This window comes from Paucilactobacillus oligofermentans DSM 15707 = LMG 22743, from assembly GCF_001434315.1.
Lineage (GTDB): Bacteria > Bacillota > Bacilli > Lactobacillales > Lactobacillaceae > Paucilactobacillus > Paucilactobacillus oligofermentans.
On sequence record NZ_AZFE01000032.1, the window covers coordinates 561 to 58,231 of the forward strand.

Annotated in this window: 61 protein-coding genes, 15 tRNA genes and 1 other annotated feature (1 of these 77 only partly in view); of the genes, 66 read left to right on the plus strand and 10 right to left on the minus strand. The window is 35.0% G+C overall.

Features of this window, described 5'->3' with window-relative positions; genetic code table 11:
- The first annotated feature begins 14 nt into the window (after positions 1-14).
- From FC70_RS07015 to FC70_RS07085, 15 genes are all read left to right on the plus strand, one after another.
- Positions 15-100 (plus strand) — tRNA-Leu (locus tag FC70_RS07015).
- Positions 101-107: 7 nt separating this feature from the next.
- Positions 108-181: transfer RNA gene (locus tag FC70_RS07020), tRNA-Arg, on the plus strand.
- Between the two features lie 5 nt (positions 182-186).
- Positions 187-260: transfer RNA gene (locus FC70_RS07025), tRNA-Pro, on the plus strand.
- Between the two features lie 42 nt (positions 261-302).
- Positions 303-376 (plus strand) — tRNA-Met (locus FC70_RS07030).
- 26 nt (positions 377-402) lie between these two features.
- Positions 403-476, plus strand: a tRNA-Ile gene (locus FC70_RS07035).
- 33 nt (positions 477-509) lie between these two features.
- Positions 510-599 (plus strand) — tRNA-Ser (locus tag FC70_RS07040).
- A gap of 10 nt (positions 600-609) precedes the next feature.
- Positions 610-683: transfer RNA gene (locus FC70_RS07045), tRNA-Met, on the plus strand.
- A 2-nt stretch (positions 684-685) separates the two neighbouring features.
- A tRNA-Asp gene (locus FC70_RS07050) sits at positions 686-759 on the plus strand.
- Positions 760-765: 6 nt separating this feature from the next.
- Positions 766-838: transfer RNA gene (locus tag FC70_RS07055), tRNA-Phe, on the plus strand.
- 21 nt (positions 839-859) lie between these two features.
- Positions 860-930: transfer RNA gene (locus FC70_RS07060), tRNA-Gly, on the plus strand.
- A gap of 11 nt (positions 931-941) precedes the next feature.
- Positions 942-1,016: transfer RNA gene (locus FC70_RS07065), tRNA-Ile, on the plus strand.
- 2 nt (positions 1,017-1,018) lie between these two features.
- Positions 1,019-1,106, plus strand: a tRNA-Ser gene (locus FC70_RS07070).
- 14 nt (positions 1,107-1,120) lie between these two features.
- Positions 1,121-1,192, plus strand: a tRNA-Glu gene (locus FC70_RS07075).
- Between the two features lie 33 nt (positions 1,193-1,225).
- Positions 1,226-1,299: transfer RNA gene (locus FC70_RS07080), tRNA-Met, on the plus strand.
- Positions 1,300-1,301: 2 nt separating this feature from the next.
- Positions 1,302-1,375, plus strand: a tRNA-Asp gene (locus FC70_RS07085).
- A 43-nt stretch (positions 1,376-1,418) separates the two neighbouring features.
- Here the strand turns inward: FC70_RS07085 and FC70_RS07090 are convergent.
- Entirely contained in the window at positions 1,419-1,922 is a 504-nt protein-coding gene (locus tag FC70_RS07090) for an antibiotic biosynthesis monooxygenase (RefSeq protein WP_057890308.1), read from the minus strand.
- 70 nt (positions 1,923-1,992) lie between these two features.
- Between FC70_RS07090 and FC70_RS07095 the strand changes: the two genes are divergently transcribed.
- From FC70_RS07095 to FC70_RS07110, 4 genes are all read left to right on the plus strand, one after another.
- Positions 1,993-2,739 carry an MBL fold metallo-hydrolase gene (locus tag FC70_RS07095; protein WP_057890675.1) on the plus strand — a complete coding sequence of 249 codons (747 nt, stop codon included), beginning with the start codon at positions 1,993-1,995 and terminating at the stop codon, positions 2,737-2,739.
- A gap of 247 nt (positions 2,740-2,986) precedes the next feature.
- Entirely contained in the window at positions 2,987-3,388 is a 402-nt protein-coding gene (gene spxA, locus FC70_RS07100; RefSeq protein WP_057890309.1) for a transcriptional regulator SpxA, read from the plus strand.
- Between the two features lie 128 nt (positions 3,389-3,516).
- Entirely contained in the window at positions 3,517-4,227 is a 711-nt protein-coding gene (locus tag FC70_RS07105; protein ID WP_057890310.1) for an adaptor protein MecA, read from the plus strand.
- A gap of 68 nt (positions 4,228-4,295) precedes the next feature.
- Entirely contained in the window at positions 4,296-5,327 is a 1,032-nt protein-coding gene (locus FC70_RS07110; protein WP_057890311.1) for a competence protein CoiA, read from the plus strand.
- A 17-nt stretch (positions 5,328-5,344) separates the two neighbouring features.
- Here FC70_RS07110 and FC70_RS07115 read toward each other — a convergent pair whose 3' ends face one another.
- Positions 5,345-5,968 carry a DsbA family protein gene (locus tag FC70_RS07115; RefSeq protein WP_057890312.1) on the minus strand — a complete coding sequence of 208 codons (624 nt, stop codon included), beginning with the start codon at positions 5,966-5,968 and terminating at the stop codon, positions 5,345-5,347.
- A 240-nt stretch (positions 5,969-6,208) separates the two neighbouring features.
- Here FC70_RS07115 and yjbM point away from each other — a divergent pair, with 240 nt between their 5' ends.
- Genes yjbM through FC70_RS07130 form a run of 3 tightly spaced genes read left to right on the plus strand, consistent with a single transcriptional unit; the run spans position 6,209 to position 8,597 of the window.
- The gene (yjbM, locus tag FC70_RS07120) at positions 6,209-6,883 is read left to right on the plus strand and encodes a GTP diphosphokinase (RefSeq protein WP_057890313.1); all 675 of its coding nucleotides are present in this window, start codon (positions 6,209-6,211) and stop codon (positions 6,881-6,883) included.
- Between the two features lie 20 nt (positions 6,884-6,903).
- Positions 6,904-7,713, plus strand: a complete 810-nt coding sequence (locus FC70_RS07125) for an NAD kinase (RefSeq protein WP_057890314.1) — start codon at positions 6,904-6,906, stop codon at positions 7,711-7,713.
- On the plus strand, positions 7,710-8,597 hold the full coding sequence (locus tag FC70_RS07130; protein ID WP_057890315.1) for an RluA family pseudouridine synthase: 888 nt from the start codon (positions 7,710-7,712) through the stop codon (positions 8,595-8,597). Before FC70_RS07125 ends, FC70_RS07130 begins: the two co-directional genes overlap by 4 nt.
- Positions 8,598-8,666: 69 nt before the next feature.
- On the opposite strand, the gene FC70_RS07135 is transcribed toward FC70_RS07130, so the two are convergent.
- Entirely contained in the window at positions 8,667-9,695 is a 1,029-nt protein-coding gene (locus FC70_RS07135) for a lactonase family protein (protein WP_057890316.1), read from the minus strand.
- Positions 9,696-9,812: 117 nt separating this feature from the next.
- Between FC70_RS07135 and FC70_RS07140 the strand changes: the two genes are divergently transcribed.
- From FC70_RS07140 to FC70_RS07155, 4 genes are all read left to right on the plus strand, one after another.
- A complete protein-coding gene (locus FC70_RS07140) occupies positions 9,813-11,000 on the plus strand; it encodes an AI-2E family transporter (RefSeq protein ID WP_083478678.1) in 1,188 nt (395 codons plus the stop codon).
- Positions 10,997-11,851 (plus strand): methyltransferase domain-containing protein, encoded by an 855-nt coding sequence (locus FC70_RS07145; RefSeq protein ID WP_057890317.1) that lies wholly within the window; start codon positions 10,997-10,999, stop codon positions 11,849-11,851. Before FC70_RS07140 ends, FC70_RS07145 begins: the two co-directional genes overlap by 4 nt.
- Positions 11,852-12,034: 183 nt before the next feature.
- The gene (locus FC70_RS07150; protein WP_057890318.1) at positions 12,035-12,550 is read left to right on the plus strand and encodes a tRNA (cytidine(34)-2'-O)-methyltransferase; all 516 of its coding nucleotides are present in this window, start codon (positions 12,035-12,037) and stop codon (positions 12,548-12,550) included.
- Between the two features lie 38 nt (positions 12,551-12,588).
- Positions 12,589-14,907 (plus strand): FtsK/SpoIIIE family DNA translocase, encoded by a 2,319-nt coding sequence (locus FC70_RS07155; RefSeq protein ID WP_172457057.1) that lies wholly within the window; start codon positions 12,589-12,591, stop codon positions 14,905-14,907.
- Between the two features lie 75 nt (positions 14,908-14,982).
- On the opposite strand, the gene FC70_RS09165 is transcribed toward FC70_RS07155, so the two are convergent.
- Positions 14,983-15,108, minus strand: a complete 126-nt coding sequence (locus FC70_RS09165) for a DUF4044 domain-containing protein (protein WP_083478679.1) — start codon at positions 15,106-15,108, stop codon at positions 14,983-14,985.
- A 59-nt stretch (positions 15,109-15,167) separates the two neighbouring features.
- A complete protein-coding gene (locus tag FC70_RS07160; RefSeq protein ID WP_057890320.1) occupies positions 15,168-16,127 on the minus strand; it encodes a magnesium transporter CorA family protein in 960 nt (319 codons plus the stop codon).
- Positions 16,128-16,219: 92 nt separating this feature from the next.
- Between FC70_RS07160 and FC70_RS09565 the strand changes: the two genes are divergently transcribed.
- The 24 genes from FC70_RS09565 to FC70_RS07280 all read left to right on the plus strand — a co-directional run bounded on the left by FC70_RS09565 (position 16,220) and on the right by FC70_RS07280 (position 38,562).
- A complete protein-coding gene (locus FC70_RS09565) occupies positions 16,220-16,570 on the plus strand; it encodes a DUF3397 family protein (RefSeq protein WP_057890321.1) in 351 nt (116 codons plus the stop codon).
- A gap of 164 nt (positions 16,571-16,734) precedes the next feature.
- Entirely contained in the window at positions 16,735-17,163 is a 429-nt protein-coding gene (gene mraZ, locus FC70_RS07170; protein ID WP_057890322.1) for a division/cell wall cluster transcriptional repressor MraZ, read from the plus strand.
- A gap of 20 nt (positions 17,164-17,183) precedes the next feature.
- Positions 17,184-18,134 carry a 16S rRNA (cytosine(1402)-N(4))-methyltransferase RsmH gene (rsmH, locus tag FC70_RS07175; protein ID WP_057890323.1) on the plus strand — a complete coding sequence of 317 codons (951 nt, stop codon included), beginning with the start codon at positions 17,184-17,186 and terminating at the stop codon, positions 18,132-18,134.
- Positions 18,135-18,153: 19 nt separating this feature from the next.
- Positions 18,154-18,549, plus strand: coding sequence for a hypothetical protein (locus FC70_RS07180; RefSeq protein WP_057890324.1), 396 nt, complete (start codon positions 18,154-18,156; stop codon positions 18,547-18,549).
- Positions 18,549-20,696, plus strand: coding sequence for a penicillin-binding transpeptidase domain-containing protein (locus FC70_RS07185; RefSeq protein ID WP_057890325.1), 2,148 nt, complete (start codon positions 18,549-18,551; stop codon positions 20,694-20,696). The genes FC70_RS07180 and FC70_RS07185 overlap by 1 nt, the downstream gene beginning before the upstream one ends.
- An 11-nt stretch (positions 20,697-20,707) precedes the next feature.
- The gene (gene mraY, locus FC70_RS07190; protein WP_057890326.1) at positions 20,708-21,667 is read left to right on the plus strand and encodes a phospho-N-acetylmuramoyl-pentapeptide-transferase; all 960 of its coding nucleotides are present in this window, start codon (positions 20,708-20,710) and stop codon (positions 21,665-21,667) included.
- A 17-nt stretch (positions 21,668-21,684) separates the two neighbouring features.
- Positions 21,685-23,058 (plus strand): UDP-N-acetylmuramoyl-L-alanine--D-glutamate ligase, encoded by a 1,374-nt coding sequence (gene murD, locus FC70_RS07195; protein ID WP_057890327.1) that lies wholly within the window; start codon positions 21,685-21,687, stop codon positions 23,056-23,058.
- A 2-nt stretch (positions 23,059-23,060) separates the two neighbouring features.
- The gene (gene murG / locus FC70_RS07200) at positions 23,061-24,158 is read left to right on the plus strand and encodes an undecaprenyldiphospho-muramoylpentapeptide beta-N-acetylglucosaminyltransferase (RefSeq protein WP_057890328.1); all 1,098 of its coding nucleotides are present in this window, start codon (positions 23,061-23,063) and stop codon (positions 24,156-24,158) included.
- A gap of 31 nt (positions 24,159-24,189) precedes the next feature.
- Positions 24,190-25,071 carry a cell division protein FtsQ/DivIB gene (locus FC70_RS07205; protein WP_057890329.1) on the plus strand — a complete coding sequence of 294 codons (882 nt, stop codon included), beginning with the start codon at positions 24,190-24,192 and terminating at the stop codon, positions 25,069-25,071.
- A gap of 148 nt (positions 25,072-25,219) precedes the next feature.
- Positions 25,220-26,593 (plus strand): cell division protein FtsA, encoded by a 1,374-nt coding sequence (gene ftsA, locus FC70_RS07210; RefSeq protein ID WP_057890330.1) that lies wholly within the window; start codon positions 25,220-25,222, stop codon positions 26,591-26,593.
- 25 nt (positions 26,594-26,618) lie between these two features.
- Entirely contained in the window at positions 26,619-27,821 is a 1,203-nt protein-coding gene (gene ftsZ, locus FC70_RS07215) for a cell division protein FtsZ (protein ID WP_057890331.1), read from the plus strand.
- Between the two features lie 95 nt (positions 27,822-27,916).
- The gene (locus FC70_RS07220; RefSeq protein ID WP_057890332.1) at positions 27,917-28,339 is read left to right on the plus strand and encodes a cell division protein SepF; all 423 of its coding nucleotides are present in this window, start codon (positions 27,917-27,919) and stop codon (positions 28,337-28,339) included.
- A gap of 15 nt (positions 28,340-28,354) precedes the next feature.
- A complete protein-coding gene (locus FC70_RS07225) occupies positions 28,355-28,639 on the plus strand; it encodes a YggT family protein (RefSeq protein WP_268871766.1) in 285 nt (94 codons plus the stop codon).
- A 12-nt stretch (positions 28,640-28,651) separates the two neighbouring features.
- Positions 28,652-29,443, plus strand: coding sequence for a YlmH family RNA-binding protein (locus FC70_RS07230; RefSeq protein WP_057890333.1), 792 nt, complete (start codon positions 28,652-28,654; stop codon positions 29,441-29,443).
- Positions 29,444-29,456: 13 nt separating this feature from the next.
- Positions 29,457-30,179, plus strand: a complete 723-nt coding sequence (locus FC70_RS07235) for a DivIVA domain-containing protein (protein WP_057890334.1) — start codon at positions 29,457-29,459, stop codon at positions 30,177-30,179.
- A gap of 16 nt (positions 30,180-30,195) precedes the next feature.
- A complete protein-coding gene (locus FC70_RS07240; RefSeq protein ID WP_057890335.1) occupies positions 30,196-30,888 on the plus strand; it encodes a DivIVA domain-containing protein in 693 nt (230 codons plus the stop codon).
- An 18-nt stretch (positions 30,889-30,906) separates the two neighbouring features.
- Positions 30,907-31,120: a binding site (T-box leader), on the plus strand.
- 66 nt (positions 31,121-31,186) lie between these two features.
- Positions 31,187-33,988, plus strand: a complete 2,802-nt coding sequence (ileS, locus tag FC70_RS07245; RefSeq protein ID WP_057890336.1) for an isoleucine--tRNA ligase — start codon at positions 31,187-31,189, stop codon at positions 33,986-33,988.
- A 241-nt stretch (positions 33,989-34,229) separates the two neighbouring features.
- A complete protein-coding gene (gene dapF / locus FC70_RS07250) occupies positions 34,230-35,219 on the plus strand; it encodes a diaminopimelate epimerase (RefSeq protein ID WP_057890337.1) in 990 nt (329 codons plus the stop codon).
- A gap of 32 nt (positions 35,220-35,251) precedes the next feature.
- Entirely contained in the window at positions 35,252-35,488 is a 237-nt protein-coding gene (locus tag FC70_RS07255) for a cold-shock protein (protein WP_057890338.1), read from the plus strand.
- The gene (locus FC70_RS07260) at positions 35,478-36,020 is read left to right on the plus strand and encodes an NUDIX hydrolase (protein WP_057890339.1); all 543 of its coding nucleotides are present in this window, start codon (positions 35,478-35,480) and stop codon (positions 36,018-36,020) included. Before FC70_RS07255 ends, FC70_RS07260 begins: the two co-directional genes overlap by 11 nt.
- Positions 36,021-36,031: 11 nt before the next feature.
- The gene (locus tag FC70_RS07265; RefSeq protein ID WP_057890340.1) at positions 36,032-36,334 is read left to right on the plus strand and encodes a hypothetical protein; all 303 of its coding nucleotides are present in this window, start codon (positions 36,032-36,034) and stop codon (positions 36,332-36,334) included.
- 13 nt (positions 36,335-36,347) lie between these two features.
- Entirely contained in the window at positions 36,348-37,043 is a 696-nt protein-coding gene (locus tag FC70_RS07270) for a 5'-methylthioadenosine/adenosylhomocysteine nucleosidase (RefSeq protein ID WP_057890341.1), read from the plus strand.
- Between the two features lie 10 nt (positions 37,044-37,053).
- Positions 37,054-38,202 carry a cysteine desulfurase family protein gene (locus tag FC70_RS07275; protein WP_057890342.1) on the plus strand — a complete coding sequence of 383 codons (1,149 nt, stop codon included), beginning with the start codon at positions 37,054-37,056 and terminating at the stop codon, positions 38,200-38,202.
- Between the two features lie 18 nt (positions 38,203-38,220).
- The gene (locus FC70_RS07280; RefSeq protein WP_057890343.1) at positions 38,221-38,562 is read left to right on the plus strand and encodes a cysteine desulfurase; all 342 of its coding nucleotides are present in this window, start codon (positions 38,221-38,223) and stop codon (positions 38,560-38,562) included.
- Between the two features lie 48 nt (positions 38,563-38,610).
- On the opposite strand, the gene nrdI is transcribed toward FC70_RS07280, so the two are convergent.
- Complete coding sequence (gene nrdI / locus FC70_RS07285) at positions 38,611-39,066, minus strand: class Ib ribonucleoside-diphosphate reductase assembly flavoprotein NrdI (protein ID WP_057890344.1); 456 nt, start codon at positions 39,064-39,066, stop codon at positions 38,611-38,613.
- A gap of 330 nt (positions 39,067-39,396) precedes the next feature.
- Between nrdI and mnmA the strand changes: the two genes are divergently transcribed.
- The 6 genes from mnmA (at position 39,397) to FC70_RS07315 (ending at position 46,174) form a co-directional block, all read left to right on the plus strand.
- Complete coding sequence (gene mnmA, locus FC70_RS07290; protein ID WP_057890678.1) at positions 39,397-40,530, plus strand: tRNA 2-thiouridine(34) synthase MnmA; 1,134 nt, start codon at positions 39,397-39,399, stop codon at positions 40,528-40,530.
- A gap of 135 nt (positions 40,531-40,665) precedes the next feature.
- Positions 40,666-41,325, plus strand: a complete 660-nt coding sequence (locus tag FC70_RS07295) for a histidine phosphatase family protein (RefSeq protein ID WP_057890345.1) — start codon at positions 40,666-40,668, stop codon at positions 41,323-41,325.
- A 10-nt stretch (positions 41,326-41,335) separates the two neighbouring features.
- Positions 41,336-42,007, plus strand: coding sequence for a tetratricopeptide repeat protein (locus FC70_RS07300; protein WP_057890346.1), 672 nt, complete (start codon positions 41,336-41,338; stop codon positions 42,005-42,007).
- A gap of 23 nt (positions 42,008-42,030) precedes the next feature.
- Entirely contained in the window at positions 42,031-44,499 is a 2,469-nt protein-coding gene (gene recD2 / locus FC70_RS07305) for an SF1B family DNA helicase RecD2 (RefSeq protein ID WP_057890347.1), read from the plus strand.
- Positions 44,500-44,576: 77 nt separating this feature from the next.
- A complete protein-coding gene (locus tag FC70_RS07310; protein ID WP_057890348.1) occupies positions 44,577-45,575 on the plus strand; it encodes a ribose-phosphate diphosphokinase in 999 nt (332 codons plus the stop codon).
- Between the two features lie 32 nt (positions 45,576-45,607).
- The gene (locus FC70_RS07315; RefSeq protein WP_057890349.1) at positions 45,608-46,174 is read left to right on the plus strand and encodes a TIGR01440 family protein; all 567 of its coding nucleotides are present in this window, start codon (positions 45,608-45,610) and stop codon (positions 46,172-46,174) included.
- Between the two features lie 53 nt (positions 46,175-46,227).
- Here FC70_RS07315 and FC70_RS07320 read toward each other — a convergent pair whose 3' ends face one another.
- Positions 46,228-46,650 (minus strand): Spx/MgsR family RNA polymerase-binding regulatory protein, encoded by a 423-nt coding sequence (locus FC70_RS07320; protein ID WP_057890350.1) that lies wholly within the window; start codon positions 46,648-46,650, stop codon positions 46,228-46,230.
- A gap of 444 nt (positions 46,651-47,094) precedes the next feature.
- On the opposite strand from FC70_RS07320, the gene FC70_RS07325 reads away from it, so the two are divergent.
- The 3 genes from FC70_RS07325 (at position 47,095) to FC70_RS07335 (ending at position 49,426) form a co-directional block, all read left to right on the plus strand.
- Positions 47,095-47,622 carry a hypothetical protein gene (locus tag FC70_RS07325; RefSeq protein ID WP_057890351.1) on the plus strand — a complete coding sequence of 176 codons (528 nt, stop codon included), beginning with the start codon at positions 47,095-47,097 and terminating at the stop codon, positions 47,620-47,622.
- 258 nt (positions 47,623-47,880) lie between these two features.
- Positions 47,881-49,053: a C40 family peptidase gene (locus FC70_RS07330; protein ID WP_057890352.1), complete on the plus strand. Its 1,173-nt coding sequence runs from the start codon at positions 47,881-47,883 to the stop codon at positions 49,051-49,053.
- Positions 49,054-49,216: 163 nt separating this feature from the next.
- Positions 49,217-49,426, plus strand: coding sequence for a hypothetical protein (locus tag FC70_RS07335; RefSeq protein ID WP_057890353.1), 210 nt, complete (start codon positions 49,217-49,219; stop codon positions 49,424-49,426).
- Between the two features lie 65 nt (positions 49,427-49,491).
- Here FC70_RS07335 and FC70_RS07340 read toward each other — a convergent pair whose 3' ends face one another.
- Complete coding sequence (locus tag FC70_RS07340) at positions 49,492-50,439, minus strand: diacylglycerol/lipid kinase family protein (protein ID WP_057890354.1); 948 nt, start codon at positions 50,437-50,439, stop codon at positions 49,492-49,494.
- A 90-nt stretch (positions 50,440-50,529) separates the two neighbouring features.
- Positions 50,530-50,742 (minus strand): DNA-directed RNA polymerase subunit epsilon, encoded by a 213-nt coding sequence (locus FC70_RS07345; protein WP_057890355.1) that lies wholly within the window; start codon positions 50,740-50,742, stop codon positions 50,530-50,532.
- A 135-nt stretch (positions 50,743-50,877) separates the two neighbouring features.
- Here FC70_RS07345 and FC70_RS07350 point away from each other — a divergent pair, with 135 nt between their 5' ends.
- A complete protein-coding gene (locus FC70_RS07350; protein WP_145980470.1) occupies positions 50,878-51,369 on the plus strand; it encodes a hypothetical protein in 492 nt (163 codons plus the stop codon).
- A 45-nt stretch (positions 51,370-51,414) separates the two neighbouring features.
- Here the strand turns inward: FC70_RS07350 and def are convergent, their stop codons facing one another.
- Entirely contained in the window at positions 51,415-51,978 is a 564-nt protein-coding gene (def, locus tag FC70_RS07355) for a peptide deformylase (protein ID WP_057890357.1), read from the minus strand.
- A gap of 324 nt (positions 51,979-52,302) precedes the next feature.
- On the opposite strand from def, the gene pdhA reads away from it, so the two are divergent.
- The 6 genes from pdhA to FC70_RS07385 form a co-directional block, all read left to right on the plus strand.
- Positions 52,303-53,409: a pyruvate dehydrogenase (acetyl-transferring) E1 component subunit alpha gene (pdhA, locus tag FC70_RS07360; RefSeq protein ID WP_057890358.1), complete on the plus strand. Its 1,107-nt coding sequence runs from the start codon at positions 52,303-52,305 to the stop codon at positions 53,407-53,409.
- A 2-nt stretch (positions 53,410-53,411) separates the two neighbouring features.
- Complete coding sequence (locus FC70_RS07365) at positions 53,412-54,389, plus strand: alpha-ketoacid dehydrogenase subunit beta (protein ID WP_057890359.1); 978 nt, start codon at positions 53,412-53,414, stop codon at positions 54,387-54,389.
- 36 nt (positions 54,390-54,425) lie between these two features.
- A complete protein-coding gene (locus FC70_RS07370) occupies positions 54,426-55,706 on the plus strand; it encodes a 2-oxo acid dehydrogenase subunit E2 (protein ID WP_057890360.1) in 1,281 nt (426 codons plus the stop codon).
- Between the two features lie 7 nt (positions 55,707-55,713).
- Positions 55,714-57,135 carry a dihydrolipoyl dehydrogenase gene (gene lpdA, locus FC70_RS07375; protein ID WP_057890361.1) on the plus strand — a complete coding sequence of 474 codons (1,422 nt, stop codon included), beginning with the start codon at positions 55,714-55,716 and terminating at the stop codon, positions 57,133-57,135.
- Positions 57,136-57,273: 138 nt separating this feature from the next.
- The gene (locus FC70_RS07380; RefSeq protein ID WP_057890362.1) at positions 57,274-57,555 is read left to right on the plus strand and encodes a UPF0223 family protein; all 282 of its coding nucleotides are present in this window, start codon (positions 57,274-57,276) and stop codon (positions 57,553-57,555) included.
- 5 nt (positions 57,556-57,560) lie between these two features.
- Positions 57,561-57,671, plus strand: partial view of an inositol monophosphatase family protein gene (locus FC70_RS07385; protein ID WP_057890363.1) — the 5' end (the start) only. It continues 660 nt past the right edge of the window; only the first 111 of its 771 coding nucleotides appear in the window; its start codon is at positions 57,561-57,563; its stop codon lies beyond the right edge, outside the window.

The following is a 57,671-nucleotide window of genomic DNA, read 5'->3' on the forward strand; positions in this document are numbered from 1 at the left end:
CCAGTTCATCTCATGCCGGGGTGGCGGAATTGGCAGACGCACAGGACTTAAAATCCTGCGGTCAGTGATGACCGTACCGGTTCGATCCCGGTCCTCGGCATTTATATGCACCCATAGCGCAATTGGATAGAGTGTCTGACTACGAATCAGAAGGTTGCAGGTTCGACTCCTGCTGGGTGCATTGTTCGGGAAGTAGCTCAGCTTGGTAGAGCACCTGGTTTGGGACCAGGGGGTCGCAGGTTCGAATCCTGTCTTCCCGATAAACAAACTTTAGGTTTGTTTTAGTTTTATTAGCATTAATTCGCGGTGTAGCTCAGCTGGCTAGAGCGTCCGGTTCATACCCGGGAGGTCGAGGGTTCGATCCCCCCCGCCGCGATTTGGCCGGACCGCTGCAAGGGCTTTGGACCTTTAGCTCAGTTGGTTAGAGCAGACGGCTCATAACCGTCCGGTCGTAGGTTCGAGTCCTACAAGGTCCATCTATTGATGGAATCGTAATAGTGTTATTTTTTGGAGGATTACCCAAGTCTGGCTGAAGGGAACGGTCTTGAAAACCGTCAGGTGGGTCAAACCACGCGAGAGTTCGAATCTCTCATCCTCCTTTTATATTATCGCGGGATGGAGCAGTCTGGTAGCTCGTCGGGCTCATAACCCGAAGGCCGTAGGTTCAAATCCTACTCCCGCAATTGGTCCGTTGGTCTAGCTGGTTAGGACGCCTGCCTGTCACGCAGGAGATCACGAGTTCGAGTCTCGTACGGACCGTAATATGGCTCGGTAGCTCAGTTGGTAGAGCAATGGATTGAAGCTCCATGTGTCGGCAGTTCGATTCTGTCCCGCGCCATTATAATTGAATACTTGTTATGCGGGTGTAGTTCAGTGGTAAAACCATAGCCTTCCAAGCTATTGTCGCGAGTTCGATTCTCGTCACCCGCTTTGCATTAAATGGGCCTATAGCTCAGCTGGTTTAGAGCGCACGCCTGATAAGCGTGAGGTCGATGGTTCGAGTCCATTTAGGCCCATTGGAGAAGTACTCAAGTGGCTGAAGAGGCGCCCCTGCTAAGGGTGTAGGTCGCGCAAGCGGCGCGAGAGTTCGAATCTCTCCTTCTCCGTTATGTGTTATTATGACCCGTTGGTCAAGTGGTTAAGACACCGCCCTTTCACGGCGGTATCATGGGTCCGAATCCCATACGGGTCACTTTGATGAGTTACAACAGCATTTTTATATTATCGCGGGATGGAGCAGTCTGGTAGCTCGTCGGGCTCATAACCCGAAGGCCGTAGGTTCAAATCCTACTCCCGCAATTGGTCCGTTGGTCTAGCTGGTTAGGACGCCTGCCTGTCACGCAGGAGATCACGAGTTCGAGTCTCGTACGGACCGTAATAATAAAAAAGGAATTCTATTTTAAATAGAATTCCTTTTTTTATGTTGCTGGATAATAGACATTTGAATATGAGGGTGTTATTGGATTAACGAGACTAGAAAAGATGGCTTGGTAGCTTGTAGAATCTCGCCAGTGATCTAAGTCATAATTGGTAGCCCATAACGTTAATAAAATGTATTCATTAATATTATTATTGTCTTTTAGTAATAATGCTCTTAAGAATGGTTTTTCTGAATTATCAAAAATTTTTAGTTTGGTTAAAGCTACAAAACTTTTAATTTGGTCGTTATTTAATTTAAAAAATGTAAAATTAAATAATCCACGTAATTCGTCACTACCTGATGATTCTATAATGGAAAATGATTTACCATATTTGAAAATTGAAGGTTCATTTGACACATCGATTAATTGATATTGTAAATCATCTGGATCATTATTGGATTGAAGTAACTTAAATGATCTTTCAGGATAGTTGGATATATATTGGGTTAATAGGTCTTTGGAACCAAATGTTACGTTTAATTGATTAGCGATGGAAATCACTTCCTTTTAAGACTATTATGATACTAAACTAAAATTATATATGGCTTAATATGATAGGGAGATCAATATGGTGAAAATAACGGTACTTGGATATTATGGTGGCTATCCTTTCAATGGTGACGGCACATCTTCATATTTAGTACAAACAGAAACTTTTAATTTATTATTAGATTGTGGGAGCGGTGCTTTAATTGAACTTGAAAAGCATTTGGATCCACTACAACTTGATGCAGTCATTTTAACACATTATCACGCAGACCATATAGCCGATGTTGGAGTTTTACAACATTATTGGCAATTAGCTAAGGGAAATAAAAAAACGCCCATATTGCCAATTTATGGACATTCTCTGGATCAACAAAATTTTGAGAAACTAAACTGGCCCAATGCAACAAAAGCATATTCATATCAAGTCGGTCAAAAATTAAACCTTGGACCACTTAGTGTTACTTTTTTTGAAGTCAAACATCCCGTAAAGACTTTTGCGATGAGAATTATGAATAGTATGACTAATGAAAATTTTGTATTCACTGGTGATACAACAACTATAGATGGTTTAGCAGAATTTGCGAAAAATACTGACTTGCTGATTACTGATACTAATTTTCTAGATATACCTGATGGACCTAAATGGCATTTAACCGCTTCAGAATCAGGTGAATTAGCAAAAAATGCAAACACCAAATTACTCATGATGTCTCATCTTCCACAGCACGTGTCAACTGCTGATTTAATTGTAGCTGCACAAAAAAGTGCAGGATTGATTAAGGTAGTTACAGCATATAAAGGGATGGTAACGGTGATAGATCGGCAATGATTAACGCCATGTTTTTATAACTTTTATTAAAAGATTAACATTAGAAAATAATATAATTGTGTACAAGTAAGTAAAATACTGAAAGGGTTTTACATGGCTATTGAAATTAGACTATCGTACTTTATATCTTAAATATGTCTTTTAACTTGATAAATATTTTTTTGAAAAAGTGTTTATTTTTTTTAGGTGGTGTTGTATACTATAAATATAGAAAAGATATATTACTTGATGAAGGGGGCAGATATTTATGGTTACACTTTACACATCTCCAAGTTGCACATCTTGTCGAAAAGCACGTGCATGGTTAGAAGAACATGGTATTCCATATCAAGAAAGGAATATTTTTTCAGAACCACTAACGATGGATGAAATTAAAAACATTTTACGAATGACTGAAGATGGAACTGAGGAAATCATTTCTAAACGTTCTAAATCATTCCAAAAGTTACATGTGAGTGTAGATGATCTGCCTATGAAGACATTATATTCGATGATTCAAAATGATCCTGGTTTATTAAGACGACCAATTATTATCGATGATAAGCGATTACAAGTTGGATATAATGAAGATGAAATTCGTCGTTTCCTACCACGTGATGTACGTGCAATGGAATTAGCACAAGCAAGAGAACAAGCCAATTTAATTTAATTATTAAAGACTCAATACGGGATTAAATGTGTTGAGTCTTTTTATGATTCGTTTTCTTTACTTTTTTTGTAAATAAGTTACAATAAACATTGAATTATCAATATTAGTTTGAAAGGGGCGTTGGCATAATGGAAATGGAACGAATAAACGAAAATACAATTAGAGTTTTAATTGGAAATGAAGATTTAACTGAACGTGGCATTACAGTGCTTGATTTATTGGGTAGTCATCAACAAATTGAGAGTTTCTTTTATAGTATTCTGGAAGAAATTGATACTGAACATCAATTCCAAGATAATGATTCTGTAACGTTCCAAGTTTTGCCAAATAAAAATGGCCTTGAATTATTTATTAGTAAAAATGGCTTTGGAACTGACGAAGATAATGAGGATGGGGTTGAGATTTTATCTGATAGTGATGATGAAATTTCAGATTTTTTAAAACGCCAATTACAACAAAAAGATAGCCGAAATACTAGTATTCAAGATGACGATGATGATTCTGATGAAGACCATGTTGATGCGGCAATTAAAAATACTGATATTGAAAAAACAAGTATGATAATTAAACTAAATTCATTTGAAGATATGGTACAGATTGCTCGAATTTTACGAGTTGAAAATGCAGTTTCTAATTTGTTCTTATTTAATAACAGTTATTACTTAGATGTAACATTCTTTGCGGATCAACATACACCAGAAACGATTAAAGATGATTTGGCAATTGCCTATGAATATGGAGTTAAGACTTCAGTAACTACAGATGTACTAAATGAGCATGGTAAAAAAATCATGGATCAAAGTGCACTTGAATTGACCCGATTCTACTTTAATAAGTAAAAATGGAAACTATTAATTAGTTTCTATTTTTTTTGCACTTTTTTCGTATTTAATTTTTGGGTGATGAAATGTTATTAGCTAAATTAAATGGAAAAATTGTAACTGCAAATCAATCTCTAAATCGAAAATATAAATACTATTGTTTAGTGTGCGGAGAACTAGTTGTTTTTAAATGTGGGCATGTAATGATGCCATACTTTGCTCATCGAAAAGGTAGTGATTGTGTTGGTAGTGAAGGTGAAACTAGTGAACATTTATTAGGGAAAAAGCAAATTTTTAATTGGGCAGAAAAAATGGGATATCAACCACAGTACGAAGTATACTTTAAAAAAATTAAGCAACGACCAGATATTTTAGTTGAGGTTGATGGGTACAAAGTTGCGATAGAATTTCAATGTAGTCCGTTATCACATGCTCGATTATATGAAAGAAATCAAGGATATCGTAAATTAGGTATTAAATTTATTTGGGCATTAGGTGCACCGTATCGACGTAAAATGAGAGATGAGAAAGTAGCTCAGTTTACTCAAGTAATTAATCAACAATTATGTATTGTCTTTTGGAATACGCAGACAGCTAGCTTTGAATTTAATCGATCCTTTAATTCAATTGAATTAATTAATAATCAGCAACCATACAAAATTACATTAAGTCAAACTGAAACGATTAGTAAAAAAATAATAACCAGAGCACCTGATATAAAACGAATCGCAGAATTATGTTACATGCAGCAGCATGATTTGAGGCTGATTCCAATCGTTGCACATTATCAGAAGGATGATTGGCCATTAATGTCAGTGAAACGTACTTTTTTTCAAACAGAACTACTTTTAAAGCTAGAACAATTTGAGTTGAAAACATTGTGGACCAAAACTGATTGGTTATTATTATTGGGATCGATTGCAAAAGGTAATTGGTTATCATTTGAGTGTGTTAGACAGATTAAAAGGTATCAGCAAAGATACTTAATTGAATTTACGAATGAATTGATTGCCGCTGCAATAATTAGGACTCAAGATGAATTGATTTACTTGAATCAATATCCAGTTTGGTTTCAATCTGAATTTGAAAAAAATGAACAAATAAAAAACGTTCCATGAGGGAACGTTAGTAATGCTTAAATAATATGCAAACTTGAATGGCGTTGGTCTTTTAAATTTGCAACATAATGATCAGTTGAATCTAATTTTGTAGAACAAATTTCAGATAATGCGTTGTAACTAAAATTAGGAATTAAAATACCATCTTGTTCAATTGTTGAATTAAAAACAACAGCTGATGATTCATCAGTCACTCCCATTTCTTGGGCTAATTTTTGATCATCTTGAAAACAATTCTTAGCAAGGCTGGATGCACGGTCTTCAGAAAACATTTCAGTATCTAAGCCAATTTGGTCGGCAATTATTACACTCATTGATGGAGAATAATTTTGGCCTTGTTTCATAATGGCTTCCTGCATTTCATATAAAAATGCACGTCCTTTTTTTCTTCCTTGAAAGGAAGCTGCTTTATAATCTAGAGCAATATCAAGTAAATGTTGTGTAATTAGATTTCTAAGTTTTAAATTTCGAGGGTCTAAATTTAATTGAGTAATTGTATTGGTTACAGTTTTCATATTAACTAATGGCAGAAACTGAATTCTGACATGTCCATTAATATTTTGTTTGAATTTCAATGCGTCTGATTCGCATTGCATACAATGTGAATCAAGTGGATTGACAAATAAATGAATTTCGAACAAAATAGATCCTCCTTTTATCGATAACTAGCTATGTATATCCTTTTACTTGGACTACTTTAAAATAAATCGGGCGAAAGTTCAATCAAAACGACTTTAAATATGTCCGTATAAATCACTAAACTATTTTTTCAAAGATTCGATTTGTTGTCAAGATAAATTATAATAAACTGGGTAGTTATTAATTAATAAATGCACAAAGTATGATAAAATAGTAAAAGATATTTAACGGGAGGCGTATGCATGATAGAAGATTGGAAACATTTTTTACTACCATACCAACAAGCTGTTGACGAGTTAAAAATTAAATTTCGTGGGATGCGCAAACAATTTCAAGACTTGAATCAACATGCTCCAATTGAATTTGTGACTGGTCGGGTTAAACCAGTAGATAGCATTAAAGAAAAAATGATTCGACGACATGTTGAGGAAGACCGGTTAGAACAAGACTTACAAGATATTGCCGGCTTACGTATTATGTGTCAGTTTGTTGAAGATATTTATCAAGTAGTTGATTTATTAAGAAAACGAACAGATATGACAATTTTAGAAGAACGAGACTATATCACTAATGCTAAGAGTAGTGGGTATCGTTCATATCATCTTGTAATTGAGTATCCAGTCTATTTAGTTACAGGTGAAAAAAAATTATTAGTTGAGATTCAAGTTAGAACATTAGCTATGAATTTTTGGGCAACCATTGAACATTCTTTAAACTATAAATATCAGGATGATTTTCCTGAAGATTTAAGTGAAAGACTTCAAAGAGCTGGGGAAGCTGCATTTAAATTAGATACGGAAATGTCGGAGATCAGAGAAGAAATTCAAGAAGCCCAAAATTTGTTTTCTTATGGAAAAAAAGATGGTTGGTCTAATTTTGAAAATCAAGACCATGAGCGTACTGATGATACGCCTTAATTAAATACAGAGGTAAATATATGAAGGTTTCTATTTATAGCAATCATACTGATGATTCAAATCGAGTATGTGAATCGATTATGAATGAATTGAATAAAACAAATATTAAAATCGATGATGAAAATCCTGACGTTGTAATTACTATTGGCGGGGATGGTACGTTATTATCGGCATTCCATCATTATGCACATCAGATTGATAATATTCGATTTGTAGGAGTTCATACTGGTCACCTTGGTTTCTATACTGACTGGCGTGATTTTGAAGTTAGCGAGATGGTCGAGGGATTAGCTAGTGACAATGGACAAAAGATTAGTTATCCACTGGTGTGTGTTGATATTATCTATACGGATGGAACGGTAGATAATTTTACCGCTTTAAATGAATCGACTGTTAAAAAAATTGAAAATACGATGGTATGTGATATTTATATTAAAGGTGAGTTATTTGAACGATTCCGGGGTGATGGATTATGTGTTTCAACACCAACTGGGTCAACTGGTTATAATAAGTCAGTTGGTGGGGCAGTAATTGATCCAAGCTTAGTCGGATTACAATTGGGAGAAATTGCCTCAATTAATAATCGTATTTTTAGGACATTAGGTTCACCAATCATTGTTGGTAAAGATCAGTATTTAGATTTAGTTTTAAATACTGATGAACAATTAATTGTTAGTGCTGATAATCTACAAGCACATAATATGGATAACAAAAAGAAAATTGCTAAAATTCATTATGAAATTTCACCACATCAAATTTCATTTGCAAGATATCGGCATACTAGTTTTTGGAAACGAGTTGATGAAGCATTTATCGGGGGCATTAAGTGAGATTTTCTTGGACATATGAAGCAAAAGAGCCAATTAAAGTAAGAACTTTTTTGGGAATGAATGGAGTTACCAGATCTTTATTAGTCGTCGCCAAGTATCATGGTGGCGATATTTTATTGAATGGTGAACATGTTTGGACCGTTAATTTAATGCAACAAGGAGACACGGTTACATTAGTCTTACCCAATGAACCAGCAACAGATCGAGTGGATAGCTGTAATGAAGCCATTGATATTATTTATGAAGATGATGATTATTTAATTTTGAATAAGCCAGCAGGAGTAGCAACTGTACCAGCGCACCATGTAGTCACTGCCGATAGCTTAGTTAATCGAATTAAAGGCTATTATCAACGACAAAATTACCCGGATCAAGTAACCCATGTGGCAACTAGGCTGGATAAAAATACTAGTGGGATTGTTATTTTTCCAAAACATCGGTTTGCACATGCCGTGATTGATCAGCAATTAAAGCAGCATCGAGTGGTTAAAAAATATCAAGCGATTGCAAGTGGTAATTGGTACGTTAATCATGGATTGATTGAGGCCGCAATTCAAAGAGATTCAGAATCCTTTGTTAAGCGTGAAGTTGGTCCAGATGGAAAATATGCAGCAACCGAATATTGGGTAAAAAAAAGATATCATGATGCTACACTTGTAGACATATTGTTACATACTGGTCGGACACATCAAATAAGAGTTCATTTTAAATTTTTAGGTCATCCACTAATTGGTGATGATATGTATGACGGACCAGGTGGAATGACACGACAGGCATTACACTGCTATTATGTTAAATTTTTTAGTCCGTTTAAAAATGAATATATTGAATTAACTTGTGATGTTGCCGACGATATGAAAGACTTTTTAGCGAATCAGCAATAGAAATTACACTTGAATAAAATATCAAAAAAATAAGCACTCACATGTATAATTGTGAAGTGCTTATTTTAATTAGTGGATAACTTTAACGCAGACACCTTCAGGACAATGGATGTCTTTTTGAATGGTAGTCATGAGTCCAGATTCTTGATTACGTGTATAAAGGGTAAGATTATCGGTATTTTGGTTAGCGACAATAATAAATTTTTCTGTCGTATCTAGCTCAAAGTCACGAGGGAAATCACCTTCAGTTGAAATAGATTGGATGAGTGTTAATTTAAATTTATCATCAATGGCGAAAACAGCAATTGTATTCTGACCACGATTTGAATTATAAAGAAATTTACCATCTGAAGAAATGTGAATAGCAGCAGCGCCGTTATGTTCAGTCCAATCAGCAGGAATAGTTTTAACAGTTTGTATATGTTCGAATTCAGCTGAGTCACTATTATATGAAAGTACTTCGACTTGGCTACTAAGTTCACCCATGAGATAAGCAATTTTACCATTTGGATGAAAGACAATATGACGAGATCCAAAACCGGGTTCGCTATGATAACGTGAAACCGCAGTTAGCTTGCCAGCATCACTTATATCATAGATGACAACTAGATCCATACCAAGATCACAAACGACTAATCGATTATCGGGTGTTAAGTCACAATAATGGACGTGTGGCGATGATTGCTCAGGAGCAGGTCCAGTTAGGCCTTCTTGAGTAACTGAGTCGGTTAAGGTTAATGAGCCATCATTATTAGTTTTCATAACATCAATCGTAGCTAAGTGGTAATTACCACTAAACACAAGTTGACGAGCTTCATCAATTCCAACGTAGGCAGGTGGAGCACCGTCAGCGAGAACTTTATCCGCAGCTGTAAATGAATTATCATTTAAATCGAATGAACTAATTCCACCTTCATCGTTTTCTTTAACAACAGAAAATAGGTGATGAGATTTTGAAATTGCTAAATAGGTTGGGTTGGAAGCTTTAATGATTAATTTTGGTTCTGTTAAAGTTTTAGTTTCAGTATCTAATTCAACTGTATAAATACCTTCACTAGTTTTTTTTGTGTATGTACCAATTAAAAAAGTTTCTTTCATGATTATATGCTCCTTTTTAATTTATGAACTTAGTTTAGTATAATGGTTATTTGGTTTCAATACTAAGGTAATCATAAATATGTTAAAATTAATTTTATAAACAAGTCGAGGTGGACAATGAAGCAAAATGAAAATGATTCAAGTGGTAAAGTACATTCAATCTTAAATTTGATTAAGCGAAGTCAAATTGTTAGTGCACTAGTCATCATTTTATTAGTGCTACTAGTTTTTTTAGTAGGAAGCAAGGTTTCTTGGCTATTTAATCCAGTTAAAGATTTTTTGAGTATTGTTGGATTGCCAATTGTGTTGGCTGGGGTTTTTTATTATCTACTGAATCCGTTAGTAGACAACTTAGAAAAGCATTTTAAGATTAATCGAACATTAACAATTTCATTTGTCTTTTTAATTTTGATTGGTTTAATTGTTTGGGGAATCTGGAATTTAATTCCAGTAATTAATCAGCAAATTCAAAGTATGGTGTCATCGATACCATCATATATTGATCATATGAATAAAGATATTAATGGTGCATTGAAACAACCGCTATTTTCGCAATTCTCAGATCAAGTTGAGCAATGGACGAAGATGGCTGGGGATGAATTATCGGTTAAATCAAGTAGTTATATTAAAACAACCGTTAATTCATTAGGTGATGTTGTGGGTACAGTTACTACTGTTGTAATTGCCTTGATAACAATGCCGTTTATTTTGTTTTATTTATTACGAGATGGCAAAAAATTACCATATTACATTGCTAAATTTGTTCCAGACCGTGGCAAAAAATCATTTTTAATTGTTTTAACTGAAATTAATGATCAAATTAGTAATTATGTTCGTGGACAATTAACAGTTGCATTTTTTGTTGGAGTTATGTTCTGGTTAGGGTATCTGACAATTGGCTTGAAATATGCTTTAACAATTGGAATTATTGCTGGCCTTTTAAATATGATTCCATACTTAGGATCATTTTTAGCAATGATCCCAGCTATTTTGGTGGGAGCGTTTATTTCTCCGTGGATGCTAGTCAAAGTGTTAATCGTATTCGTGATTGAACAGACAATTGAAGGCCGGTTGATATCACCATTAGTTTTAGGTAGTAACCTGAAAATTCATCCAGTGACAATTATTGTTGTGTTGTTAGCATCAGGTAAAATGTTTGGTGTGATGGGAGTTATCTTTGGGATTCCAGGATATGCGGTGTTAAAAGTATTGATTACTCATTTGTTTGATTGGTACCAAACTAATTCACCATTATATGAAACTAAAGCACCAATTAATTTGAAAAATGAGGATCAAGATAGTTGAAAAAAATAGAAATCGGTAAAGAGTTCGTCAGAGAACATCTGGATTTATTTAGGTGTGCTGTTTGTAAATTGCCAGCAGCAACGGTGGAAGGTAATAGTTTAGTTTGTCAAAATGGTCATCAACTGGATTTTAATAAACAAGGATACTTGTATTTTTTGTTTAAGGCAGTTAATGGGGAATATGATCGCGAGATGTTAAGTTCACGTAGAAAACTGTTGAATAAAGGTCTGTTTGCACCAATTGTTGATGAAATTGTGGAAGAATTAGATGCAAAAGCACAAACTATTTTGGATGTTGGTTGTGGTGAAGGGACGCCGCTGAAGTATCTAGAAGATTTACGAATGAGAAAAGATACTGCTATTGGCTTTGATATTTCTAAAGATGGAATTGGACTGGCAACACAACTAGATACTAATGCATGGTTTTGTGCGGCGGACTTAAGACAATTGCCATTTAATGATCAAACCTTTGATACAATTTTAGAAATTTTTTCGCCGTCTGATTATGCTGAATTTAAGCGGGTGCTTAAACCTGGTGGAACTTTAATTAAGGTAATTCCTAATCCAGAGTATTTAATTGAATTGCGCCAATTATTATATCCAACTGGTAATCATCAAACTTATGATAATTCGGCTGTGGTTGAATTATTTAAAAATAAGTTTGCTGATTCAGTTGAAAAGCAAGTTCGTTACAAGTTTGCTCTACCTAATGATTTGAAAACACAAATGGTTGAAATGACCCCATTACATTGGGGTAAAGATGCTAAAAAATTAACTGAAACTGAATTAATAAATTTAAAAGAAATAACGGTAGACGTTACTTTATTGATTGCAAAAAACAACCTATCCTAGGTAAGTGTTTGCATTTTAATTAAGCAAGTGTTAAATTTTACTTAACATCCTTTGGTAGCTAATTTTGGCGTTGTCAGAACTGGTTAGCCAAATGAATTGCATTAAAGTAGCGTTTCGCCGTGCCCATACCGAAACCCTGCTTTTTTTATTGTCTAATTATCATATATTGAATGGAGAATTATTTTGACTAACCATATCGCACTTTTTGAACCACTAATGCCTGCTAATACAGGAAATATTGCACGGACATGTGCAGGAACTGATACGCACTTGCATCTGATTAAGCCGTTAGGGTTTTCTGTTGATGATAAGCATATGAAACGAGCTGGATTAGATTATTGGGATAAAGTCGATATTACTTATCATGATAATTTACCTGCTTTTATTGATAGCATTCCAGATATCAAGCGGTTATTTATTGTTTCTAAATTTGCTAGTCGTGACTATTCAACTCCTGACTATGCTAATACTGAGAACAAGGATAATTATTTTTTGTTTGGTAAGGAAACAACGGGATTACCAGAAGCCTTTATGCGGATGTATCCAGATAATGCAATTCGAATTCCACAAGATGATACGAAAATTCGGGCATTAAATTTATCTAACAGTGCAGCAATTGTTATCTATGAAACATTGCGACAACAGGCATTCAACGGGCTAGAACGAATTCACGAATATCAAAATGATAAATTAAAGTAAAATAGTAAACAAAATTAATTGAGATGAGGGCGCTAAACTTGGCAACCAAACGTAAAAAAACAACTAAACGAAAATCGAAAAAAGTATCGTCAAAAAAATATGATGCGGCGCTAAATAATTTACAAGGTGTGATTTTAGTTTTAATCGCGCTATTTGGTTTTTTTAATTTAGGGGTTGTAGGAACTTTTATTGCTAATATATTTAGAGTGGCAGTTGGACAAAGCTATCAATTTGTACTTGCGGTGTTAGTTTTATATGGTGTTTTTAAAGCATTTACTGGTAGATGGCCAAAATTTAAAGCCAGAATCATTGTAGGCCTTTTATTAGCCTATATTGGAGTTCTAGTGATGTTACATGTAGTAATGTTTAATCAACTAAATCTACATACAGATTTTATTGAGTTTACTTGGAATAGTTTGAATGAAGATATTGTACAAGGCAGTTTAACTATGCCAGTTGGTGGTGGTATGCTGGGAGCTTATTTGTATACAGCATCTTATTATTTGATTGCCAATTTAGGTACTGTTTTGGTTGCTTCACTACTACTAATTATCGGAATTATCCTAGCATTTAATATTCCAGTTACTAACCTATTAGGCAGTGCTGGTGATAAAATTAAACAGTCAGTTGAATGGTTAAAAGAGAAAAAAGAAATTCGTAATTCACAAGCAACAAAAGAAAAGAAACCTGATCAAGTTAAACAAAAAACTAAAAAATTGCCTACACCAATTAAAGAGAAAAAGAGTTTAGTTCAAGATTTCTTTAAACCTGATGAAACAACAAGTGATGAAGAACAGATAAAGCCTGCTTCGTTGGCACCAAAAGTACCTAATATTACTGTAGCAAGTCACAGCTCAGCCAGTGAGTCATCACCAGCTACCAATGAAGAGGTTGATTTAAAGCCGGCTCAAGAAAGTGAAAATGAAGACTATCAATTACCACCAACTACATTATTAACCAAAGTTGAGGCGACTGATCAAAGTGATGAGCTTAAATCAATTCAAGAAAACACGAAAAAGTTGACAGAAACACTGGCATCATTTGGTGTTGAAGCACAGGTTGAAAATGTCAATTTAGGTCCATCAGTGACTAAATATGAATTGCATCCTGCAGTTGGAGTTAAAGTAAGTCGGATTGTTCATTTAGCCGATGATCTAGCACTCGCATTAGCAGCTAAAGATATTCGAATTGAAGCGCCCATTCCAGGTAAATCACTAATTGGGATTGAAGTACCCAATCGACAAATTGCAACAGTTGGGTTTAGAGATATGGTTGAGTCAATGCCTAAGCATGATAAGGTATTAGAAGTACCACTTGGTCGCAGTGTTACAGGTCAAGTGATGATGGCTGATTTAACTAAGATGCCTCATTTATTAGTTGCGGGTGCTACTGGGAGTGGTAAGTCAGTTGCAATTAATGGAATTATTACTAGTATTTTACTTAAAGCAAAACCACATGAAGTTAAATTCTTGATGATTGATCCTAAAAAAGTTGAACTTAGTGTTTATAATGGGATTCCGCATTTATTAAGTCCCGTTGTTTCTGAACCCAAACGAGCATCGAAAGCATTAGCCAAAGTTGTTGATGAAATGCAACGACGGTATGAATTGTTTTCAGGATTCGGAGTTCGTAATATTGCTGGATATAACAAAATGGTTCGAGAATCAAATGAAGAGAAACAAGAAAATCAACCGTATTTACCATTGATTTTAGTTGTGGTTGATGAACTTGCTGATTTGATGATGACGGTATCTAATGATGTTGAAGATTCAATTGTCAGAATTGCGCAAATGGGTCGAGCTGCAGGAATTCACATGATTCTTGCAACGCAGCGACCATCTGTTGATGTTATTACTGGTTTGATTAAAGCTAATGTTCCATCACGAGTTGCCTTTGCAGTTTCTAGTGGAATTGATTCTAGAACTATTTTAGATAGCAATGGGGCTGAAAAGCTACTTGGACGTGGCGATATGCTATTTATGCCAATTGACCAAAACAAACCAGTTCGAGTTCAAGGTGCATTTATTTCAGATACGGATGTGGAATCAGTAGTTGAGTTTATTAAAGCTGAACAACCAGCGCAATATGATGACGCCATTGTTGTAAAAGATGAAGAAGTCGAAGCGAAGGACGTTGATGAAGATACGGATGAGTTATTTACTGATGCAGTTGATTTTGTAGTTAATCAACAAAAGGCATCAACATCATTAATCCAACGCCGATTCCGAATTGGATATAATCGTGCCGCTCGAATGATTGATGACATGGAACAAAGAGGTATCATAGGACCGTCTGACGGTTCCAAACCGCGACAGGTTTATAAGCAAGCGGCAGATGATTCTGATGGAACCATCTAAATATTTATAATTTTAAGTTTTAATCATAAAAAGGCTGAACAAAAATAATTTTGTTCAGCCTTTTATTTTAAAATATTAGAACCAACCGATTGCAGTTACTGCACTTAAAAGTGTTCCTGCAAGCATTGAAATGATCATCAACCAAATTGCAATGGTGGTAATTTTTTGAAACTTTGATTTTTTCTTTTTTTCTTGTGCCATTATTAATCCTCCGTTTATCAATCCATTATATTCTACCTAAAAAGGTTAATGATTACAATTTACAAATATTTTCTTTTTCTTAAAATTAAGTAAGTAATTAAACAAAGTACGATTGTAAAAATCATTAATAAGGTAAATGCAGAGACAAGTCTGGCGCCAGGTAAGTTAACATTCATACCATAAATTCCACCAATGATTGTGGGGATGGTCATAATTAAAGTTAACGAAGTCAAAACTTTCATAACGTCATTTAAGTTATTTGAAACGACTGAAGAAACCATATTACTATATTGTTCTAATATTTCGCCTTGTGTTTGAGCCATGGTCATTGCTTGTGCATTTTTTAGTGCAACGGCTGCGATAATATTGGAAAGGTCATCGGTGCTGAAAATCTTATGGCTATTGCTGATGTCATCAATCACGGCTTGATTTTGAGCTAATGATGACTTAAAATCAATGATTGTTTTTTGAATTGCCATAATTTGATAAATTTGTTCATTTTCAGTTGCAGAAGTAAGTTGTTTTTCTAATAAATCCATTTGCGTTGCAGTTTTATCTAACGCAGTTACAAAATCTTTAGTAATAAACCAGATTAATTTAGCCGTGAAGTTTTCATAGTTGTTGATCATTCCTTTGAGACTAGACTGATTCATAACGAAATGCTGGATGAATGATGCTGGGTGGTTTGAAACAGTAATAATTGAATGTTTAGTTATGACGAATAAAATTGGAAAGGTGCTATGGGTTAGATATCCAAGTGGGCTGGTTTCGTATTTGGGGTATTGTAATAGAATGGTTGTAGTTTCTTGTTCATTATTATTAAAATTAACACGTGAAGTTTCTTCATTCTCAAAGACTGATGATAAACTAAATTGGCTAATACTAAATTGCTTTGAAATCTGCTGAATTTCAGTTTTACTGGGACTTTCTAAGTTAATCCAACAATGGTCAGCCTTGACAGCTTCAGAATTAGTGATCGTAATTAGATTTGGTGTATCCATTGTGAAATATTGAATCATTAGTAAACCTCCTAATTAACTCCTATTGAATCGAGAGCAACTATTTTCTATAATGAATGGTAATGAAATTAAAAGATAGCGAGAACAAATAAATGAATTCATTAGTTTCTAAAATTGTCATTCAATTATTAATTATTATTATAGTGTCATTCATCGTCGTTTTAATCAAGAAGGTTATGATAAAACGTGGTAAAACAATGTATGGTTTTTATGATCTGTGGCCGATTTTCACGCTTTATTTTGGAGCACTTAATTTTAATTGGTCATTATTTCCGTACGTTATAATTGGTTGGATGGGGATCGGTATTCTTTTAGTTTTGATTGAGATAATTCATAATCGTGAAGTTTTGTTTAAACAATTTTTCTTTCTTTTTTGGAGGATTACGGTTGTTTATACCACTATCGCATATTTATTATCAATATTTTGGCTAATTATGGGATAATTCCCCACTACTATTTTTAATGATATTATCCATATATACCAAGCTTTCTGAACCTAGAAAGCTTGGTATTTTTTTAACTACTATTTTTTTATGAAAAAAGTGGTGGAAAGTGGGGAGTTGTGGTAAACTTATTACATGCTTAGATGAAATGGGGGTGAGTAGTCGTGTTTATGGGAGAATTTTCACATAGTATTGATGCCAAAGGACGACTAATCATTCCTGCTAAATTTCGTGACCAATTGGGTACGCAATTTGTTGTTACCCGTGGAATGGATGGTTGTCTTTTTGGCTATCCAATGAGTGAATGGGAAGTGCTAGAACAAAAATTAAAAGAATTACCACTGAATAAAAAAGATGCGCGAGCATTCGTACGTTTTTTTTACTCAGCTGCAACAGAATGTGAATTCGATAAGCAAGGGCGAGTTAATTTGCCTCAAGCTTTGAGTGAACACGCTGGCCTTGATAAAAAGTGTGTGGTTGTTGGAGTTTCAGATCGTATTGAAATTTGGAGCGAAGACAGATGGAACAGCTTTGCAGAAGGTGCAGAAGAGAACTTTGACGAAATTGCTGAAAAACTAGACTTTGGATTTTAATTAGGGAGTGTAAGAAATAAATGACTGAATTTAATCACATCACAGTGCTCTTAAACGAGGCAGTGGAAGGCTTACACGTGAAACCAGATGGTATTTATGTCGATGCAACACTAGGTGGCGGTGGTCACAGTGAAAAAATCGTTGAAAAATTAAATCAGTCTGGTCATCTATATTCATTTGATCAAGATCAAACTGCAATTGATTATAACCAAGAACATTTAGCTAAATATGTTGATGAAGGAAAGCTTTCCTTCATCAATACAAATTTTAGGAATATTACTGAAGCATTAAATGAACGTGGCATTACCGAAATTGATGGAATTGTTTATGATTTGGGTGTGTCATCACCACAATTTGATGATGGTCAACGTGGGTTTAGCTATAACTATGATGCAGAACTCGATATGAGAATGGATCAAAGACAAACGCTAACTGCAAAAGAAATCGTTAATGAATGGCCATTTAATCAGTTGATGCGAATTTTAAGTAGATACGGGGAAGAAAAATTTGCCAAATCGATTGCTCGTTCAATTGAAAAGCAAAGGGAAATCAAACCGATTGAAACTACATTTGAACTTTCTGACATAGTAAAAGAATCAATTCCAGCAGCGGCCCGTCGTCATGGGGGGCATCCTGCTAAAAAAAGTTTTCAAGCAATTAGAATCGCAGTGAATGATGAACTTGGGGCATTAGAAGATTCACTCGAACAAGCATTGAAGCTACTTAGGGTTGAGGGACGGATAAGCGTAATTACGTTCCAATCATTGGAAGATCGATTGGTAAAGAGTATGTTTCGTGAACAAGTAACGATTCAAGACTTGCCAGCAGGACTTCCAGTCATTCCTGATTCAATGCAACCTGATTTTAAACTTATTAATAAAAAACCAATTGTTCCAACAACTGAGGAGTTAGATAACAATCGCAGAGCACACAGTGCAAAGTTGAGAGTTATTGAAAAAATACGAAAATAAAGAAGGATAGGTGACTATCATGGCAATGAATACAGCAGAACAATTAGATGATTATTACGACAATACAGTATTACAGGCAAATCCTGAACCACTTAAGCAACCTGGACAAGCAGTTGCTCCGGTGCCAGCAAGTGTACCGTCGAAAATATCAGTGTCTAAGTTCGAAATAGTCGTTGCCGTTTCGTGTGTTATAATGACGTTATTCATGGCGCTATCGCTTGTTACTACAAAAAATCAAGTGATAAGTGCACAACATCAACTTCAAAATGTTAATTCTCAAATTACAAAAGTTAATAGTCAAAATGATAGCAATAAACAAGTTATCGATGAACTAACTGGGTCAACACATTTACAGCAAGTTGCTCAAAAGAGTGGGTTGTCAATTAATTCTGATATAAGGAACGTCAATAAGTAATGAATAAAAAATCGAAGCGAACGATGGGACATAAAACAACAAAAAACAGGAAAATCTTTGGCCAGTGGCTATTTTTCTTTGTGGGGGCGTTGTTTTTATTGCTCATCGTTCGTTTTGGTTACATTGGAATTATGAAAACTGCACATGGTGTCAGTTTAGAAAACCGAATTGATATTTTATATACACAAAAAAGTGTAATTCAAGCTCGCCGTGGCCGTATTTATGATTCAGAAAAAAACAAAATTGCAGAAAATACTAGTACATATAAAATTTATGCAGTCTTAGATAAAAGCCAAAAAACGACTAGCGGTAAACCGTTATATGTTACTAATAAATCGAAAACGGCAAAGGTGCTATCAAAGTATTTGGGATTATCCAAAACAGAAGTAATGAAAATTCTGTCACCTAGTTCTAAGACCTATCAAGTTGAATTTGGAAATGCAGGTTCTGGAATTTCAATTGAAACTAAGCGAAATATTGAAGATGAAAACTTAACTGGAATTAATTTTGTAGAAAGTCCGGCCAGAGAATATTCTAATGGCTCATTTGCATCACAATTAATTGGAATTGCACAGCCTAAAACTAGTACTAAAACTGGACAGACCAAATTAGTTGGTCAACTTGGTTTAGAGAGTATCTTTAATAAAGAGCTGACTGGAACTAACGGTGTTAAAAAGTCTAAAGAAGACACGTCGGGGTACCAAATTGATGGGTCTAAAAAGAAGGCTAAAAATGGGGATGATATTTATACAACCCTGAATACCAAGCTACAAACATTACTTGAAGGTAAGATGTCTGAGGCAGCTAGTGCATCACAAGCAACCAGTATCAATGCCGTATTGATGAATGCTAAAACTGGTGCGATTGTCGCAGCGACCCAACGGCCAAGCTATAATACAGATGATAAAACGATGTGGCGTAATACTTTGGTTGAAGATGCTTACGAACCAGGGTCAACTATGAAAGTTATCACAATGAGCGCAGCCATTGATTCTGGAAATTTTAACCCTAACGCATACTATCAATCAGGTACTTACAGTATTGGTGGTGGTCAAATTACTGATTGGAATACGAGTGGCTGGGGATCGATAACCTATCGAGAAGGATTTGAACGATCAAGTAATGTTGCCATGGCTCATCTTGAACAAACTATGGGCGCTAAAACTTGGAAACAATACTTAGATGACTTTGGTTTTATGAAAAAAGTTAATGTGTTAGGAATGACTAATGAAAACAAAGGTAGTTCTCCATATAGTGGAGCTTTAGAACAAGCCAATACAGCATATGGACAAGGTATTACAGTTAACACCATGCAAATGTTGCAAGCATTTAGTGCTGTGGCAAATAATGGTAAAATGTTAAAACCATATTTTGTTAAAAAAATTGTTGATCCTGATACGAATAAAGTAGTTCAAAAAAGTAGTAAAAAAGTTGTCGGAACGCCAATTAAAGCTAGTACAGCTAAATCTGTTTTGAAGTACATGCAAGATGTTATTTATGGTGATAAAGGAACAGGAAGCATGTATCAGATTGATGGCTACCGAGTTGCCGGGAAAACAGGAACGGCCCAAATTGGTTCGGCTACCGGATATGAAACTGGTAGTGGTAATTATGTGTATTCTTTTGTTGGGATGGCTCCAGCTAAGAATCCTAAATATGTGATGTATCTTACTCTGACTAAACCTAAAAATACATCAACGGCTGCAGAAAACTTTATCGCTAGTGTCTTTAATCCGGTAATGAAACAAGCATTGGATACCGATAAGGCCAAAAAAGAGAAGTCGACGCAAGGACGTGTTAATGTACCAGATGTTAAAGGCCAAACAGTAGAAACTGCTGGAACTAAGCTAACATCAGTGGGACTACAGTATGTGGTCCTTGGTAATGGTAATAAAGTTAAGACTCAATCAATTACCAGTAGTTCAGTATTGACGAGCAGCCGAATCTTTTTGATGACAGGTGGTAAAACCACTATGCCGGATATGGATGGGTGGTCAAAAAAAGATGTTGTAACGTTTGCTAAGTTAACAAAATTAAAATTAACAATAAGTGGTAGTGGCTATTTAACTAGTCAAAGTATTAAATCAATGGCAACTATTCAAGATAACCAAACATTAACTGTTAAATTTAAAAAAAATAATTCATAGGAGGACATGTTATGAACTTAGTATTGATTATTGTAACGTTATTAATTTCATTTGGAATGACATATATAGCTATGCCACATTTGATTAAATATTTCCGGGCCAAAAAAGAGGGTCAACAAATTAGAGAAATCGGTCCTAATTGGCATGCATCAAAGGCTGGAACGCCAACCATGGGTGGCTTAGTATTTGTTATCGCATCGACAATAACCGCCATTATTATAGGGTTATTACAATCTTCGTTAACGAATACAATGTGGGCGATTATTCTTACATTTGTCTTATTCGGTTTGATTGGAATGTGGGACGACAGTATTAAGATTTTTAACCATCAAAATGAAGGATTTAAAGCTTGGCAAAAGGCATTGGCACAGATTGTTGTGGCAATGATTTTTGCAGTTATTTACCAACATGAAGGCTTTCAAATGGGATTTGGCACAATGCAATTTGGTTGGTTATATGTGTTATTCATTATTTTTTGGCTGGTTGGATTTTCAAATGCAGTTAATTTAAGTGATGGGCTAGATGGATTAGTAGCTGGATTAGCAACTATTTCGTTTTTAACTTACGCAATTATGGGTTGGTACCAACATAATTATGAGGTAGTAATCTTTTGTCTAGCAATTGTGGGTGCCTTAATTGCCTTTTTCTGTTTTAATAAAAAACCAGCTAAAATATTTATGGGTGACATGGGATCATTAGCTTTAGGTGGAGCGTTAGCAGCGGTTTCAATTATTTTGCATCAGGAATTTTCTTTATTATTAATTGGGATTGTGTATGTAGTAGAAACAGCAAGTGTCATTTTACAGGTGGCATCATTTAAATTAACTGGTAAAAGAATTTTTAAGATGAGTCCAATTCATCATCATTTTGAAATGATTGGTTGGAGTGAAGTTAAAGTCGATTACGTTTTTTGGACGGTTGGCTTACTTGGATCTATCCTACAATTAATTATTTTTTTCATTAATATATAAAAAGGGAGTCTTAAAGAATGCGACAAGTTGATACTTATAAAAATAAAAAAGTTTTGGTGATTGGGCTTGGAAAAAGTGGTGTTGGTGTTGCCAAATTATTAAACCGTTTGGGCGCATTCGTAACATTAAATGATGCAAATACACCATCTGATTTTACCCAAGTCGATGAACTAAAAGCTGATAATATTGAAGTTATCACAGGATCGCATCCATTAGGATTAGTTGATGAAAAATTTACATTGGTTGTTAAGAACCCTGGGATTCCTTATGATAATCCCCTAGTTGCTGCATTTTTAACGAAAAAGACACCAATCGTTACCGAAATTGAAATTGCTAGTGAAGTTTTGACGGGTGAGTTAGTGGCTGTAACTGGAAGTAATGGAAAAACGACAACCACAACGATGATTAAAGAAATGTTAGCTACTGGTAGTGAAAACAACATCTATAAGGCTGGTAATATTGGCATACCAATGAGTGATGTAGTGCAAACGGCCAGTGAACATGATACGGTGGTTGCTGAACTATCAAGCTTTCAGTTAATGGGCACACCAACGCTACATCCACATATTGCGGTGATTACTAATATTTTTTCTAATCATTTGGACTATCATAAAACTCGTGAAAATTATGTGAACGCAAAAATGAATATTACACGAAACCAAACTGCAGATGACTTTTTTGTTATTAATTGGGATGATCAAGAATGGCAAAGCTTAAGTCGACGTAGTCATGCGCAAGTAATTCCGTTTTCTCGTTTAGGGAAAAGTAAAGTAGGAGCTTATCAAGAGAATGGTAAGTTATATTGGCAGGACGAAGAAATTATGTTATCCAGTGATGTTAATGTTGTTGGTGAACATAATATTGAAAATGCATTAGCTGCGATTGCCGTTGCCAAATTAAGTGGGATTGAAAATGACATCATTAAAGAGGTACTGGCATCATTTGGTGGTGTGCGACACAGAATGCAGTTTGTTATGGAATATAAGAACCGAGAAATTTATAATGATTCAAAAGCAACCGATATTGAAGCAACTGAAATGGCTTTAAATGGGTTTAACCAGCCAGTAATATTATTAGCTGGTGGCTTAGATAGAGGATATACTTTTGAAAAACTAATTCCTAGTTTTAAAGAGCATGTTAAAGCGATTATTTTATTTGGTGAAGCAGCCAATAAATTAGCTGCTGCTGCAAAGTCAGCCGGAATTAATCAAATTAAATTTAGTGAAAATGCTGAGACGGCAGTTAAAATAGCATTTGAAATGAGTTCAGATGGAGATGTAATTTTATTATCACCAGCTAATGCAAGTTGGGATCAATATCCTAATTTTGAAATTCGTGGAGATAAATTTATTAAATCAGTTGAACACTATACTGGAAAAGAGGAGGAATAATAATGCGATTATTAGTTTCAGGTGGGGGAACTGGTGGACACATCTACCCAGCGTTATCCGTGATTGAAAGATTAAAAAAAGTAGATTCTGACTTAACTGTTCTGTATGTGGGGACAGAACGTGGTTTAGAGAATAAAATTGTACCAGCAGCTGGAATTGAGTTTAAAACAATTAAAATCCAGGGATTTAAACGTTCTTTATCAATGGAAAATATCAAGACAGTATCATTATTTTTAAAAAGTATTAAGGATGCAAAAAAAATAATTAAAGACTTTAAGCCAGATGTAGTATTAGGAACTGGTGGATACGTTAGTGGTTCCGTATTATATGCAGCAGCAAAATTACATATTCCAACAGTTATTCATGAACAAAATAGTGTTGTTGGAATCACAAATAAGTTTTTAAGTCATTATGTCGATGAAATTGCGATTGCGTTTGAAGCAGCAAAATCACAATTTCCAAGTGATAAAGTAACGATGACCGGAAATCCACGTGCCCAGCAAGTAGCAGAACGAGTTAGTGATTTTTCGTGGAATAAATTAAATTTAACTGATGATGTACCAACAATGTTAATTTTCGGTGGCAGTCAGGGTGCACCTAAAATAAATAAAAGTGTGATCGAAGCAATTCCAACCTTTAATAATCGTGATTATCAGGTAGTCTTTGCGACCGGACAAAAACGCTATGATAATGTTATGGATCAATTAAAAAATGTTGAAATTGGTAATAATATTGTTATCCAACCATATATCGATAATATGCCTGATTTATTACCTAAAGTTGCGGTTATTGTTGGACGTGCGGGAGCAACCAGCATTGCGGAAGTTACAGCTCTTGGAATTCCATCGATTTTGATTCCTAGTCCATATGTAACGGCTAACCATCAGTTTAAAAATGCTCAGGCATTGGTTAACAATGATGCAGCAGAAATGATCTTAGAAGATAATCTAAATGGTGAATCATTAGTGGCTGCTGCTGATGTGTTATTAAAAGACGATGCAAAGCGAAAATTAATGAGTGATGCTGCATATAAAATGGGAATGCGCGACGCATCTGATCGATTAATTGAAGTGATGAAGGCAGCACAGTTGAAACACTAATATTTAATACTAACTATGGGGGGTGAGTAAAATGACTAAACGAGATGATGACTCAAAAAATCAAGATGTGATTGATCGGAAAAATAAAACTAAGCAACAGCAATCTTATAAAGAGCGATTAGATGAGTTAGAACTAATTCGTCAAAGAAAAAAGGCAATCCCTAATAAATCTGAAACAATCAGTAAAAAATTACCAAAATTAAAAAAGCAAAGATTTACGGCGAATAAATTTCGAGCAGTTATCTTGATTGGGACATTTTCGATAGTTATTTTATTTATGGTTTATCTAGTCACTCCAATTAGTAAAATTTCGAGTATTCAAATTTATGGAAATCAACAAATGACCACTAATGAAATTGAAAATAATCTTGGAATTAAGCGTGGAGATTTAATTTTTAAAGTGTGGTTTAACATTGCTAAAAGAGAAGCCAGTGCTTTGAAAAAAGACCAACAGTTAAAAACGGTTAAAATCGATGTAGTTGGTCCAAGAAAAATAACGATAAAAGTTAAAGAAAATAAAATTGTTGGTCTAGTTAAAAATGGTAGTCAATACAACGCGGCGCTTTCTAATGGGCAAGTTAAAAAGGTTTCAAAAAAAGTAACTGATTATGATATGCCAATTTATAGTAATTTTAAAAGTACAGCGGTTTTAAAAGCTACCATTTTGCAAATGGAAAAAGTTCCATCATCAATTTCTCAAAATATTTCAGAAGTTAAATTTGCGGAGACTAAAAAAGGGCCAGATCGATTATTGATTTTTATGTCGGATGGTAATGAGGTTTTAATTAAATATACTAAACTTGCAGAAATGATGGATTATTATCCGGGAATTGCTAATCAAATGACCACTAAGGGTGTTGTTGATTTGCAAGTTGGAGCATATTCTTATCCATATGGCACAAAAGATGAATAAATGATAACAAGTATGCATATTATTTAGTAAATTGACTTTCAGAAATAGTGATATATGTGGTAAACTCGTAATAGCTAAATGTATCTTTTTATTCGGCTAAAAACTTACAAATTTATGACTAAAAAAATAATAGGAGGGTTCCGAGTAGATGAATAATTCAGGTATCTACGTTGGCTTAGACATTGGAACCACCTCGATTAAAGCAATTGTCTGTGAAAATGTAAAAGGACAGCTTAATGTTGTTGGGGTTGGCAGTGAGCAGTCTGCAGGGCTTAATCGTGGGATAATTGTTGATATTGATAAGACAGCGGTTGCAATCAAAAAAGCAGTAGATCAAGCGCAAGAGAAATCAAATGTAACAATTGACGAGGTCGTTGTTGGAATTCCAGCTAACTTTTTAAAAATTGAAAAAAGTCGTGGCATGATTACGATTGCAAATCAAAGTCAAGCACGTGAAATTAATGATCAAGATGTAATTGATGTTGCAAAAGAAACTGTTATGCAAAGTTTACCGCCTGAAAGAGAAATTATTGACTTAAAAGCGGATGAATTTATTGTTGATGGATTTAACGATATTAAAGATCCTCGTGGAATGGTTGGCGTGCGATTAGAACTGCATGCAACTTTATATACGGGTCCAAAAACGGTAGTTCATAATACTAAAAAAGCACTAGAAAAAGCCGGAATAAAAGTTAAAGATTTGGTTGTGTCACCATTAGCAATTGGCGATACAATTTTGAATGATGGGGAGAAAGATTTTGGGACTGTTGTGATTGATATTGGTGGAGGCCAAAGCACAACAAGTGTAATACATGACCATCAGTTGAAATATTCATTTATTGATCCTGAAGGTGGACAATATATCACTAAAGATATTTCAGTTGTTTTAAATACATCGCTTGCAAGCGCGGAACGGATTAAACGTGATTATGGTTATGCTAACTCAGATACTGTTTCTGAAGTAAATACATTTACAGTTGATGTTGTTGGACAGTCAAAGCCAGTTGAGTTTACTGAACAGTATTTAGCTGAAATTATCCAAGCCCGAGTTGAACAGATTTTTGAACGTATCAATCAAAAATTACAGTCAATTAAGGCATTAGATCTACCTGGTGGAATTGTAATTACTGGTGGAGTTGCGGCACTACCTGGTATTACTGATTTAGCCGAACAATACTTTGGAATCCATGTTCGTGCTTATGTACCAGATCAAATGGGAATTCGGCATCCAAGCTTTACTCAAGGATTTTCATTAACTAAATTTGAGGCAAACTTGAATGAAGTTGATTTGCTAGTAAAACGAGCTTTGAGAGATAATGAAGCTATTCAAAGTCATGATGACGAATCTCATTCAGGGTCATTTAGAGATTCAATCAAATCGTCACGGATTGATACTCAAAAGCGACGTGCTCATCAAAATGCACCTGAGCAGCAAAGAGCCCAAAGTAAACCTAAAGATAAAAAAGAAAAGACGGATCGTCTAACAGGAGTTAAAAACTTCTTTAATGACTTTTTCAATTAAAAAATAGTGACGGAGGAATCACAATATGGACTATTCAATAGATGCTGACCAAAACTTTGGTGCGAAAATAAAAGTTATCGGAGTCGGTGGCGGTGGAAGTAATGCTGTTAATCGGATGATTTCTGATGATGTTAAAGGTGTTGAATTTATTGTTGCTAATACTGATGTTCAAGCACTAGGAGCATCTTCAGCAGAAACTAAAATTCAACTCGGACCTAAACTTACGCGTGGATTGGGAGCTGGTTCAAATCCAGAAATTGGAGCCAAGGCTGCTGAGGAAAGTGAAGAACTATTAGCAGATGCATTAGCTGGCGCTGATATGGTCTTTGTTACTGCCGGAATGGGTGGTGGTACTGGAAATGGGGCTGCTCCAGTTGTAGCTAAAATTGCCAAAGAATCTGGAGCGTTAACAGTTGGAGTAGTTACTAGACCATTCAGTTTTGAAGGACCTAAGCGTGGAAAATTTGCCGCTGAAGGTGTAGCTAAAATGAAAGATAGTGTTGATACTCTAATCATTATCGCTAATAATCGCTTATTAGAAATTGTTGACAAGAAAACACCAATGATGGAAGCCTTTAAAGCTGCTGATAACGTTCTTCGTCAAGGGGTACAAGGTATTTCAGATTTAATTACTAGTCCTGGTTACGTTAACTTAGATTTTGCTGATGTTAAGACAGTGATGGCAAATCAAGGGTCTGCTTTGATGGGTGTTGGTTCTTCAACTGGTGAAAACCGAACTGCTGAAGCAACTAAGAAAGCTATTTCTTCACCATTACTTGAAGTTTCAGTTGACGGTGCAGAAAATGTCTTGTTGAATATTACTGGTGGTCCAGATTTATCATTATTTGAAGCACAAGATGCATCTGATATTGTTACACAGGCTGCAACTAATGATGTTAATATCATTTTTGGTACTTCAATTGATGAATCACTTGGAGATGAAGTTCGAGTAACCGTAATTGCAACTGGAATTGATAAGGACAATAGTTCTAAGCATGTTACGCGACCTGCTACTGAAAATAAAGTAGAAGCAAATGAAAATAAAGATCCATTTGGTGATTGGGATGTACAAACTTCACAAGAAAGTACGAAAGCTAGTGATGATGTACAATTTGAACAAGTAAAAAAACCAGAATTTAATATTTACAGTGATGATAATGCTACAAGCTCTAATGAAACTGAAGATGATGGCCTTGATACACCACCATTTTTCAAAAAACGTCACTAATAATTATCAATTAATCGGGGGCAAACAAAGACCAGTTCAAACGGTGTTAGTTTGGTCTCGTTTTGGAGTTATTACGCTAAAAGGAGATGAGTAAAATGGCAAATAAATTTTCATTGCACAATTTTTTTGGGACTAGTGAAGCAGAGTATGACGATGAAGACTATTATGAAGATCCAGTAGAACAAACTTCCGAACCAGTTCGAAATAAGAAGGTGGTTTCAATTAACAGTACACGTCCTACCGAATCAAGCAAGATTTCATTGTTTGAACCACGTATATATTCTGATGTAAAAGAAATTGCATCACAATTATTGAATAATCGGGCAATTATTGTAAACTTTACTCAAATGGATACTGCATCTGCAAAACGAATTGTTGATTTCTTAAACGGAACCGTATATGCAATTGATGGTGCAATTGAACGAGTAGGGGATCAAATCTTTTTATGCACACCTCATAATTATGAAGTGTCTGGTAATTTGACTGATACCATGACTCATGAACAAGATAACCTGTAGGCAAGGAGAATTAATTTGGAAAATTTATTAGGGTTCATATTTTATGTTGTGACGCAATTACTCCAACTATATATGATTCTGATAGTTGTATGGGCATTAATGACTTGGTTTCCAGGTGCATCACAAAGTAAATTAGGAATTTTTATTAATCGCTTAGTTGAACCATATATTCGATTATTTGATTTTATTCCAAGTTTAGGTGGGATTGGATTCTCACCATTAATTGCATTGTTAGTATTGCAATTAGCGCAATATGGAGTTAGTGCATTACAAACGATTGTTGCCAATGCATTATATTAGAAGGTGTAGGCAATGAGTTTAAATGTAGAACAACATTTTAGGACTGATGAGAAACCGATTATAGATGATATTGCTAATTGGATTTTGCAAGCAATTCAGCAATATCGTCCAGTGTTAAGTCCATTTCTTAATCCAAGACAGGTATATATTGCACAAACTTTAATCAATCAGCAAGATGACATTAAAATGGATAGTAACGGAGGCTTTGAAGGTGCAGAAATGCAACGAATCTTAGTTTATCCAAGTTATTTTGAACCATCACTTGATGATTTTGAACTTCAGTTGCTTGAAATTAATTATCCCGAAAAATTTGCTGATATTAGTCATCATCAAGTATTAGGAACTTTGTTTAATCAGGGCGTTGAACGAAACACTTTCGGAGATATTATTACTGATGGTGTTGGTCGTTGGCAGATTATGGTCCAAAAGAAGCTTTCAACGTACTTTCAAGAACAAGTTGACCGGATTGGTAAGTTAAATGTTCGACTGGAACCAATTGAACTGGAAGAAGTCGTTGTATCAGAAGCTGACTGGGAATCAATTGAAACAACAGTTAGTTCGGTCAGACTTGATAGTGTGATTGCAGCAGCCTTTAATTTTTCTAGAAATCGAGCGAAAGAAATAATTGAAAAAGGTTTTGCTCAAGTAAATTGGGTTGAAATTCAAAAACCAGATTATTCGATTGTTGAACATGATTTGTTGTCGATTAGACGTGCTGGTAGAATAAGAATTGAAGTGATTAATTCTCAACCAACTAAAAAAGGTAAAATTAAAGTTAAGTTATCGGTAGTTACTGTGAATTAGGGGGGCGATTGTTGTGGATTTATCTATATCAAAGATAAAGAATAATCGATTTAATTCAAGACTAGGTGGTTACAGTTATCAACAAGTTGATGAATATGTTGCAGATATTTTGGGGGAGTTAACTGAATTAAGAGCAATCAACCGAAGTTTAAAACAACAAGATTTGTTAGCAAAACGACAGTTCTCAGTATTGGCGTCAATGAAAGAAGAAATTTTGGACTTGATTATGAGTTCACAAAAGTATTCAGCCAAATGGAAGGATCGCTCTGCTAGGCAAGCACAAGTTACTATTAGATTCGCTGATCAAGAGGCGGAGCAAATTATTGCTGAAGCACAGGTGGACGCTAAGGTGAGTGTAATTGCTAAAATCAAAGAGGTTAAGCTACAAACTGACACGTTAGATAAGCTTAAAGTGATTGTAGCCACATATCAAAACGAAATGTTAGAATTATATAAACAGCAAATCGAAATTAGTAATGATAAGATTGATTCACTAAGATCAGTTGAGCCAACCGAAATGAAGGCAATTTATAAAGGACAAGAATTTAATCATGGATTTGAGAGTCAGCAAAGAATTGATTTCAAGATAGATAATCAACAAGTCAATTTGAATGTTACTGCTCCAAATAATGGTAAGGCAATTAATAAAGACGCATTGAAGATTCAAAATATCACCACAGGTACTAATGAAAAAAATGAATTAGTTATTAATTTAGCACTTAATATTTCAAAATAATTGGAGGAACCAAGCTATGTCAATCTCAATTGAAGATATTCAAACTAAAAAGTTTTCTGGAAAAATGCGTGGTTATAATCAAGATGAAGTTAATAAATTTTTAAACCAAATTATTGATGAAATGACCGAGTTAGAAGCACATAACCATGAATTAGAAGAAACAGTTAAGTCTGATCAAGAAAAATTAAAATATTTTAGTGAATTAAAAGATTCATTGAATCAATCGATTTTAGTTGCACAAGAAGCAGCTGATAAAGTTAAATCTAATGCGCAACGTGAATCAGATATAACATTGCGTGAAGCTCAAAAGCAAGCTACTGATATTGTGGCAGAAGCTAATGACAAAGCTAATCAAGTAGTTCATGAAGCAGCTGAATCAACTTCTAAGTTAACGATTGAAACAAATGATCTTAAGAAGCAAACAATGGTCTTCCGCCAACGTCTGCAAGTAATGCTTGAATCACAATTAGAGGTTGTTAGAAGTAATGACTGGGATACTTTATTGAAGGAAGTTGATGTCAGTTCATTTGATGAAATCCAAAAAGTTCTTGGTCAAACTCTTGACAACAGTACAAGCCAGAGTGTAAACTCAAGTACATCAATGCCTGAAACATCAGCTGCTTCAGCAACTTCTGAAGTATCACAAGAAGATAGTGCAGTTGACGAAGGTCAAACTGTAGTTATCTTCCCAGATGACTCAGAAAAATAATTGATCATTTTAATATTAATGAAATTTTTGAAGAGAACAGTAACTCAATTGGAAATTACTTATAAGCGAATCAACGACTGGTGAGAGGTTGATATGAAAACACAATTGATAGATCATCTCTGAATCTTATACTGATTATTTAAGTGTGAGCGGTTCATAACCGTTAAATAATGAACTAAGAGAATTATTTTTATTCTAAATTTGGGTGGTACCACGAGTCTTCGTCCCTTGCGGATGGGGATTTTTTTGTACCCTCGATTTCAATTACATTGGCTACATAATTCAAGGAGGACTCCAAATGAGAATCAAAGAAACACTTAATCTAGGTAAAACTGATTTTCCAATGCGTGGTAATTTACCTGTAAAAGAACTTGAACGACAAAATGTTTGGGCAGAAAATAAAGTTTATGAACAACGTCAAAAATTAAATGAAGGCAAACCAACCTACGTATTACACGATGGGCCTCCATATGCCAATGGTAATATCCATATTGGTCATGCGTTAAATAAAATTACTAAAGATATTATTGTTCGATATAAATCAATGTCTGGTTTCCGTGCTCCTTACGTTCCTGGTTGGGATACTCATGGCTTGCCAATTGAACAACAATTGACTAAAGAAGGTCATGATCGTAAAAAAATGACTAAATCTGAATTCCGTGATCTTTGTCATAAATATGCACTAGAACAAGTTGACAAACAGCGTGATGGCTTTAAACGTTTGGGAGTTGCTGGTGAATGGGATAACCCATACCTAACTTTACAAAAAGAATATGAAGCTGCCCAAATTCGCGTATTTGGTGAGTTTGCTAAAAAAGATTTATTATATCGTGGGAAAAAGCCAGTTTATTGGTCATGGTCATCAGAATCAGCTTTGGCTGAAGCCGAAGTTGATTATCATGACGTTGTTTCACCATCAGCTTTTTATGGTGAACGAGTTATGGACGGTAAAGGGGTATTAGACACTGATACTTATATGGTTGTTTGGACAACTACTCCATGGACAATTCCTGGTTCTGAAGGAATTACAATTGATGCGAAGTTTGATTATTTAGTAGTAACTCACGATGGTGATACAAGTAAGAAATTTGTGATTGCTGCTGATTTGATCAATAAATGTGCTGAATTATTTGAATGGTCAGATGTTGAGACTGTTAAGGTAGTTAAAGGTGCTGAATTAGAAAATGTAACGGCTGAACATCCATTCTTTGCTGGCAAAGAATTAATTACGATGCTTGGCGATTTTGTTACAACTGATGCCGGAACTGGATTGGTTCATACTGCACCCGGTTATGGTGATGATGATTATAATATTGGTCGTAAATATGGCTTAGATGTATTTGCACCAGTTGATGATCGTGGCTATTTAACTGCTGAAGCAGGTCCTGATTTTGATGGTGTCTTTTATGAGGAAGCTAACCAAATTGCACTTGATAAATTAAAAGATGCTGGATTGTTACTAAAGCATATGCCATATGAACATAGTTACCCATTTGATTGGCGTACAAAGAAACCAATTATTTTCCGTGCAACTGATCAATGGTTTGCGTCTGTTGATAAAATTCGTGGTCAGATTTTAGCTGCGATTGATGACGTAACTTTCAGCCCTGATTGGGGGAAAGTACGCCTTCACAATATGATTCGTGATCGTGGCGATTGGGTTATTTCACGTCAACGAGTTTGGGGTGTGCCACTACCAGTATTTTACGCTGAAGATGGTACTCCAATTATTGAACCAGAAACAATTAATCACGTGGCTGATTTATTTGGTGAATTTGGTTCTAATGTTTGGTTTGATCGCGAAGCTAAAGATTTATTACCAGATGGATATACAAGTGAACATTCACCAAATGGAACATTTAAGAAAGAAACAGATATCATGGATGTTTGGTTTGATTCCGGAACATCACATCAAGGAGTTTTAGCCGAACGTGATAACTTAACTTATCCTGCTGATTTGTATATGGAAGGTTCAGATCAATATCGTGGCTGGTTTAATTCAAGTTTAATTACTAGTGTTGTTGTGTCTGGAAAAGCTCCATATAAGTCAGTTATGTCACAAGGCTTTACCTTGGATAGTGATGGACGTAAGATGAGTAAATCAATCGGTAATACGATTGATCCAAGTAAAGTTATTAAACAAATGGGAGCTGAAATTATTCGTTTGTGGGTCTTAAGTGTCGACTCATCATCAGACGTTCGGGTTTCAATGGAAGGTATGAAGCAAGTTTCTGAAAGTTATCGTAAGATCCGTAATACGATGCGTTTCTTGATGGCTAATACAACTGACTTTGATCAAAAGACAGATGGTGTTGCCTATGATGATCTAGAATCGATTGATCAATATATGTTGATTCGTTTGAATTCATTTGTTGAAGAGATTCGTGGACATTATGAAAAGAATGAATTTTTAGATATCTATAAAAAGTTAATGAATTTTGTTACAACTGAATTATCGGCTTTCTATATGAATGTTGCTAAAGATGTTGTTTATATTGATGCTGAAAATTCAAAAACGCGTCGTTCAATGCAAACGGTCTTCTACAAGATTTTAGTGTCATTTAGTCAATTATTAACCCCAGTATTACCACATACAACTGAAGAAATTTGGGGATTCTTGAAGGAAGAAGAAGAATTTGTTCAACTTTCTGAAATGCCAGAAGTAACTCATTATAGTAATGAAACTACAGTGATTGAAAACTGGAATTCATTTATGAATCTACGTGGACATGTCCTTAAAGTACTTGAAGAAGCGCGTGATGCTAAAGAAATTGGTAAGTCGTTGGAAGCTCGCCTTGATTTATATGTTTCAGAATCTAATATGAAAATGTTAGATTCATTGGATGCCAATGTACAACAAATGTTAGAAGTTTCTGATCTACACATTCAAGCTATCGAGGATGCACCTACTTCAGCAACTAACTTTAATGACGGTGTATCATTAGTCGCTAGTCCAGCAGAAGGTGAAGTTTGCCAACGTTGTCGTATGACTTCAACTGATGTTGGTTTAGATGATGCATATCCAGAATTGTGCGCTCGTTGTGCTGCAATTGTTCGTGCAGAATATCCAGAAACGATTACTGAAGGATTAGAAAAATAATTAGTTTAATTTTTCACAATTTTTTTAAGTATGATTTAAATACATTTATATAATAATTGTTAATTAAAGATTGAAGAATCAGGATGAATCCAAGTGTAAATGGGTTCTTTCTGGTTCTTTTTTTGATAAGATAATATGATAGTAGTTAAATTATTTTTAGGAATATTAGAAAGCATGACAATCAGGTGCTATCGGTGTAAAATGTCAATATTGAATACAAATAACTAAGAGGGTGAATGGCGTGCAATTAATCAAAGTACATGGTTCTGAAAATGATTTTTATATGTTAGATGTAACAACATTAGATCATCAGCTATCCGAAAGTGAAATTAAACAAATAGCAATCAATATTTGTAATCGTAAAGCTGGATTAATTGATGGTGCAGATGGATTGTTGTTAATTGATAAGTCTGACCATATTAACGTACTCGGAAAAATGCGCGTAATTAATGCTGACGGTAGTGAAGCTAGTATGTGTGGTAATGGATTGCGTTGTGTAGCCCGTTATCTTGCCGAAAAGAATCAACAACAATCATTTAAGATTGAAACGATGCAGGCCGATTTACCAGTTGCTAAAATGCCGTCTCTATCAAAGGGCGTTGAAACTTATCAGGCACATATCTCACCAGTCAGTTTTTCAGCTAATGATTTAGGGATGCGTGTTAATGCTGGTGAAGATACGCTAATTAATCAAACGATTGCTGAATTAAATACTAAATTAAAATTTACTGCAATTGCAGTACCTAATCCACATTTAATTTCATTTGTTGATGAAACAACTATTAGTGGAGATTATCTGGGTGAACTTGGTCATTATTTGAATAATAAAACTAATTCAGTTTTTCCAGATGGTGTGAATGTTAGCTTTGTTCGAATCTTAGGTAAGAATCAAATCTTTGTCCGAACATTTGAACGCGGAGTGGGCTATACGGACGCTTGTGGAACTGCCATGTCTGCATCTAGTTTGGTTAGTGTGTTATTGCATAATGATCTAATTGAAAATAATGCGAAAATTTCTGTTTGTAACCCAGGCGGGATGGTTAACACGGTAGTACATCATTCAGATAACAGTGAAGACTATATTGATTTAATTGGTAATGCAACATTTATGCGAACTATTGATATTAGTTTAGATGAAACGTTGGCTGGTAATTTTACTAATATAGATATTAATGAAACAAAAGAACAAGCATCATATAAAGCGTTTATTAAAACCTTACCAAAGGTATAATGCAAAATTAAAGTGGATTGGACGTAATTAATATGTTACAAGGTACTGTAAAAAGTTTTGATGCACTTAAAGGGTTTGGCTTCATCGAAGTTGAAGACGAACCAGATGTATTTGTGCATTTTAGTGGAATTGAAGGATCAGGTCATAAGGAACTTGAAGCTGGACAAAACGTTGAACTGGTTGTTGTGGCTGGAATTCGTGGCCCACAAGCAGCACATGTGCGTGTAATTAAAAACACTGATAGTGAGGATGTTGAAGATGAACTTTGAGGAGAAACAAATTGAATCAAAGACTGTCTATGCAGGCAAAATTATCGATGTTGAAGTAATGAAAGTCGAATTACCAAATGGAAAAATGGCGACGCGTGATATTGTACGGCATATGCCAGCAGTTGCAGTATTGGCAATTAACAATGAAAATAAAATGATTTTAATGAAACAATGGCGTGCACCAATTGATGCACTTACATTAGAAATTCCAGCTGGAAAGTTGGATGATCGTGATCAAGGCGATATGTTAGGTGCGATTAATCGAGAACTTAATGAAGAAACTCGTTATCGTTCAGGTAAAATTTCTGAAATTAGTTCATTTTATACAGCAATTGGGTTTTCTGATGAGTATATGACACTTTATTTAGCAACTGAGTTAGAACCAGTACAAAATGAATTACCTCAAGATGATGATGAAAATTTGGAAATGATAACTGTGACTTTAGATCAAGCATTAATGATGGTAAATAGTAAAGAAATTGTTGACCAAAAGACGATCATGGCAATTTATTATTGGGCGACAATGAAGTAAGGTGAATGACTATGACAGAAAATGAAAAACCGTTGTCACGGGCAGAATATAAGCGGCAACAAGAATTAGAAGAAAATGAGTTACATGAACGTGATAAGAAGCGATTAAAAGCAGAACGAGATTATGCACAACAACATCCACATGAAGACGATAACGTAGATGAAGCACCTCAGACACGTTCACGAAGTGGAAAAAGCGAACCACGTTCAACTGAAGATAAAACTAAGAGAATGAAATCAAAATTAAATATTGTAATTGGCGGTCTTGTGATTGCTATTGTCGCAGTTTATTTAGTTTTGTTTTTTGTCGGATAACGGAGAATTTAAAATGAAATATGGCGTAATTTGTGCAATGCCTGAAGAAATTAAAGAATTGATCGAAGCGATGGACTACAAACAAGAAGTTGAACTTGGTTCAAAAAAGTATTATGAAGGAATGATTAGTAACCAAGATGTAGTTCTAGTTGAATCTGGAATTGGTAAAGTCGAGGCAGGTATCACAACTGAACATTTAATCAGTGAATTTAATGTTGATATAGTTATTAATTCTGGCTCAGCAGGCGGAATAGGTGAAGGCTTAAAAGTTGGAGATATCGTTGTTTCAACTGAGACTGCGTATCATGATGTAGATGTGACTGCTTTTGGTTATGACTATGGTCAATTACCAGGGCAACCGGTAACGTTTAAAGCTTCTAAAGAGTGGTCAGAAGCTATTATCAAGGCTGGAGAATCAACTGGATTAACTGTTCTTTCAGGTTTGATCGTTTCAGGTGATCAATTTGTAGCTAATAGTGACACTATTGCATCGATAAAAGCTAAATTTCCTAATGCTCTATCTAGTGAAATGGAAGGGGCTGCGGTTGGTCAAGTTTCGAATGATCATAACATCCCATATGTAGTTGTCCGGGCAATGTCTGATACTGGTGATGAAGAAGCAAGCGTTTCATTTGATGATTTTATTATTGATGCTGGTAAACGTTCTGCTAAAATGTTGTTGACTTTATTCGCAAATCAGAACAAATAGAGGTTCGTATATGAAACAAGTTTATTTAGATAATGCAGCGACTACTCCCATGTCGCCAGAAGTAATTGATTTGATGGTTGATAAAATGAAGAATGTATATGGTAATGCCTCAACCGGATATGGACTTGGTCGCGATGCCAGTATGGTAATGGAAGTTTCGCGTCGAGCATTGGCTAAAAGTATTAATGCTAAAGAAACGGAAATTATTTTTACTAGCGGTGGGACTGAAAGTGACAACACTGCTATTTTTCAAACTGCTCGAAAACGGGTTAATATGGGTAAACATATTATTACAACAGTAATCGAGCATCAAGCAGTTTTAAAGCCATTAGAAACGCTTGAAAAAGAAGGATTTGAAGTTACTTATTTGCCAGTTGATGAACATGGCAATATATCATTAACCGATTTTAAATCCGCGTTACGCGATGATACTATTTTAGTAACCATTATGATGGGAAATAATGAAGTTGGCAGTCGCATGCCAATTCATGAAATTGGTGAGATTTTAAAAGATCATCAAGCCTGGTTTCATACTGATGCAGTCCAAGCATATGGATTAATTGATATTGATGTTAAAGCGGATCATATTGATTTGTTATCGACATCGGCCCATAAAATTAATGGACCAAAAATGATGGGTTTTTTGTATAAAAGTAATGAAACTAATTTTCCAAGCTTAATTCAAGGTGGCGAACAAGAAACTAAGCGAAGGGCGGGTACAGAAAATGTTCCGGCAATTGCTGGTTTTGAAAAAGCAGTTGAATTCTTAACTGCTACAGAAAAAGCTAATTTACAAACAAAATATTTTGAATTTAAGCAACAAGTTATTGCAGGGTTAACAAACAATGATGTTAAGTTTGAAATTAATGGTGAGTTAAGTGAAGCTAGTTTAAATCATGTTTTAAATCTTTGGATCCCAGGAATATCAACTGAAATTATGCAAACCAATCTTGATTTAGCAGGATTTGCAGTTTCTGGTGGTTCTGCATGTACAGCAGGCAATTTAGAGCCATCGCATGTCTTAATTGCAATGTTTGGAAAAAATAGTCCTCGAGTTAGTGAATCGATTCGAATTAGTTTCGGACATTATACGACAACAGAGGAAATAGCCGATTTCATTGAAGCGATAAGTTCAATTTATAAGCGATTAACAAAATAAAATAGGTTGGTGATTAGAATGGCGTTTGAAAAGGCAGTTAAACTACTAGGGGATACAGATACTTATACAATTAGTTCCGATATTAAAAGTTATGCACTAAGAGATTTAGGATTTACAATTTCTAAACGTGGAACGTATTCATATGAAGCACCGCTTGATCAAAAGTCGCCATTTACACCAGCAGCAAGATTGAAAATTACTGTTAGTCCAGAACTAGATGGCTTTAAAATGAATACGGTTAATCAGAGCGGTACTATGTCAGTTAACATTTTTAGTCATGACCGAACTGCTGAATTCACGGAACAATTAAATTTTATTTTAGCTAATCTGATTGCACGTGATGTTTTGGTTAAAAATTAGAAATTAAAAAAGGTATTTCACGAATAAATTCATGAAATACCTTTTTAATTATTTAATAATATTAGCCATGTTGTTATAAATACGTTCAATATCTGATGAGGTACCACGGAGTTCATAATCATCAATAACTGGGGCATTGAAGTTCTTTGAATATCGACGAGCGGTTAGACAATATTGTTCATTGAAATTTAAGTTACCACTACCAATAATGCCACAACATAATCTAGCATTATTGTGAAATGCGATATATTCTCCCAAGGGGTTAGTCATCAATTCTTTTACACCTGAATCAATGCCGTTGCCACCATCTAAATAAGTTGGTACAAAAACAAAGAATTCATCTTGTTCATCTTTAAAATCGGTTTGTTCAGTTATTTCGTGTAATTTAACCAAAGGCATATCTGGGTTAATTGCATTTTGCTGATCAGAGTAACGACAAAGTCTATCTAAAAATGATTGAGTATTTCCTTCAATAGAAATATATAAAATATAGATTGCTTCCAAGTTGGTACCTCTGCTTTCTTAATTAACTTAGTTAATAGTACATTACTTTATGATTGATAAACAGCAAACATTTTTAGTTAACTTTGATTATTATAATACGATAAGTTGACTAATGCTATGATCACAGTCAATTTTTAACTAAAAAAATTGGTAAAAACATCGAATAGCTATTTATAGTTATGGAATAATAAATGACTATTGCTACATATCAATAGGAAAAGTGTAAAAACGTGAAGGATAGTGTTAATTCTGTTATAATATTTGATACTGGATTATTACGACCTTCAACTCGTGGATTTTTCCAGAATCTATATGAATGATGGTGATGAAATGACAGATCACAGTAAAACTCGTGTTGTAGTCGGCATGAGTGGCGGCGTCGATTCATCTGTTGTAGCTTTGCTGCTTAAGCAACAAGGTTATGATGTGGTTGGTGTGTTCATGAAAAATTGGGACGACACTGACGAGAATGGCGTTTGCACGGCTACGGAAGATTATAAGGATGTGGCGAAGGTTGCTGCGAAAATTGGGATTCCATATTACTCAGTTAATTTTGAGAAAGAATATTGGGATCGTGTATTCTCATATTTCCTTGATGAGTACAAAAAGGATCGTACACCTAATCCAGATGTTGTTTGTAACAAAGAGATTAAGTTCAAGGCCTTTGTTGAATATGCTCAACAATTAGGAGCAGATTATATTGCAACTGGTCATTATGCTGATTTAGACCGCGATGAGAATGGCAATATGCATTTAATGCGCGCAACAGATCAAAATAAAGATCAGACATATTTTTTGAGCCAGCTAGGTCATGATCAACTCGATAAGGTAATGTTCCCACTAGCTAAGTTAACCAAGCCAGAAGTGAGAGAAATTGCATTAGAGGCTGGATTAGCAACCGCTAAGAAGAAAGATTCAGTTGGAATCTGTTTTATTGGCGAAAAAGGACATTTCCGTGATTTTTTGAGTACCTTTATTCCAGCTAAACCTGGTGATATGGTTACCCTTGATGGTGAAGTTAAGGGTCAACATGCAGGCCTAATGTATTATACAATTGGTCAGCGCAAAGGCTTGGGAATTGGTGGCGGTGGTGAGAACAGCGACCCTTGGTTTGTAATTGGTAAAGATCAAAGCAAGAACATTCTTTACGTTGGTCAAGGTTACCATCATGAAAAGCTTTATGCGACACATTTGTCAGCTAGTGATATTCACTGGGTTGATGGGGATGACACTAAAAACGGTGAGTCATTTACTTGTACGGCGAAGTTCCGTTATCGTCAAAAGGACGTCGGAGTTTCAGTTGTGGTTGCTGCTGATGGTAGTGACTTAATTGTTCACTTCGATGATCCAGCACGTGCAATTACACCAGGTCAAGCGGTTGTCTTTTATCAGGGTAATGAGTGTTTAGGGAGCGCAATTATTGATGTTGCTTATAATGAAACTAAAACCCTACAATATGTATAAAGATATTTAATCGAATTACTAAGGTTAGAGCCAATTATTTGGTTCTAACCTTTTTATATACAAATTTTGCTAAATAGTTGAAGTTTTTCCGGATAATTGGGATAATGAAGTATTGAAATTAAGTACAGGTGAAAAATGACAAAGTTATATTTTATTAGACATGGTAAAACTGAATGGAATTTAGAATCTAGATATCAAGGAATGAATGGAGATTCTCCACTACTATCAGAAAGTTTCGCTGAAATTGAGTTATTAGCTAAATCATTACATGCGGTCAAATTTTCACGGGTCTACGCTAGTCCGATTAAACGAGCCCGATTAACTGCTTTTGAACTAATATCTGATCTGAAACAACCTTTAAAAGTTACTTTAATGAGTAATTTAGCTGAATTTAATTTAGGCAAAATGGAAGGTATGCTTTTTTCAGAAGTAAAAGAGGAGTTTCCAGTCGAATTTGATGCCTTTAGAAATCATCCAGATCAATATAATCCAGTAAATATCCATGCGGAAACTTTTCCACACTTAATTAAGCGATTTGGACAAGCAGTTAAGTTAATATGTGATAATGCTAGTCAAGATGATAATATTTTAGTTGTTTCGCATGGTGCAGCGCTAAATGCGGCGTTAAATGGAATTTTAGGTGTTCCATTGGAACATTTAAGGGATCGTGGTGGTTTGAGTAATACCTCAACGACAATTCTTGAAACAACAAATTATGGTAGAAACTTTGAAATACTGAAATGGAATCAAACGGATTATTTACATAAAGAATTTGATTTGACAGACACAATTTAGGGGTGAAATAATGGATAATCAATCATCAAGCCAACGCAAAAAAATGAAAGAGAACTCAGAGCAACTAATTTCAAAGTTAGTCGCAGCAATTGATAAAGAGCCAACCAAAGCTCAAAATTATTATGATTTAGGTTCATTATTAACAAAGTTAAATAGTCATGAACAGGCCGAAGAATTATTTATGAAGGCGTTGGGACTATTTGAAAAAGATGTTAAAGCAACTAATTTATTAAAATATGGCTTGGGTAATCTTTATTATGAACAAGGTAGCTATGATGATGCAATTAAAGAGTATAGCCAGATAGAGAACTCAAAATTAAAGGCAGATGCTTATCTGATGGTCGCACAAAGCTTAGTTCAAATGCATGACTATAAGCGAGCAATTGCGTATGGAATTACTGCACATGAATTACGAAAACAAGATCCTGAAATTAATGAAGTTTTAGGCGATGCTTTTCTAGCACTTGGCGGGTTTGAACAAGCTAAAGGATATTATGACGATATTTTAAAATACCATCCTGGACGCGCAGAGACACAGTTTAACCGTGGATTGGTAGCAATGGTTTTAGGCGAAAAATATCAAGATTATCTAGAACAAGCACGACAATTAGATCCAGAATATTATACACGTAGTGAACAGAAAATTGCGGATATTGAAAAGACATTACAAAAGCCAAAGTAATAAATAAAAAGGAGATGATATAAATGGATAATTCAATGAATTTATTTGAAAATCCAGTTGAATCTCCTTTTTTTGTGGGAAAAGTTGAGACGACTTTTTTTGCTAGTCAGGATAATTTTTATAAAGTACTACTGGTTAAAGTTGAAGAGACAAGTTTTGATTGGCACGATGACGAAGTAGTTGTAACCGGTAATTTTGGAGAAATCAATGAAGAAACTGCTTACCGATTTGAAGGTAAGCTAGTAGATCACCCTAAATATGGTCAACAATTTCAATCTAATAATTATCATAGTACGCAACCAACAACTGTTGAGGGGCTGGTTAAGTTTCTTTCTGGTGACCAATTTAAAGGTATTGGTACTAAAACCGCCGAGAAAATTGTAGATGTCCTCGGAATTGAAGCAATTGATAAGATTGTTAATGATCCAGCTTCATTAAATCAATTAAACTTAAAACCAAATATTGTTAAAACGTTGGTTGATAATTTGGTTGCTTCACAAGGAATGGATCAGATTATTATTGGATTAAACGATTTTGGTTTTGGGAGCTCATTAGCGACAGCTATTTTTGAAAAGTATCGTGATGAAACATTAATGAGAATTAATAAAAATCCATATCAATTAGCCAGGGATATTGATGGAGTTAGTTTTAAACGCGCTGATCAAGTTGCAGTTAAATTAGATGTTCCAGCTGATGATACGCGCCGTGTCGATGCAGGAATTTTGCAAGTTATCGATGATGTAACTATGCAAACTGGTGACACGTATACAATGGCCAAGCCATTATTAACTCAAACAGTTCAATTATTAGAGGAAAGTCGCAATGTTCGAATTAATCCTAAACAAGTGGCTGATCGCCTAGTAGCGTTAGCTAGCTCAAATCAGATAGTTGCACAAGATAATCGTATTTATCCAACGACGTTATTTAACGCAGAATGGAAAATTGCCGAGCATTTGCATCGATTGAGTAGTGATGAATCAGTTATTGATGATGATAAAAAGATTGAAGCTACAATATTAAAAGTTATGAAAAGCAATCAAATTGAATATGATGATTCGCAAAAGGAAGCAATTTTACAAGCACTAAAATCAAGAATATTTTTGTTAACAGGTGGCCCAGGAACCGGAAAAACAACGATTATTCAAGGGATTGTTACGGCTTTTGCTGAACTACATCAATATTCGCTTGATGTTAATGCATATAAAGATACGCCGTTTCCAATTTTATTAGCAGCACCAACTGGTCGAGCAGCTAAGCGAATGAGTGAAACAACTGGTTTACCAGCTAGTACGATTCATCGATTGTTAGGGCTTAATGGTCATGAAGAATCAAACGACATTAATGTTCATGATCTTAATGGGTCATTATTAATTGTTGATGAGCTATCTATGGTTGATATTATGTTGTTTAAAACGCTACTAACTGCCATTCCTAGTACGATGCAAGTGATCTTGGTAGGTGATAAGGATCAATTACCATCTGTCGGACCCGGACAAATTTTTCACGATTTATTAGATTTTCCACAAATACCAAAAGTGGAGTTATCTAATATCTATCGTCAGTCAAAAGAATCTTCAATTATTCCGTTGGCCCATGCGATTAAATTAGGCGAAGTTCCAGATGATTTAACTAAATCATTTAGTGATCGATCATTTATTCAGTGTCGTACTGATCAAGTACCAGTGGTAATCAATCAAATTGTAAAAAAAGCGCAAGAACGTGACTATTCTAAAATGCAAGTTCAAATTCTAGCGCCAATGTATCGAGGAAATGCTGGAATCAATCGACTTAACACCCTTGCACAAGATATCTTTAATCCAATCAAATCTGATAAAACAAAGTCAGTTGAATATCGGGGTGAGAATTTTAGAATTGGTGATAAGGTTTTGCATTTAGTTAATAGTCCTGATAATAATGTTTTTAATGGTGACATTGGAACGATTGTCAGTATTGAATTAGGTGTGCCACAAGAAAAAGGTCCTAAAACTGATCGAATGGTAATTGAATTTGATCAAAATGAAGTAACTTACTCAAGAAATGAATGGCAGCGACTGACCCTTGCTTATAGTATTTCGATTCATAAGTCTCAAGGAAGTCAATTTGAAATGGTCATTCTACCCATGGTGCCACAATATAGTCGTATGCTACAACGAAATCTATTGTATACTGCAATAACGCGATCTAAAAGCAAATTAGTTTTAATTGGGGATCCACAATCTTTTGCACAAGCAATCAAAAATGAAGCGGTTAATAGACAAACCACTTTGTTAATGAGATTAGAAGACATCTTTAATGGATCAGTAATGCAACCGATGATTGTTAAACCACAAGAAGATATTAAAAAGTCGAAGGATTTAAGTAGTAAAAAGGCAGAAGAAGGTACAACAGTTAGTAAAGATAATATCTTAACGGTTGAGGCAATTATGAACGGCAAGATTGATCCAATGATTGGAATGGCTGGAATTAGGCCTAAAGATTTTGCTAATGTATAATGATTTATGATAGAAACTTGCATCAGTAAGTAATTGTTGAGATAATTAGTTAAAGAAAATTGAAGGAGATCCTCTTAATGGCACAACAAATGAAAAACGCAGAGAATGTTCGAATTTTTGCATTAAGTTCAAATAAATCATTAGCAGGTGAAGTTGCCGACTCCCTGGGATTACCACTAGGTGCAGCAACACTAAAACAATTTGCTGATGGAGAGATTCAAATTACAATCGACGAGAGTATTCGTGGTTGTGAAGTCTATGTAGTGCAATCAATTTCTGATCCAGTTAATTCAAATTTAATGGAGTTATTGATTATGGTTGATGCACTTCGTCGTGCGAGTGCAAAGACGATTAACGTTGTCATTCCTTATTATGGGTATGCACGTCAAGATCGTAAGGCGCGGTCACGCGAACCAATTACGGCTAAGTTAATTGCAACAATGTTGGAAATGGATCGTGTAGACCGGGTTGTTGCTTTAGATTTACATGCTGCACAGGTCCAAGGATTCTTTAATGTTCCAGTCGATCATCTATTAGCAGCGCCATTATTGGCTAATTATTTTTATAATCATGATATTCTAGAAAATATCGTGGTTGTAGCTCCGGATCATGCTGGTGTAACCAGAGCTCGTAAGTTAGCTGAAATTTTAAAGGCGCCAATTGCAATTATTGATAATCGAAGTCCTGAAGAAATTGAACGATTAAATGAATCAGTGCCAGAATATGTTATCGGTGAGGTTAAAGGCAAAACTGCTATTTTAGTTGATGATATTGTTGATACGGGCGTTCGAATGGTAGTTTCAGCAACTGCGTTAAAGAATTTTGGTGCTGAAAAGGTTTATGGATGTGCAACACATGCAGTTTTTTCTAATGAAGCAATGAAAAAAATTGATAAATCATCGCTTGAAAAAATGATTGTTACTGATTCAATTAATTTGCCTGATGAGAAAAAAGGTGAAAAATTAGTTCAATTATCAGTAGGACCATTGTTAGCAAAAGCAATTAATCATATTCATAATAACGAGCCAGTAGATTCTTTATTTATTAGTTCTGATAACAAAAATGCTAAAATATAGATATTATTAGGCCCTAAAAAGAGGAAAGTAATATGAAAGAATTTAATTTAGTTAGTGCTAGAAAGCAATTAAAGATTGCAATGCAAGAGTTCTTAGATCAAGCTGATTTTGCTAAAGAATCTTTGATTGTGTTAGGGTCTAGTACGAGTGAGATTCATGGACAAGTAATCGGTAAGGGATCATCAATTGAAGTTGGACGAATGGTTATTGATGTTATCTTGCCAATGCTTAATGACCGCGGATTGTATTTAGCGGTTCAAGGTTGTCAGCATTTGAACCGTGCACTACTAATGGAACGTAGTGAAGCGGAAAAGCGTGGTTACGAAGAAGTAACAGTTATTCCCGCAGTCAACGCGGGTGGAGCTACACAAGTTGCTGCATATGAACGATTGAATGATCCGGTTGAAGTAGAGCATATTACAGCTGTTGGTGGTATTGATATCGGAGATACAGCTATTGGACAACACGTTAAGTTTGTTCAGATTCCGCTTAGGACTTCAATTACGGAAGTTGGCTTTGCCCATATTACTTACTTAACAAGTCGCCCGAAAATGATTGGTGGAAGTAGAGCACAATATGTTTGGAAGCCGATTGATTAATATAAAAGTGTAACAAAAAAACCTGATTAAATTAATTTTAATCAGGTTTTTTGTTATGCTAATTTGATATTTGTGCCAGTTGGATATAGTTTAGAAAATAGGGCTGATAATTCAAGTTTACGTAGGCGCTTTGGTACAAAGGCACCAATTTTTTCTAAATCAAAACCAGTTACAAGTTTATGTTTATCGAAAATAATTGGATTTTTAAGAATATGTGGAGCTTTTTGAATTTCTTGAGATAATTCTTTCAAAGTCATTTGGTCTGTGTCACGGTTCAGGGCTTTCGTATCCTTTGAACGTTTAGAAATTAATTCATCAGTTCCCTCAATAGAAAGGGTAAAGAGATTCATAATTTCAGTATCAGTTAATGGTTCATTTTCAATATTTCGTTGTTCAATATCTACGTTATGTTCTGCGAGCCACTTTACAGCTTTACGCTTTGAAGGATCATTCGTGTGAAAATACATTCTTACCATAATAGACACCTTCTCTTTCTTAATTGGGGTAAAGTGTACCGCAGAATAGAACATGTATCAACTATTTTGTTTGTTTTTAAATAAGTAAATACTAAATCTTAACTTGTATGAATTTTTCTTGAATAAGCGATGTATTCTGATTTAGAAGGTATTTTTAGATATAAATAAGTAAAGACTAGTTGATTACGATTAACGTACTGATATTACTTAATATACAATGCTAAGATCAAATTAAATTAGCTAAATGAAACGAACTGACGATTAAATAAAAACGTGCTTAGAAGTCAATAATTTGACATATACAATAGTAGAATATTAATTAAGCAAAGTATGGATAGTTAACCGTCTTTGAAAACCATGTAAATATGTATATTACAACTTCACGAATTTACAAGATTTATGTTAGGATAGCCATATAATACAAAAGAAATGAGATTGTTAAATATGAAGAATAAACATGTTCCGGAATTTATCGTGATCGTTATTGTTTTGGTTGCGGGACTTGGGGTATTAACTTTTAACCAAGTTAGTTCACAACACTCAAAAGCTAATAAGCAGACAGAATCAGTTAAAATACATAAAGTGAAAAAAGCAACGTTCACTGGGTCTTGGAGTGGGTACACTAAGTATTCTAAGGGTCAGCGAGTTACTATCAAGGTTAAATTTATTGACTCAAAAAAATATAGCTTAATTGAAACGAATACGGTTAGCCAAGTTTGGCAGAGATCTTACACTGGAACTTATAAAATTAATGATGGGGTTGCTACATTGACACCATCAAATATTGAGGTTAGCACCTATGCTTCAGAAAGTGCATTAAAAGATAACGAAGTAACTAATTCTGAAAGTGTTGTAAAAAGTGATTTTTATCGACAATTTGGGAATGAACAAACAGGAAAAGTGAAAATTAAAAATAGTAATTTGATCATTCAACATGATCATGAAAAGATTAAATTACATACTGTAAAGTAACTGTAATTTTACTGTAACAATGATAAGTATGAGTTCTGTTTGGATTGATTTAGCAGTAATCCTTGTACTACTGGCAATATGTAATATGCATGTAAACCGCTTGTATGTGTTTGCTATTAGTTTTCAATATACAAATATCATGTTATTATTAAGACATTGATAAATTTACTAGTTCTTAAGAATTTATTATGAATTCGTATTTTGTTACTGGTAGTGGGAAATATAATTAGTTATTTAAATAAAGAGGAGTGTGGAAACATGCAAAGTACTAAGAAACAAAAACCAAAATATGTAAAAGGCGCTGTATTGGGTACAGTTGGGGCCTTAGGATTAATGGCACTAGGCACACAAACTGCAAATGCTGATACTATTACAGTTAAAGCTGGAGACACAATTTGGGATTTTGCCCAAAAGTACGGCGTATCTGTTTCTGATATTGAAGCAAGTAACTCTGGTATTAAGAAAGTCAATTCATCAATTGATTTAATTTATGCAGGTCAAACTTTAAATATTGCTGCTGGTAGCACAACTGCTCCAGTTAGCACAGCTGCTGTGACAAGTACTGCAGTAGCTACAAGCTCTGAAAGCACAGATGGTAGCTATACAGTTAAGTCTGGCGATTCAATTTCTAACATTGCTGCTCAATATGGTATTAGTGCAGATGTACTAGTTGCTAATAATAATATTGAGAACAGTAACTTGATTTACGTTGGCCAAGTTTTAAATGTTAGTGGAACTGCGGCGCCTGCTACAAGTAGTGCAGCAGTTGTTGAAAGCAGTGTACCAGTTGCTGAAAGTAGTGCACCTATTGCTGAATCTGCTACACCAGTAAGTTCAACGGTTGCTGAAAGCTCAGCGGCAGTAGAAAGTGATGTTACTGTTGCAAGTAGTGCTGTTGATGATAGTAACGTTACTTCAGTTGCCACTAGTGATTCAGCTGCATCTGTAACTGAAGATACAACAACTGAAGTTACTTCTTCAGCTGATAATAATGATTACACTGCACCAGCAGTTGAAGTACCAGTAGATCAAACTGATTCTAATTCAAACAATGGTAATTCAGATTTACAATCTGGTTCAGTTGTCAGCTTAGCTGTTAAATTAGCTAGTGCTAACATTCCATATGTATGGGGTGGAAGCAGCTTAAACGGAATGGATTGTTCAGGATTAGTAGCATATGTTTTCCAAAATGCTGAAGGAAAGTCATTATCACATTACACAGTTGCACTTGAATCAGAAGTTACTCAAAAATCTGTTTCAGAAGCACAACCCGGTGATCTATTATTCTGGGGTAGTCATGGTTCAACTTATCATGTTGCTATCTATATTGGTAATAACCAATATGTGGCAGCTCCTACAGAAGGACAGAATGTTCAAATTGAAACAATTAGCAGTTATTTCATGCCTAGTTTTGCAGGAACTGTTAACTAATTAAATAATAAAACTGTTAAAGTCATCTTCTCTGGAGATGGCTTTTTTTATGTAACTAAACTGTAACGATAAAACTATTAACATTTCGTTAAATTGGTGATATAGTCAGTGTTGCAAATTTGAATTTGCTTTTGATACTTTAGTACGCGAGGGAGTGTTTAGAGTGGGTAACAGATTTGAGATTCAGAGAGAATTAGCTGACGCTCAAAACCAATTAGATAATCTTTGTCATAAAGAGTCTGACAGTTGTAAAATTAAATCAATTGGTACTGTAACAATAGAACCTAAATATGGAAAAGATATGAATGAACTTAGAAGTAAGTGCAGTGAATTAAGTATGATTTTAGAAGCAATGGATGCATCTGAAGATTAACGAGATTATACACGACAATAAGCTCATAAAAAAACATCAAACTTGAATTTTAAGTTTGATGTTTTTTATATGTTGGCTTTAATCCAAAAAGGATATTTAACGGTATTCATTTCAAGATCAAAGAATCTACTACCCATTTCTTCGCCATCTGATTGACCAAATTCTAGGGTCGTAGTTGTTAGCCTGATTGAGCTAGATTTATAATGGTGTACCCAATGAGAGTTTAAATGTTTACCTGAAGGAATAAAAAGTGCAATCCAAAGTAAAATTAGCCAATTGTGACGCTCTATAACAATTAATTCGAGATTAGGGTCATGGACAGTCGCATTTGGTAAAATTGGAACGCCACCGCCAAAATAGGGATGATTTGAAGTGGTTACAAGGAATGCATCTTGGTAAATATCATGTTGTGATTTGTTATGAACCATTAGTTGAAATGAATCTTGGCTAAATAAGACGCTAAGAATTGAAAAAATATATGATAATGATCCTAAGTGAAGTTTATTTAAAGTTTTTTTAGAATTAGCAGAATTAGCACGACTAACAATTGCTGCATCAAATCCAACCCCAATGTTGTTAACAAAGAAGCCTTTTTCATGATGCATTGACTCTTCATAATAGCCAACATTTATTTCCGTAGATTCGGTTAATTCTAAAATATCATTAAGTGCCGTTAATGGATCGGTAGACATTTTTAATGCTGTTGCAAAATCGTTACCAGATCCTGAAGGAACATACCCAACGGGAACTTCGTAGGGAAGTGTACGCCGATTTTTTAATAATCCATTCACAACTTCGTGTAAAGTACCATCCCCCCCAATGACAACAATGACGGTATCTAAAGTAGCTTTTGATGCACTTTGAAAAGCAAGCTTTTCTGCATGGCCACTATATTTGGAAACTTTTAGTTCATAATTTATTTTACGTCGATTTAACTCTGCCTCTACGATGCGCCATGAATGTTGGGCATGGCCACTTCCAGCCTCGTTATTTAATATGATGCTTAGAAACATCAGTGTTTCCCCCGTTAAATATAATAGGAATAATTGAATAAAAAAACGTCCAGGAATTATGCCTGGACGGTAAATCAAATCTCAAGTTAATTAAAATGTTGTCATTTTGAAGTTTGGATTTTCTTGTTCGTATTCTAGGGCTTTGTCCGAAAGTTGTTCAATGAATTCGATATTATGTTCTGTATTTTTTTCTACAAGCACACGTGCTGCTGGTAATGAATCAGCTTCAACGTATAATGAAAGAGTATCTTCACGCTTTGGGTTACGAACTTTTGTTTCTTGATAGTATATTTTAAAAATCATTATTAAAAACTCCTTGTAATTTAAAATCGGTGTAAATCATATCTAATTTTAGCACATAATAAGTAGTAATGCTAACTGACTTAAGCAAATATATATTGATATTATTTTCTGAGTTAAAGATAAAATGTTATTCTTATGATAGAAAGAGGTGATATTGTGATTATTAGTGTTTTTGTTGCAATTATAGTTACAGTCTTAGTTTATCTAGTAATACGTCGCATGATTTCTAAACGAGCTATTTTGATAATCACAAATGATGCTCAAAAAACAACTGATGAAGCAATGAATGAAGTCTTACCGGATTTATTTCAGCATGATGATATCGAAACACCACATAAGCCAGTCCGGTCCGAAACAGTTGTAGACATGTGGGGTGTTGGAGTTATGGCTTTTGAATATAGCTTTGTCGTAAAATCCAATAAGATTAATATGGATAAAATTAGATGGCAACTAAATTCTCAATTAAATAAGTATGCAGAAGAAAATGAAATTCAATCATTTGAGAATGTACCAAGAATTTTTATCGTAACTGACTTATGGATATATCTTGATGAATTGCACATTGATGTTGCGTATGTGGTTAATGAATCAACTGCTGAATATGTTAAAGATCTCGCTAAATTATAGGTAAAAAAATAACGACTGAGCAATTATGCTTGGTCGTTATTTCTATTATCCGAATAAAATAGTATCTTCTGGAGCTTCAAAAGGCTGGTCTTTGTTGATGTGATCATAAAATAAAGTTCCGTGTAAATGATCAATTTCATGTTGGCACACAATCGCAGGATAATGCTTAAGACGAATTGTATGAGTTTCGCCACTTATGTCTTGATAACGAAGGGTTATTCGATCGTGTCGTGGAACATATCCAGGGACATCATCATCAACTGATAAACAACCTTCTCCTTCTGACAAAGCACCATATTGGACAGATTCGCTAATAATGACGGGATTGATAATAACATCTTTGAATTCGGGATCATCATCATCTGCTTCAGCAGCAGGGACTAGTACAGCTGCCATTTGTTTAGAAACTCCAACTTGTGGTGCAGCCAAACCAACTCCAGCACGTAGGCCATACTTTTTACATAATTCAGGGTCTTGGCTAACTTCAAGGTAGTTCATCATATCTTCAGCTAGCTTTTGATCTTCATTAGAGAGCGGGAAGATAACGTCATCTGCGTGGCGACGTAGAACCGGGTTTCCATCTCTAGTAATATCTTTCATTAAAAACAAAATATTCAGCTCCATTCAAAATTTTCAATAATTATATTTTATCATATTTTAAATCACATTAGCAGAAAGGATATTTTTAAAAGCGTATGTGAATTGTTGAACTATCTTATTTGTTGATTTGACAACAAAACAATAATAAATATGTGTCATTTGTGAACTATTTTACTGTTCGGTAGTCAATACTTTCAATACGGATAATAGATAATTGACCATGACAACCCTTGCAATTAGAATAGTCCGGTGTATACTGAGAGACGTAGACAAATAAAGCGCTTACATTTCGATGGGATATGTAACGTTAATATAGAAAGGAACGTGTTAAGTATGGCTAAGGATAGTAAGAAAGTCGTTGACTTTGCAGCAATTAAGGCTGATTTGGGCAAGGACTTTAAACCAGTTCAAATTTTAGATAATGATGCAAAGGTTGTTAATAAGGAATTGATGGCAACATTTTCGGATGAGCAACTTGTAGATTTCATGAAGAAACTTGTTTGGGAACGAGCATTACATGAACAAACGATGAATTTCTCGCGTCAAGGTCGCTTAGGTTTCTATGCTCCAACTCTTGGGGAAGAAGCTAGTGAAATGGGGACTGTTTCTGCATTTAAAGAAAATGATTTCCTATTACCAGCATATCGTGATCTTCCACAATTGATTCAACACGGAGCAACTGTCGCAGAAGGTTATCTATGGTCAAGAGGTCATGTTTTAGGTAATCAATTTAAAGCACGTGCAATCATGCCACAAATTATCATTGGTGCTCAAATGGTTGAAACTGCCGGAGTTGCATTAGGACTCAAGAAAAACGGTGAGGATGCTGTTGCATTTAGTTATACCGGTGATGGTGGTACTTCTCAAGGTGATACCTATGAAGGTATGAACTTTGCTGGAGCATATGAAGCACCTGCAGTCTTTATTATTCAAAATAATGGTTATGCAATTTCTGTTCCACGTCCAAAGCAAACTGCTGCTGTAACGTTGGCACAAAAAGCAGTTGCTGCTGGTATTCCAAGTGTGCAAGTTGATGGGATGGATATCTTAGCTTGTTACGCCGTTGCTAAGGAAGCACGTGACTTTGCTGCTGCCGGTAATGGGCCAGTTATGATTGAAACTTTAACATATCGTTTTGGTGCTCATAGTAGTGCTGGAGATGATCCTAGTCGTTATCGGACAAAGGAAGAAGAACAACCTTGGTTTGAAAATGATCCACTAATTAGAATGCGTAAATATTTAACTGACAAAGGTCAATGGTCACAAGAAACAGAAGATGCATATGTTGAAGAATGTAAGAATTCATTTAAGGATGCATTGAAAGATGCTGATGCAGTAGCACCTGAAAAGGTTACTGATATGCTTAAAAATACATTCGAAGTACCTACACCTGATATCGCTAAACAAATCGCCGAATTTGAAGAAAAGGAGTCGAAGTAATCATGGCTAAAAAATCGTATATTCAAGCAATTACTGATGGGTTAGATATTCTACTAGATGAAGATCCAAAGACTTTGATTTTTGGGGAAGATGTTGGTAAAAACGGTGGGGTATTTAGAACAACCCAAGGACTACAAGAAAAATATGGTGAAGATCGTGTCTTTGATACTCCACTAGCTGAATCAGGAATTTTGGGCTTAGCAGTTGGTCTTGGACTAACTGGATGGCGTCCAATTCCAGAAATTCAGTTTATGGGATTCACATTTGAAGCAATTGATTCGATTGCAGGACAAATGGCACGGATGCGTTTCCGCTTTGGAGGACAAAAAAATTCACCAGTTACAATCAGAACTCCATTTGGTGGTGGAACTCACACTGCCGAAATGCATGCTGATAATCTAGAAAACTTCTTCACTGGTGTACCGGGATTACGTGTAGTTACTGCAAGTAATCCATATGATGCCAAAGGTTTGATTATTTCAGCTGTTGAAAATAATGATCCAGTGTTATTTATGGAAAACTTGAAGCTATATCGTTCAATGAAAGACGATATTCCTGATGAAAAATATACTGTTCCGTTAGATACTGCTAAGGTCGTTCGTGAAGGTACTGATGTAACGATTGTTGCTTATAGTGCTGAAGTTAACGAATCATTGACTGTTGCTGAAAAATTAGCTAAAGAAAATATTTCTGCTGAAGTTATTGACTTACGTTCATTATCACCAATTGATACAGACACAATTTTTGCATCAGTTGAGAAGACTCATAAAGTTGTTGTTGTTCAAGAAGCACAAAAAATGGCTGGAGTTGGTGCAGTTGTTGCATCAGAAATTTCTGAACATGCCATTATGTCATTGGACGCTCCAATCGCTAGAGTTGCTGCACCAAATAGTGTTTATCCATTTGCTCAAGCTGAAAATGTTTGGATTCCAAATGCAGATGATATTGAAGTGAAGGTTCGTGAGACTTTAAGCTACTAAAATTACCAAAATAATTTCAGAAGGGATGAATACAATATGGCTTTTAAATTTACACTCCCAGAGCTTGGTGAAGGAATGGCTGAAGGTGAAGTTGCTTCATGGCTCGTTAAAGAAGGAGATACAGTCAAAGAAGACGATACAATCGTTGAAATTCAAAATGATAAGTCTGTTTCGGAGTTACCTACTCCAGTTTCAGGAACTGTTAAAAAGATTGTGGCGCAAGAAGGAGATACCGTTGAAATTGGAGATACATTAGTCGAAATTGATGATGGTTCACCTGATACAGGTGATGATAGTGCTCCAGCTGCAGCAAAAGAAGAAGCACCGGTAGCTGAAACTCCAGCTACCGAAGCTCCAGCTGCAACCGTAGCTGCATTATCCGAACCAAATAAGTTAGTTTTGGCAATGCCTTCAGTACGTCAATTTGCTCGCGATAAGGGTATTGATATTAGCACAGTTGCTCCAAGTGGTAATCATGGACAAGTGGTTAAAGCAGATATTGAAAATTACGGTGGTGCAGCTTCTGCTCCAGTTGCAACGAGTGCTACTCCAACAGCAGCACCTGCTAAGGCAGCTACACAAGAAGTTAAACCTTATAAGTCTGATAATGGTGAAGCAGAAACTCGTGAACCTATGAGTCCAATGCGTAAAATCATTGCCAAATCAATGCGTACTTCAAAAGATATTTCACCACATGTAACTTCATTTGATGATGTTGAAGTGTCTGCATTAATGGCAAATCGTAAGAAATATAAGGTAGCCGCAGCAGATCAAGATATTCATTTGACATTCTTGCCATATGTTGTGAAAGCTTTAGTTGCAACGATTAAAAAGTATCCAGAATTGAACGCTTCAATTGATGATGCATCACAAGAAGTTGTTTATAAACATTATTACAATATTGGTATTGCAACTAACACAGATTCAGGCTTATATGTACCAAACATTAAAGACGCTGATTCAAAAGGAATGTTCGCAATTGCCAAAGAAATTAGTGAAAATAGCGAAGCCGCTTATGCTGGTAAATTATCTGCTAAAGCAATGAGTGGTGGCTCAATTACCATTAGTAATGTTGGATCAATTGGTGGTGGATGGTTTACACCAGTAATCAATCAACCTGAAGTTGCGATTTTAGGTGTTGGTAAAATTGCTAAAGAACCATATGTTAATGATGATGGTGAAATTGTAGTTGGCAATATGTTGAAATTGTCATTAAGCTATGATCATCGTTTGATTGATGGTGCATTAGCACAAAATGCATTAAATTACATGAAACAATTATTGCATGATCCTGCAATGATGTTGATGGAAGGATGATTTTCAAATGGCAGATGTTGAAGAAAAAGAAACAGTCATTATCGGTGGCGGTCCTGGTGGCTATGTAGCCGCAATTCGAGCTTCAGAACTAGGCCAGAAAGTGACTTTGATTGAAAAAGGCACGTTAGGTGGAGTTTGCTTAAACGTGGGATGTGTTCCATCAAAAGCTTTGATTAATGCTGGACATCGTTTAGTAGATGCTAATGATGCTTCTGTCTTTGGAATTGAGACTAAACCAGCAACGATTGATTTTACAAAGACTCAAGATTGGAAACAACATGCAGTTGTTGATCGGATGACAAGTGGTGTTAAAATGTTGCTCCAAAAACATAAGGTTGAAGTTATTGATCAAGAAGCATTTCTTGATAATGATTCACAATTGCGTACTATGGCAGTTGGCCCTAAGCAGTTCATGGACAATGGTGGTGGACAAACTATTAAATTTAAGAATTTAATTATTGCCACTGGTAGTCGTCCAATAGAAATCCCAGGATTTAAGTTTGAAAAACGAGTTGTTGATTCAACTGGTGCACTTAATTTACCTGAAGTTCCTAAAGAATTAGTTGTTATTGGTGGTGGTTACATTGGAACTGAATTAGCTGGAGCTTATGCTAATTTAGGTGCACATGTGACGATCCTTGAAGGAACACCATCAATCTTACCTAATTTTGAAAAAGATATGGTTTCTGTTGTACTCAAACAACTCAAGAACAAGGGTGTTGATGTGATCACCAATGCCATGGCTAAAAAGTCAGTTCAAGATGATAAGAGTGTGACAGTAACTTATGAAGTTGATGGTAAAGCTACAGATTTGAAAGTTGATTATTGCTTAGTTTCTGTTGGCCGTAAACCAAATACTGATAACTTTGGACTTGAAATGACCAGTGTTAAAATGGATGATCATGGACTTGTCGAAGTTGATAATCAAGGACGCACAAATGTTAAAAACATTTTTGCAATTGGTGATATTGTTGCTGGCCCAGCATTGGCTCATAAGGCTTTCTTTGAAGGTAAAACAGCCGCTGGTGCAATTTCAGGTAAAAACACTGCAAATGATTGGGTAGGAATTCCAGCTGTATGCTTTGCTGATCCAGAATTAGCTACAGTTGGTTTAAACCAAGCAGAAGCTAAAGACAAAGGTTTAGATGTTAAAACAGCTAAGTTCCCATTTGCAGGTAATGCACGTGCGGTAAGTCTTGATCAACCAGAAGGATTTGTTCGCTTAGTTTATACTAAGGATGACGGCAATCTAGTTGGTGGACAAATCGTTGGACCAGGAGCTAGTGATTTAATTTCTGAGCTAGCGTTAGCTGTCAATAGTGGTATGAATGTTGAAGATATTGCTTTAACTATTCATCCACATCCAACACTTAGTGAACCAATTGCTGAAGCTGCGGACATTGCAATGGGCTTCCCAACGCATATTTAACAGATAAAATAGTTTAGTAAAAGAGTTTTAAATGAGGGTCTGAATGGAAACGAAAGTTTCTACTCAAACTCTCATTTTGCGTGTATCAGATTGAAATCGGTGTTAATATTATAATAAATAAAAATATTGGAGAAGACTATGGACAATCAGAATTATAGTTATCCAATTAATGCCGATTGGACAACAGAAGAATTAATTATTGTTACCAAAATGTTTAGTTTAATTGAAGACGTTTATGAAGGTGGAGCTAATCGTGAGATGGTACTTAATCAGTATCAAGAATTTAAAAAAATTGTGCAGTCTAAATCTGAAGAAAAACAGTTAGGACGTCAATTTGAACATGATTCTGGTTATGTTTTGTATGAGGTAGTTAAGTTAGCTAATACAAGTGACCGAAAAACAATTCGAATGGAACGGTAGCTAAAATGATAGATTTAAACGAAGTTGACGAACAAGTTCAAAAATTAATCATATGCGTAAAAAATGATACAATTGAAAGCTTAAAACAGCCAATTAAGGTTGATGAAAAAACTGGT

What these genes read in the sequence shown, in the direction of transcription:
- spxA (WP_057890309.1), top strand. Translation starts at nt 2,987, where the DNA reads ATGGTTACACTTTACACATCTCCAAGTTGCACATCTTGTCGAAAAGCA.
- FC70_RS07105 (WP_057890310.1), top strand. Translation starts at nt 3,517, where the DNA reads ATGGAAATGGAACGAATAAACGAAAATACAATTAGAGTTTTAATTGGA.
- FC70_RS07110 (WP_057890311.1), top strand. Translation starts at nt 4,296, where the DNA reads ATGTTATTAGCTAAATTAAATGGAAAAATTGTAACTGCAAATCAATCT.
- yjbM (WP_057890313.1), top strand. Translation starts at nt 6,209, where the DNA reads ATGATAGAAGATTGGAAACATTTTTTACTACCATACCAACAAGCTGTT.
- FC70_RS07125 (WP_057890314.1), top strand. Translation starts at nt 6,904, where the DNA reads ATGAAGGTTTCTATTTATAGCAATCATACTGATGATTCAAATCGAGTA.
- FC70_RS07135 (WP_057890316.1), bottom strand. Translation starts at nt 9,695, where the DNA reads ATGAAAGAAACTTTTTTAATTGGTACATACACAAAAAAAACTAGTGAA.
- FC70_RS07140 (WP_083478678.1), top strand. Translation starts at nt 9,813, where the DNA reads ATGAAGCAAAATGAAAATGATTCAAGTGGTAAAGTACATTCAATCTTA.
- FC70_RS09165 (WP_083478679.1), bottom strand. Translation starts at nt 15,108, where the DNA reads ATGGCACAAGAAAAAAAGAAAAAATCAAAGTTTCAAAAAATTACCACC.
- FC70_RS07160 (WP_057890320.1), bottom strand. Translation starts at nt 16,127, where the DNA reads ATGATTCAATATTTCACAATGGATACACCAAATCTAATTACGATCACT.
- FC70_RS09565 (WP_057890321.1), top strand. Translation starts at nt 16,220, where the DNA reads ATGAATTCATTAGTTTCTAAAATTGTCATTCAATTATTAATTATTATT.
- rsmH (WP_057890323.1), top strand. Translation starts at nt 17,184, where the DNA reads ATGACTGAATTTAATCACATCACAGTGCTCTTAAACGAGGCAGTGGAA.
- FC70_RS07180 (WP_057890324.1), top strand. Translation starts at nt 18,154, where the DNA reads ATGGCAATGAATACAGCAGAACAATTAGATGATTATTACGACAATACA.
- FC70_RS07185 (WP_057890325.1), top strand. Translation starts at nt 18,549, where the DNA reads ATGAATAAAAAATCGAAGCGAACGATGGGACATAAAACAACAAAAAAC.
- mraY (WP_057890326.1), top strand. Translation starts at nt 20,708, where the DNA reads ATGAACTTAGTATTGATTATTGTAACGTTATTAATTTCATTTGGAATG.
- murD (WP_057890327.1), top strand. Translation starts at nt 21,685, where the DNA reads ATGCGACAAGTTGATACTTATAAAAATAAAAAAGTTTTGGTGATTGGG.
- murG (WP_057890328.1), top strand. Translation starts at nt 23,061, where the DNA reads ATGCGATTATTAGTTTCAGGTGGGGGAACTGGTGGACACATCTACCCA.
- FC70_RS07205 (WP_057890329.1), top strand. Translation starts at nt 24,190, where the DNA reads ATGACTAAACGAGATGATGACTCAAAAAATCAAGATGTGATTGATCGG.
- ftsA (WP_057890330.1), top strand. Translation starts at nt 25,220, where the DNA reads ATGAATAATTCAGGTATCTACGTTGGCTTAGACATTGGAACCACCTCG.
- ftsZ (WP_057890331.1), top strand. Translation starts at nt 26,619, where the DNA reads ATGGACTATTCAATAGATGCTGACCAAAACTTTGGTGCGAAAATAAAA.
- FC70_RS07220 (WP_057890332.1), top strand. Translation starts at nt 27,917, where the DNA reads ATGGCAAATAAATTTTCATTGCACAATTTTTTTGGGACTAGTGAAGCA.
- FC70_RS07230 (WP_057890333.1), top strand. Translation starts at nt 28,652, where the DNA reads ATGAGTTTAAATGTAGAACAACATTTTAGGACTGATGAGAAACCGATT.
- FC70_RS07240 (WP_057890335.1), top strand. Translation starts at nt 30,196, where the DNA reads ATGTCAATCTCAATTGAAGATATTCAAACTAAAAAGTTTTCTGGAAAA.
- ileS (WP_057890336.1), top strand. Translation starts at nt 31,187, where the DNA reads ATGAGAATCAAAGAAACACTTAATCTAGGTAAAACTGATTTTCCAATG.
- FC70_RS07255 (WP_057890338.1), top strand. Translation starts at nt 35,252, where the DNA reads ATGTTACAAGGTACTGTAAAAAGTTTTGATGCACTTAAAGGGTTTGGC.
- FC70_RS07260 (WP_057890339.1), top strand. Translation starts at nt 35,478, where the DNA reads ATGAACTTTGAGGAGAAACAAATTGAATCAAAGACTGTCTATGCAGGC.
- FC70_RS07265 (WP_057890340.1), top strand. Translation starts at nt 36,032, where the DNA reads ATGACAGAAAATGAAAAACCGTTGTCACGGGCAGAATATAAGCGGCAA.
- FC70_RS07270 (WP_057890341.1), top strand. Translation starts at nt 36,348, where the DNA reads ATGAAATATGGCGTAATTTGTGCAATGCCTGAAGAAATTAAAGAATTG.
- FC70_RS07275 (WP_057890342.1), top strand. Translation starts at nt 37,054, where the DNA reads ATGAAACAAGTTTATTTAGATAATGCAGCGACTACTCCCATGTCGCCA.
- FC70_RS07280 (WP_057890343.1), top strand. Translation starts at nt 38,221, where the DNA reads ATGGCGTTTGAAAAGGCAGTTAAACTACTAGGGGATACAGATACTTAT.
- mnmA (WP_057890678.1), top strand. Translation starts at nt 39,397, where the DNA reads ATGACAGATCACAGTAAAACTCGTGTTGTAGTCGGCATGAGTGGCGGC.
- FC70_RS07295 (WP_057890345.1), top strand. Translation starts at nt 40,666, where the DNA reads ATGACAAAGTTATATTTTATTAGACATGGTAAAACTGAATGGAATTTA.
- FC70_RS07300 (WP_057890346.1), top strand. Translation starts at nt 41,336, where the DNA reads ATGGATAATCAATCATCAAGCCAACGCAAAAAAATGAAAGAGAACTCA.
- recD2 (WP_057890347.1), top strand. Translation starts at nt 42,031, where the DNA reads ATGGATAATTCAATGAATTTATTTGAAAATCCAGTTGAATCTCCTTTT.
- FC70_RS07310 (WP_057890348.1), top strand. Translation starts at nt 44,577, where the DNA reads ATGGCACAACAAATGAAAAACGCAGAGAATGTTCGAATTTTTGCATTA.
- FC70_RS07315 (WP_057890349.1), top strand. Translation starts at nt 45,608, where the DNA reads ATGAAAGAATTTAATTTAGTTAGTGCTAGAAAGCAATTAAAGATTGCA.
- FC70_RS07320 (WP_057890350.1), bottom strand. Translation starts at nt 46,650, where the DNA reads ATGGTAAGAATGTATTTTCACACGAATGATCCTTCAAAGCGTAAAGCT.
- FC70_RS07325 (WP_057890351.1), top strand. Translation starts at nt 47,095, where the DNA reads ATGAAGAATAAACATGTTCCGGAATTTATCGTGATCGTTATTGTTTTG.
- FC70_RS07330 (WP_057890352.1), top strand. Translation starts at nt 47,881, where the DNA reads ATGCAAAGTACTAAGAAACAAAAACCAAAATATGTAAAAGGCGCTGTA.
- FC70_RS07340 (WP_057890354.1), bottom strand. Translation starts at nt 50,439, where the DNA reads ATGTTTCTAAGCATCATATTAAATAACGAGGCTGGAAGTGGCCATGCC.
- FC70_RS07345 (WP_057890355.1), bottom strand. Translation starts at nt 50,742, where the DNA reads ATGATTTTTAAAATATACTATCAAGAAACAAAAGTTCGTAACCCAAAG.
- FC70_RS07350 (WP_145980470.1), top strand. Translation starts at nt 50,878, where the DNA reads ATGATAGAAAGAGGTGATATTGTGATTATTAGTGTTTTTGTTGCAATT.
- pdhA (WP_057890358.1), top strand. Translation starts at nt 52,303, where the DNA reads ATGGCTAAGGATAGTAAGAAAGTCGTTGACTTTGCAGCAATTAAGGCT.
- FC70_RS07365 (WP_057890359.1), top strand. Translation starts at nt 53,412, where the DNA reads ATGGCTAAAAAATCGTATATTCAAGCAATTACTGATGGGTTAGATATT.
- FC70_RS07370 (WP_057890360.1), top strand. Translation starts at nt 54,426, where the DNA reads ATGGCTTTTAAATTTACACTCCCAGAGCTTGGTGAAGGAATGGCTGAA.
- lpdA (WP_057890361.1), top strand. Translation starts at nt 55,714, where the DNA reads ATGGCAGATGTTGAAGAAAAAGAAACAGTCATTATCGGTGGCGGTCCT.
- FC70_RS07380 (WP_057890362.1), top strand. Translation starts at nt 57,274, where the DNA reads ATGGACAATCAGAATTATAGTTATCCAATTAATGCCGATTGGACAACA.